Genomic DNA, 45,944 nt, shown 5'->3' on the forward strand with positions numbered 1-45,944 from the left:
GCATCTCGCTGCATTGTCTCCAAAAGGCCTGTGGAAACGACCAGCCTGTCGTCATCTATGAGTACCTGGTCAATTCGCGGAGCAGTAATGGAACGCTCTCTTAGGTCGCGAATCTCAAGCGGTCCGGTGGTAGTGCTCTCCGCTTGGGATTGGCTTTGGGATTTGGCTTTCTGTTCACTGCCATACGCTTCACCTGCTCGATAGCCCTCATCCCAAGAGGAGTCGTGCCGAGCGTTGAGCAGGTCCATGCCAAGAGCCAGTACCCCACCCAGTGTCTTTTTCCATCCGGGCAATGCGTCGACCGGTGTGAGATCGTCTGTGTTGTGTGAATACTGGGACGGCAAGGGATCATCCTCGAAGCTGTAGTGCTAATCGCTTTATAGGCGGGTCGAGAAAATGGTGCCGTTCCTACTTGATGGACTCCACTCAAACCGACCTGGTGAAATCCTGAATGTGAGGCCGGAATTACAGAGGACCGACTTGGCTAACGCTTCCCATTGAAGGGCTCTATCGTGTGTGTCTGATTGAGCCAACGGAGACGGACATGTTGTCCACCCCCTCGTCCCTGAACAGCCATGCTCGACTCTTTGTGTCGAAGTCGCAGTCTCGAAGCTTCAAGGCTAAGTCCTATATCCTCCAACCCGGCCACCCCGAAGCGGGTTCTCACCTTTTGGTCAAAGGCAGTGCGCAATTGGTGATCGAGAACGATGGTCGCGAGATGATTTTGGGACTACTCAAACCAGGCGACTACTTTGGTGACCTGCCTTTCCCGGTTGTGGTTGATGGCCATCTAGTGAGCGTACAGGCCCGCTCACAATGCCAAGTCGCCTTCATGTCCGGTGCTGATTTCCAGCAGATGGTCCTCACTACACCTGAGATGCTGATGGACGTTTGTAGTCAGCTGAATGAGAGGCTGAGCGCGGCAACTCGAAAAGTGGGGGATCTTGCTTTCCTCGATATAACCGGCCGCATCGTGAGCGTGATCCAAGACCTGGTGCATGCGAGCTTTGCAGTAAAGGCCAGCGAGGGGACTGTCATTCCAATCACCCGACAGGATCTCGGTCGGTTGGCGAGCTGCTCTCGTGAAACGGCGGGGCGAGTGCTGAAGCTGCTCGAGGAACAGGACCTGATCATCTGCTCAGGCCGCAATATCACTGTGCTGAATGCATAAGCCCACACCTGTGGATCAGGGCAGGATTACCTTCGATGCGCCGCTCAGGTGATACGGCCCGATTGGATGGCGGAGAAGAGATCATTGCGATATTGGTCCGTCTCGATCACTTCATCTTGGCCAGTCCGGCGCAATTCCCACTGGCCCCGCTCCTGAACCCAGTTAAGGGTAAACCGGTGCTGATCGTTGAAGCGAACCTGAATGCTTCCATCAGGTTGCTCGTGGTCACTCCAAGGGGCAAGCATGGGCATGTTTTGGCTCCTGTTCGCTCCGGAAAAAAGGGCAGCTTCCGCTGCCCAAGTCATTTTGATGTCCCTGGCTACCATCCCTTGGATTCGCTTGTGGCACCATGCCCACTCGCGAACTTCAGGGCATCAGCATCAGCGGCAGTTCCCAGCCAACCGGTAACCTGCGGCTTCTGCTTCCTGGGGACCGCTGAACTCGACTCGGTTTTTAGGCGACACTTTGTCGTAGCTTGGGCAGCCAGGCAGGTGGAAGATGTGGGAATTTGCATTCCCTCGGACAGCGCCGGCACCAGCGCTGACGTTGGAGGCGATAGTTGCAGATCCCTTCTGAGATTGGGCTGCGAATATCTGCTTCGTTGCATCCCCCGCTACTCGGTTCCTAGCAGCATCCGGTCGCACCATCACAACTCCCTGGGGAAGCTTCGCGTTGCCGAGTGTGACGAACACAGGTGCGTGATCGCTCACGTGCTTTCGGCTTTTCTCATTGCTCCAACCGATCATTCGGGGGTAGTCCATAATCCCTGCAGCTGTCAGCTTCAGGTGGAGCTTCCTGGAAATCCAAATATTGTCGTACAAGCTGGAGTAGAGTCCATCGCGCGCGGAAAGCGTCGTTGCCCCCTTTGTGATTAGGGGGGCTGCGTGCTGCGATAGTCCGGAGAATGCTTCATCGTTGGGAGGCGTATTGAAATCACCTACCAGCATCAGTGGTGTGTCTGGATAGATGCTTTCCAGCCAGGTCCAGTAGCTCTCGAGTTCACGAATCTCCGGCTCACGGTCTTGTGGGCCTTTCCCGTAGAGCACATGGATGCTGGCTACGGCAAAAATGGCCCCGTCTCTTTTCGACTTGAATCGGGCAGAAAATGGCTCCCGAATGAATCGATCTTTGCGATCCATGTAGACCACCGCTCCGTCTTCATAGGCCACCGCACTGTCTCGCATCAGGAAACCGTACAGCTCTTTGTAAGAGCGAGAGCCAACCGCATGGCTGGCCAGTGACGACCACTGCTCCCCAGTTCGTTTCTCGAGTTCGGCCTCCAATCTCGAAAGCCCCTCCTCGTTCATGACCTCTTGGACGGCGACCAGGTCTGCCTTTCCTGCTACCTCGGCGAGAGCCGGGAAGCTCTTTTCTCCACCTTGTCCCAACCTCATGGTGTTCCAGGACATGAGGGTCAGATCAGCTGCCGAGGACAGCGAACTGGCCAGAACCGCGGCGGCCACAAGCGCGCCTCTGAAAAATCCTTTCAACCGTTTACTCCTTCTGTAGGGACGTCAACGTACACGGAGGTCAAGGAGTGCCCCCTGAGTCGCGCCATGGTTTGTTTGCTGATCGAGATGGGAGTCATACTCCCCGAGTTTCTTGATGAGCGCCTGTCCGGCCTTGCTCACGACAACGCTTAACCTTTCGCACGGCAGTTCCGTGCGTACTCCGCTCAACCGTGAAAGGAGTGTCTGGGCAGTACGCTTTCCATTTGCGGCATGAAGTAACTCGTGAGCGCGAAGCGCGATGTAGAACCTGTTCCACTCTCGAGTTACGCCCGGCGAACGCGGAACATCGTCCCGTAATGCGGGTAGGGAAATCGTGATATTGACGGTGACACGGGGGTTGGAGATCGCGCACCCACCGCTGGCGAGCGGGACGTAGTCATAGCTAGAATCCAAGTTCCAAACCGTAGCCCCAGCGAAGAAAGTGTCACCATTCCTGGTCGGGGCGTTCTCACTGATGGACGCCTGGATTTCCTGGACACTCCTCCCCGTCACCCAGTAGTGCTCGACTTTAAAGTTGACCACGGGTTCGCCGGTGGGGTCAGCCAGTACGGTTGCAGGGGCTAGGCCCACCGCCATTACCAGAAGCATGGCTGAGGGCGCCCTGCGGAAGCTATCAAACTCCGCCATAGGTGAGGGTGACACCCACCTTCTTGGCCTGGTTCTCGATGTCCCGGAGTTCCTGTTTTAGCTTGTGGCGGTTTCCCAGCTTCTGCCCTTGCATGAAGGTCGCCAGGTTGAACGCGAAATTGAGTGCTTCCTTGTGACCGATCTGCCATGCCTGACGGAGGTATTCGAGAGAGGGCTGTAGCCTTTCTGCCTTCAATTCCCGTTCGGCCAGATACACATTTGCGTCCGGATCGCCAAGCTGTGCAGCTTGAGCAAGCAAGGCCCAGGGGTCGATCTCTTGGATGTTCATCTGCTGGACGAACACGGCAAGGTCCGACATTGCCAGCGGATAACCGGCTTCGGCGGCCGCGCCAAAGCAACGCAAGGCCGTAGCTTGTTCCCCGGAGGACACCGCACCGTGCGCAAGAGCATATGCACTCAAGGGATGCGCGGTATCGATACGTCGATACAGCTGAAGAGCTTTTTCTCGGCTCTCCTCATGCCCCGTTGCTTCGTATCCTCGTGCCAACGCAATCCCTGCATCCAAAGCACCCTGGTCGAAGGCGTGCTCAAGAGCAGATATGGCAGATTTACGCTTTTCAGTTTCTTTCGGGAGCGCCTGGCCGAATGAGAGCTTCACCCCTGCCGCCCAGATGAGAAGTTCTTCTCCTCCAGAAGGCATGGCTTTTCGCTTTTCGTTCCAGAGGTGGCCGAGAATAGCCAGACGATTGGATTCGTCATCATGCGCCAGCAGATGACCAGTTGTTGGCTCAACCGCCATATTGCCGAGGAGCCCTATGGGGATGATCCGGTTAAAGGCCACACCGTTGATTCGCTGGCCGAGCGCCCATGAACTGGCAATACCGCCCTCAAGACGAAGTAGCGACAGAGCTGCCTTGACCAGGGCAACCTCGTTGTCAGCGCGCCGCACCTCGGAATCAGTCAGGTGACAGAGAACTGCTCCCCACCCTCCTTCCAGCCCCACGTTTCGGCTTGAAATGCCAAAGCGGTTGATCGCTTTGCTCCCTCTCCTCAGACCCTCCCCGAGCGGGACGAGACGGAGGCCTGAGCTGCTCAAGATAATGTTCTGCCCATGAAGGTCAGTCTCATTGAACACGCAGGCAGCGACGGGCACTGCTTTCTTCTGAAGATGCACTGCGATTTGGAGATAGTTCTGCTCATCGGGAGAATCGACTTCTGCGGCGGGGTGTACCCAGATCGCCAGATCAATCTCCGGTCGATCCGCAGCAAGGATTTCCTCATTGAGCATTACGCCGCAGTGCGGGAGCCGCAGGGCCTGAGCCACGGGATACATACTGGTAATGGCTTGCTCAGCCTGGGTTAGGAAGATTTCGACCTCTCCGGGGCGCCCGAGCATCTCGCCGGCAAGGCTCGCCCAGACCGAATGGTCCAGTCGAATCATGGGGTCACGTCCAACGAGAAGAACACGCAAAGGCGTTTTCTCATCCGCAAGCCCGGTCTTCAGAATAACTTCCGCCACCAGAGCGGCAGGAGCTACGAGAGAGGCGGTATCTCCGACAGTAAGCTTCACCGTGGAAACCACGTTTTCAGCCTTAGTGCGGGCGGTTATCTCTCGTATCCATGCTTGGGTGAGGTCGCCCAGGTTCTTACTGGACTGCAACGCTTTTTGAAGAACCACCGAGGAGAGCTCCATTCATCGAATGGAGAGCATGGTAACGACTTCGGTGAAGGTTCCAACTGAAAGGACCGTGCGGAGATCCCCCCGGGGGACAGCGATGCCTAATCCTTACTCGGCCAGGGCTCGAACGTCGAAGTTGTTCGCCGCGTAAGTCATGTTGCAAGACCAGACCTTCTTGGCCTCGTGATAGAAATAAGCCGTATCCCCTTTGATGACCATTCTGGCCTCTGGCCAGATGATGGAATGCCCGTTCGAAGCTGTAGCCAAAAGGCTCGACTCGCAACACCGCGCCAAGTACACCCCGTCTTTCAAGGTCTTGAACGTATTCCTCTTTGCCATTCCCTGTCTCCGTGGCGTGCCGATTGATCAACTATCCCTCGTTATGAAGCGGGCCAGCAGCCCCAGGATTCCTGTCTTTCGGCTCGACAGCTACGTTGATCGCAAACACTTCCACACGATGCGGGCCAAAGTGGCGGTGGATGATTGTTTCCCTTTGGAACCCTTTCCAAGGCAGTGTCAGCCGGTTTTCGGTATCACCCCGTTTAGGATATCCCCGCGCCAGCTCGATACAGTCGTAGGAGCGCCCTACCAGCCGCTTTTCCCAGTATGGGGTGACCAGTCTGTATTCCTTGGGCTTGCGGCCAGCCTTGATTTCATCGAAATACTCCCCTTTCAGGTGGAGGATCAGCTTTCGCATGGACGTATTCCTAGCTCTAGTGCCTGCTGGATGATGGATTTCTTCATTCCCCTCAAAATAACGCTTGGTCCTCCATTTCCCACCTGGTTCCCGCAAGCTTTAACACTACGGAGATAGCCACGATGCCTTCACTTCCCTTTCTCGGCCGTTAAAGTGTCGATATCAAACTAAACGGTGTATGCGAATGAGCTTCCCCCGGACCATCGAAGAAGAATGCAGGGAGCTGATACCAACCCTGGACAAGTCACTCAAGGAACTGGCCTTCTTGCTGGAGAAATCGAAAGCACATATCCGGATCGACGCCCTTTTCCAGGTGCCTCTCAGGAAGTCTCCTACGGTTGACAAGAATGCTGGGATCGAAATCGCCACGCCAGATGGCGAGACGGGCATTTCCCTTGCCATTGAAACCCTGACAACCATTTGGCTGGGTGAGGGGCAAAGTGCCAAGGAAACTCTTCGCTCTCCTGGTGCCATAGGTCTGCCCGCATTGGCTTTGGATCGAATCCGCGAAACCAATAGGCTTCGAATGCATCTGTTCGACCTGATCGAAAAGGCCAAGCCTGCTGAGCGGAAGCGGATCTGGAAAGCGAAAGATCACTACGGCATATCCAGCCTGCAGGCTATGCGGGTAACCCCGATTCTGCATGACCCCCAGCTGATTCGCTTCTACTGGGATACGGGCTCGATAACGAAGCGATGGTTGGTGCGAGACCTGATCAAGGTCTGTGAAGACGAGCTTCATGCCACCTTTGGCCACCGGCCATCTCGCGACGAGGTAGTTCAAGGCTCGGTGGAAAGCAGCGTGCTGCTTTCGCTTGAACAGCTTGAGGAATTGCCTCTTGATGAACAGGTAGCGGTTCATCGACTAGGTACTCCCCATATACGGGCAAGGGTGACCGATGGAGACATTGAGCCGTACATCTGCTCTGCACCGGTGCCGTTCGTTTATGACGTTTCCTGTGCCCGGCCGCTCATAAAGCCTTTAAAGAACTACTGCCCAATGGAAGAAAAAAAGAAGCGCTCGATCCGAGCGCTTTTGGAACCAGAGCCTCGCGTACCGGGAATGAACGTTCACCAGTACGACGTGAAGCACAGGGCTTTTGGGGCGTTTGAATCACGTAGCCGTGGGCGCAACAAGCGAGCAGCGCAAGAATGATAGGGAACACGAATTTGAGCCGTGCAGTAGACACCAAGAGCCGAGAAACCCTCCTGCGGCTTGCCAGCCTCACCAGAGATCTCTCATCCAATGATGATCGCTGCCGAGGGAATGCGTACCGCGACTTGCTGGAGCTTGCCGAGGAGGGAAGCAGCGATGCGATGTTCCAGGTTGCCCGGTGCTTGAATCAAGGGATTGGCGTGGAAGTCGATCAGGTCAAGAGCGATCACTGGCTCAGATTGGCGTGTGTGACCAATCCCCCCTCGAAGGTCGCCCTCTACTCATTCGGCATGCAGAACCTTCTTCGTAAACGACCCGATGCGGACCCCATGCTCGGTCTCAATCTCATCGAACGTGCTGCCACTGCGGGATACGTGACGGCGATCCTCGAGCTGGTAAAGCTCCTGGAGAACGGTACAGCTGACATCGTTCCTGATCTCCGCAGGGCATACCGCCTGCTAGCAGGCGCGATTACTGACCATTCCGATATGAAGCTGCACGAAGCCTATCTCAGCTTTGTCGAGCGCAACCAACCACTCTCTACGCTTTTGGACTCCTGATTCATGTACCAAATTCAGTGCAAACGCCTTGTCGACCAACTGGCCTTCGGCCTGTCGTTGTCCCAGGCTGAAGCCATAGTTGCCCGGGCCTATGGACGCGAGAGTTACAGCAGCACCTCTGACACCTTCGGTCCAGAAATCCCTGGGCTCCAGGCGATTCGCACTCCCGCGGAGATTCTTCAGCTTGAACGACCTCAACAAATGGTCGAGTTCATGCGCATGGTCTTGAACCTCACCCTGCCTGGCCCTGAGCCCGTTCACCAGCAGATCCCGCCGAAGAACTTGGTGGCAACCATGTACAACTTTGGCAACTTCGACGCCCTGGTGACGTATGTGAAGAACGATCCGATCGATCCAAACGATGACAAGCCCGAAACTCTTCTGAAGTTCAAGAACCGTTACGGCTACATGGCGAACTCTCAGGTGATCATGGGTCGGGGATATCGTGGGCATACCTTGGTAGCCCAACCCGATGCCAAGTTGGCCAGCCGCTACATCGATCAAGAGGCGATCCTGAACAAGCTGAATGGGCTGCAGGTGATCATCGTTCGAGATCGGGTGGACGGTGACAGCTACATCAATCACTACAGCCGCAACCATCTGGTGATGCGACACGCTGCATCTGAAGACCTGAGTTCGCTGATACTCGGCTCTCGTGCAAAGGATGCCTGTCTCACTGTCTCGATCGTTCCTGCAGAACGGTATTCGCTTGAAGCGATCATTGCGCCTCATGTCGCAGCGTTGACGAAGAATTCACCGGCCGGCCGCTCTATTATCCTGGACGGCTTGAATATCGATGAGGATTCAGCGAGCTTCCAGGCAGGCCTGCGTTTAGCAAGCAGCCAGGGCATCAACGTTGTGCTCATGGCCCCGGTCCTCAAGGCATCGCAGTGGGACCATTTCGAAACCCGACTGATCTTCGGGTTCGATCTGCAAATGGCTCAGACTGCGAATGCTGAGATGAACCGGGCTATCGTCCAGGCGGCGCCTTACGTAGGGCTCAAAGGGGACAGAATGCAGTTCCTCTACTACTCGGCTGCATCCGGGGCGCGCTATGGGGCTATCCCGCTGATTCCCGAAGAGGAGAAGCGGGCCCCGCTTCTCAAGCGAATCTTCGGCAGTCCAGCCCGAGCTTAGCCCCTAACGCCCTCCCTGAGGGCGTTTTCAGTTTCGCATGCGAAACTCGGCTCATGGAACTTTTTCAGGCCACGACGGTCGTAGGTCATGCCCGGGCATAGTGAATCGCCTACGAAATGGTGTGTTTAGTCGGTTGCGTCCGATGCCATCTGTTGATCTCGAATGCTCAGTCTGAGACAGAACCTCAATTTCTGCTAAATTGATTCTGAAATGAAGGCTATTGGCCTTCTCACAGGCTTCCGCTTCGGTGAAAATGTGGGCGCAGGGGCAATTGTGTCGCTTAACGCCACGCCTTGTCCCTTCTGCCATGGCAGAGGTACTGAATTTTGCTTTTTGGGGAAACGCATTAGGTCCCTATCCTAAGACACCCCCCCCCTCAACATCGTCTGTGGTGCGCGCGTTTCCCCGACTTATAAATGCCCGACTCCATGAGTCGGGCATTTTATTCTTCTAGGCCACTGGTCGGTACCGATCCTGCAGCTGCAGCAGGAAACCTTTTTCGCGACGGTCCGCCTCGGGCTCACTTAGAGCTACCCCAACTCGGAACTGGTGGGTGATCGGGTCCTTAGAGCAGTTGGCAACGGTGCCTTCGAAATCCATCACCCCGCCATCCTTTTCGGTCAGGCGCAACAGCACCTGATCACCGATCCCGATTTTCTTGTCCGTCAGAACCAGCGCGCCGGCGTAGGAGATGTCGCGCACCCGGCAATCTCCCCACCCCGCAAGGAAACCGAGCACCCCCCTGGTCTTGATCTGTTGCTTTTGCAGCGAGTTCTCTGGAATCGCGTACCGCGTATAACGACGATTGGCTGCCGTCATTCAAACGTCCTCATTTCGTACTTCTTGGGTGCATCAGCGACCGAAAATCCCGAGGGCAATTTGGCTGGTAGCTGTACAGGAACTCCATAGTATCAATGGCTTCCAACGTTTCGAGCCAAAAGCTATGCCCGCGATTTCCTCTTTCCTCATTTGGCCCAGGACCTGGTCTACCCGCTCTCACATCATCCCTTGGCAGCTCCATGCCCCACTATTCCTGGTCGTGTTTGCTTTTGTTTCGGCGCTGAACTCGATTCCCAGTGATGGGAGCTGGCGTGATCTGACGCTGAATCAGGTGCTGGAAGACTTTGGGGTTTTCATCTTCTTCACGGCGTTGTGGTGTGGGATCTACTGTCATTTCCGCAGGACTGTCGACTTGACTTGGCTGCTGATCATTTTCGTGCTTGCGATCTGCCAAGAGGAGTTCAACCTTTGGAACAAGCTGTGGCAACAGATCTGCCTTCTATTTGGGCATGAGATTTCTTCCAGCGAGCGCCAGCGCGGAGACGTGTTCATGATGGCTCTCGTGTTCGGATCATTGTTGGTCAGGTTTGTATTAGGGGGATTCAAGTCCTTCTTTCGTATCCACATCACCTTTTTCATCTGCGTTTTCGTCACCTTTCAGGGGTGGATTCATTTCATCTTCCCCTACTACATCCAGCAGCACTTGCTGAACGAACGGTTGACTTACCAGAAGGAACTCACCGCTACCTACGAAGGCCGTTTCCGCTTTCAGTGCGATCATCTCCCCATCACCTGTTTCGAGTGGGTGGGTGATGCGGTTCCGGTCACCTCGATCGCCAAACACGTTTCGACTGAGTCCATCACCCAAGTGCTGCAGTCGGTGGGCAATGCAACAACGAGTCTGACCGGCTGGCTGAGTGTGGTTGACCGAGGTGACGTAGAGGTTTTCCGAGGAGTTGATGCCAACCAGAAAGTGCTGGTTACGCTGTACAAGAATCACGAGCTGTACCGCGTTGTCGTCGACGACGAATACCCAACAGAGGCCCACAATGTGATCAGCTCAGCCTTACTCTCTTTCGCCACGCCTTTTGCGCTGGTCTGGTTTTTCGGCGGACTGTGGGTGGTTTTCATGCACCAGGCCCGGGTGTACCGGATAAAGTACGGCAAGCAATTCAGAGCAATGGAGAATCACCAGTGAAGCTGTTGGAGTCCTGGAAAAAGGCTGCGATCGAAGCGGCGCTCGACCGGCACAAGAAAACCCTCACCACTGTGCTCGAACTGGATGATCGAGCTCTACTCGATAGCTATGACCTGGTGTTGGGGATGCTGGCGGGGCCCAAAAGCATCCAGGTCAGGCGGAACCCGCGGGTACTGGATGTGCTGCGCATCCGTGGAAGCCAACGCTCGTTTGAAAAAGCCGTCTACCACGCGCGCAAGGCGCTGACCTACCAACAATAATTTTCACGAAACCCTGAAATAGGGGCAGTCAGTTTCCACTATTAGGGAAACTGACTGCCTCGAGGGGCTCGTTGAATGCTTGTGGAAGCAAAAACCCATGTTGCTTGGGACCTGGCCTCGCCCCGAGCGAAGCGAAGCCAATTTCGCGCCGACAGCTTCTACGTCGTTATCGACGGCTTGCACATCCAGACCGTTCGACAAGCTGCAACTCTGATCAAGAATGCCCTCCTCTCCATTGAGGGCGTACAGGTCAGGGGACCCCTGGCGCTGAAAACTGAGCGCCGGCGCTATGTCTTCCTTCGAGAAATGGTGAGTAAGGGCCAGAAGGGGCTCCGCATTCCTGAAGCGAAGCGACTCAGAAATGTCCTTCTGGTGATGAACCCCACGTCCATCGCTGTAGCGTCTCTGATCGCCTTACCCGTTCCATCAGGGGTGAACCTGCGGATAGAGACGTACCAAGCGCAATACGAACTGAAGGACCCTGCCAAATGCCAAACAGCACAGCCAAGCGACAAGTGACTGTGTCGGTACTCTCCACGCCAGAACCCAGCTGGTTCAAGAGTTCCTCGCTGACCGCGGGTAGCTGGGCTAGCTGGTTAATGATGGCGCACCAATACGGCCGAGTGGTCGACCACCCAGCCGGCATTGAAATCGACGCAAATCACGGTGACTTCTACATCCTCCTCAACGGGACGATGGTTGTTTCGACCGTCCCGCCGGACCCGAACTTGAAACCGCTATTCATTGACACACTGCGGCGCGGCGACATCATCGTTCCTTCCCGACATACCGACCTGAAATTCACCTATGTGGTCCGAGGGAGCGCTTCGCTCCTGAAAGTATCGAAGGACAAGTTCAACGCCTTCATGAACGACATGAAGAACAGTGAGGTCGTGCTGATGGCGGCCGAGCTGAACCTTCTGACCAAGCACGCAACCGCTGCATCGACGGTGCAAATGAAGGACCAGGACAAGATCTGGCGTGTAGTCGTGAATCTGGCTTCCCACCCCGATGTCGCGCACCGGCCGGGTGGTGTAGAGGTGAAGGCCACGAGGGAAGAAATCCGCCGCCTCGCGGGCGTGGAACGCCGCTCAGCTTCTCGTGCCTTCCACCTGTTCCAGGAAAAGGGACTGGTTGTCTTCAGCGGCTACAAACGTTTCTTCTTTGCACATGGCAAGGAGGGCCTCAATGCCGACTGAAGCCAATATTGCGGTAAGCAAAATCGCTGCATACGCTGAGTCACCGGACGATTACATCAGGGCTGGCGGTAAAGCCTACAACGCAAAAGCTACCCGCTACGGTAATCGCGCTCATGAGACTATCGGCAAGGCACCGAGCAAACTCGCCTTCCTCATAGGTGCCGGCCTGCTCATCGCTGCTCTGATCTACTTCGAGGTTCTACCTCAATGAACCTGATCGTAGTCATTGCTGTACTGTTAGCCGCATTTTTCCTCTACCTCGCCGTCAAGGGAAAATCCAAGGACGATATTTTCCGGGCTTTCGGTCTTGATCCGGCAGCTTACGAGTTAATCAGCTCCGATCTTGGGAAAGGGCATGCAAGGAAGAGAATTCGCTGGCGTGGTGTCGGTGGGGAGCCTGACGCAATCTTCCGCCATAAGCGTAGCGGTAGGATCATCGTCGGCGAGTTCAAGAGTCGGCGATGGGCCAGGCGTGTCCGGCCGAGGGAGTATTTTCAGATCGTGCTCTACATCGGTATCGCCCGGGCCGAATTCACCTCCAACAATGTGCTTGGAATCCTCGCTTTCAACGACAAGATTCTGGAGATCGAGCACCACCCCGAGTTGTTCTCCAACCTGATTCAACTCCGAGTTGAGGTTCTTGCCTCGATGAAAAAGAAGAAGGCGCTTAATTCGCGCCCTCTCCTTTCCAGATTCCGGTTCTCGCTACCATTCAAACTGGAGCGCTTCTGACCTCAGGTCTCAGGCCACCTCAACCAGGCGGTCTACTGCCGGCAGGAAGAGCGCCAGCTTCACTGGCAGGGTGACACCGGCATCCTGGACCGCCTGCTTGTATTCCCGCATTTTGGGCGCATAGCGATTCACTTCCCGGCTGAGGAACTGCTCAACAGGCATTCCTTCCGGGCAGTCCGGTGTTTTCCAGTCAATGATCCAGTACACCCCATCATCAACGAAGGGACGGTCCAGGTATCGATGCACCCACCGCGAGTTTCGGTAGGAGCTGACCTGGACTTCTTGGCCACCACTCTCCCGCTTTTTGAGAATCCACCGACCATGGGTGCTGCTGATAGTCCGCTCCACCAGGTGGTGGATTCGCGCAACACCAGCAGGGACTTCAGCGGCGGGATAACCTTCACGACGCAGAAGTGCGGCGATCGCCTGTTTCTTGGTTTGCAACCGCTCGATGCTCCAGGCCTCGATCCCTTCTTTGGAAATCAACTCGACGACTCGGTGATAAACAACCCCGATAGTCTTCGCTCGGTAGTCATTACCCTCCTCTTCCCTCAACTCGTCTGCCAGTTCGTTCTCGGTCGGGATCTGATCGTTACTCGCCGCAGGGATGAAGATGCCGCGCGGTAGTTCGACGGTGAACGATGCGCTCAGTCGCGCCTTCGAGGGAACCTCTACTGACACGTCAGCGGTAATGGGTACACCCGGTTCAGCCTCGTAGAAGTCCTCCTCAAGCTCAGGCCAGAGGCAGCTCAGCAGCGAACCGGAAGCTACTCGGATCGGCTTGTCCTCGTCGAATTTGTCGACAGCCGCCAGCAGGTAGCAATCGCATTTGGCGCGGGTAGTACCCACGTACGCCAGGCGCGACACCTCATCCAAGATGTCCTTCTTGACTTGTCGACCGATGAACTTGAAAAGCCGGCTCTCTGGAGAGGATTCGTCTTGGTCACCAACATTCGGGGCCAGGGCAAAGGTGCCGGCCAGGTTGCGCCAGTAGAACAGCGGTGTGTCGTCGGTTGCACCGGTTCGATTAAGGCCTGGCAGGATGACGCTATCGTATTCGAGGCCCTTGGCGTTGTGGATTGTCATGACCTGGACAACCCCTGCTTTGGGTGATGCATAGAGGTTATCCAGGGCACGGAAGAACGCTTGCGGGTCCTGCAGGGCCCCGTTGCTCGTGTGCTGAGCGAGCACGCGGAAGACGGTCTCCACATCAGCCATTTCGACGGAATCAACGGTAGCAGGGCCGCCCAGGGCAACCCAGGCGGCTTTAGCGGCCCAAACCAACTCAGTGCCGCGCGCGGAGCGTTCGATACGCTCCATTACCTTGTTCAGGCGTTCAACACGCACTTGGCCATCTGGGCTCAGAGTGGCAATCAGCTGATCATCATTCAGGGCACCACGGATCACCTTGCCGCCCTGAGCAATGATCCGGCAATCGTCCCATGATAGGCCTACGAACGCCGAACGGAGCATTGCCAACCACGAGGTACGATCAGCTGCGTGCCAGAGGGCGCGGATCAACGCGATTACTTCAGACACTGGGGCGGATTCGGCAATTGGATCGATATTCTGGCCAGCTGTAGGAATTCCCGCTTCCTTCAGGGCTGGCAGGATGTGCTTCAGGTGAGACCGCCCACGTACCAGGATAGCAATGGTCTGCTCCGGGTTCTTGGCCAGGGCCTCCTTGATGATATTCACCACCTCCTGAGCTTCACCAATGGGGCCAGTGGTGATGGGCCGAATATGCACGCCCCCGTCCACGGTTCGAAACGGAATCGACGGCACGAAAGGAAAGTCCGACTTGGCGAACACTTTTCCGTAGGCTCGGTTATTCCACTCCACCACACCCGGCGCAGAGCGGAAATTGACAGTGAGGCGGTGAATCTCCAGAGACTTCGGACCGAACACCTTGCTCATCACCATGTTGATGAACAGCTCCACGGTTGCTGCTCGGAACAGGTAGATGGATTGGAAACCATCACCACAGAAAAATACCGATCGCGAGTCATCGTCTTCCCAGTGTGCGACCAGGCGCTGCAGGAGCTCGAACTGAGAGGGCGAAGTATCCTGAAACTCGTCCACCATCAGGTGGTTGATACGGTCCTCGTCCAACAGAGCGTCGCCGACTTCGTCACCGAGGCCCAAGGACTGGATTGCGCGCTGAGCTACTTCCTGGAAGTCGATCGTGGCGGTGCCATCGAAGGTGAGGGTTAGGTTCGCGAGCAGGTAGCGCAGAATCACTGTGAAGTGCTGGCACATCGCGGCGCTGCCCTGAGGGTACTGCAGGTCTGGAAGAGTCTTGAGCGTGACCAAGGCTTCGCTGTAGAGCTCCACCTTTGGATCGTCCTTCAGCCCCTTGAGCAGGGCGTTCATGTCCTTGGTGAGCGGCTCGCCTGCGGGGAAGCCATTCTTCACGTTTACGGACTTGCGAAGAGTGTTTTCGCTTGTAAGAGCAAACCCGGCAAAGCCGCGCAGATAGTCCAGGGAGGTCTGGTTGATGGCCAAAGCGGGACGCTGGGCTGCCCACCCGAAGCCATCGTATACGCCGGAAGCGTGCTGCAGGATGTCCATCGCCTGGGTCAACGGAGAACCGCCCAGTACCGTGATTGCCTCGGCGGCATGCTTGGCAACCATTTCAGCGATCGCCAGCTCCATGCCTGGGAGGTCCAGGGTCATGATCTCGCCGGCCCACTGATCGCGCTTGGAGAGCAGCGCCGAGAACATCGGCACCAGCAGTTCGAAACGGTTGCGGGCGAAGGTGAGCACTGCTTCCAGCGCGTCACGGAGCTCTTCAGGGATATCATCCGAGTTCACGCTGCCAAGGGTGTCAAGAATCGCGCTGCGGTAGATCAACGCAGGGTCCTCGACGGTTTTACCGCCACCCAGTCCACTCATGATCGGTGTTTTGCCGGCCAGGTAGGCGCAGAAGGCATCGAACGTCATGATGCGCAGGCGAGACGGGTTCAAGATCAGGTTCCAGCCCAGCAGCCGATCACGTTCGAGAACCAGGCGGCCGAGCTGATACAGCGGCTTCTCGTGAGCTTGGACCGGTTCCACTCCTGTGGCAGCCAGGGCCAGGGCACTGGTCACGCGCTCCAGAATCTCGCCGGCGGCCTTGGTAGTGAACGTAATAGCCAGAATCTCTTCCGGGCGCTCTACTACCGTGAGGCAGGCCAGCATGCGGAAGAGAAGCTGAGTGGTTTTTCCTGATCCTGCGGGGGCGAGGAGTGCCAGCGAGCGACGGGGGTCAATGGAGTCCGCCCGGGCTTGGCCGTCATGAGGATTAGCAGCTGCTATGGCTGCAAAGATCGGCTCAAGGTGAGGGATGGCAGGTAGGGATTGGAAAGCGGTCATCAGTGCGGCTCCGTTCGATTGATGGAACCAGATTAACGGCCGCTTTGTGTGCCACCACCCCTTACGGCTGAAGCCAGAAAGCCACCTCAGGATACTGCGGTAGCGCTCTATACGGAGTCTTTCGCCGTACACAGAAGCCACCATGGGAAAGGCCGTTGATGCCTATGTAGGAGTTGGCCTGTAACAGAATCCTGATGTTTCGACCTGAACCGTCGTACTCGTCGTCCTGGATTATTACCTCTGGCGGGAATTCCAGGAATCGTCCTGCCGCCCAGGCCCAGGCCGTAACCTCAGGGTCAGTAGCCTGGATCACTGCACGGTAGAGAGGGCTGTCCGGCTCCTGCGCCAGAAACTCAGGATCTTTGAGCATTCGGTTGAAGCTTGCGTAGAGGTTCCCAGACATCCAGTGCCGGTAGCGTTTTGGGACCACTGCCAGGTGCCCAGCCTCATGTAGGAGCCCTGATGCAGGGCAGCGCGGATCTACCTGGAGGCCGCCATCCTTGATCCTGACGTGATCAATAAACCCGGCAGCCCCAGGGACGACTTCCACTGAAAGGCCAATGTTGCGAAGAAAGGAAAGAGCCCTTTCCGCAAACTGACAGAGCATTTCTGGTGGTGAGGTTTGTTCCACGATTTGGTTCTCAAAGGAGGTTCCCCTGGCCCTATGGGCCAGGGGACGGGATCAACGGGTGAGGATACCGAGATACTCGTATCCCATGGGAAGCGGTGCGCCATTCTGCAGCCAGGCCTCCCCGTCGGTGAAACCCTGACTCATTTTGTCCAACGCATTCGTCCACGCCTCGCACTGGCCATCCCAAGCGCCCTCGGTATCCACGCCACTATGCTTGCCGGTCCTTGGTGCCAGCTCACCCGTGAAATTGGATCGGGTATGGAACCCCAGGCTCTTGCTGTTGACCTGTGCCAGCGCGATACCGTCGATTCGCTTTCCGCCATTCTGTTGGAAATCAATCTTGGTCGCGTAGATGGGCAGTTGAGGCTCCGTAAGAGTGTCAGCGTTCAGGCTGGTCATCCTCATCGAAGCTCCAGACTTGTAGTCAATCACCACGTCCCTGAACTCAGATTCATCCTCGGTCAGAAAAATGCGGTCGCGCCGGTCGACCTTGACGGTAATGTTGACCAGTCCAACTGCAATGTCATGTGGCTCCTCGAAGCCGAGGACCTCGAAGTCGTGTGTGCGCTTCGACTCCAGATAGAGCCAGTCATTTATCAGCGATTCCAGCCGCAGTCGCTCAAGCGCGATAACACGCTTTCCGTAGCGCCAGACCAGTTTGTTCAGCAACTGCTCCGATGCTTTCGAAACCGTGTCGCGGATCTTGTCAAACAGTTGGCCGTGACTCATGGCCTTCAACGCTTTCGAGGTCCGAACGTCAGTCCAGAACAGTTCGAGGACCAGGTGCACCATGGTTCCCTGAATGCGTGGGTCGAGACCGATGACAGGCTCCGGGAACATTTCGGCGCGCAGTCGATTTCGAGCGAAGGACAGGAAGGGCGCTTCTGCATAGTCCTTGAAGATTCTCACCCCGCCTTTGATCCAGGCGAGCTCATCCGCGGATACGGGGGCGACCGTTTCAGGGACCACTTGGCTGCGATCGAGGATACCCAACAGTTGGTCGACAAACAGCCCATGAGAATGTACGGAAGGAGCTGCTGCTGGCCAGGAACCGAACAGTTCGCTACAGGAAACCGAGGCGCCTTTGTCGTTATGACCGGGGCAGGAAACTGTTACATCAGCACTCGTGCTCAGCAGTGCTGCGACCACCTTCTCTGCCCGAGCCAAGGCGCCCTCACTGGAGGCGCCTGGAATCCCAGCCGCCACCTGGAGCTCCAGCGGTAGGAAGGGGGAAGGCTCCACTCGGGCGGGCAACACGGTACTCGATGCCCCCAGTACCCACACTGCGTCGAAGTGCAAGCCGATTGCATCCTCATACCCCAGGATCGAAACCGGGGCCACGTGCGAGATACGCGGTTGGAACTGACGGGTATCGATGATTTCCCGCAGCCACATGTACGCCCGAGGATATTCCACACGACCAAGCTGTGTGTCGAGGGTGCGGAACAGGGTCAGTGCCTCGTCCCAGGCCTTCATTGTCTGGAAGTTGGCCGAGTCGAGTTCTTTGCCTCCCGGCCAGCCCATCCCTACCAGCGCCTGGCTGAACTGCTCCGCCCATTCCGACGGATAACGCTTCGCCGCTCCGTTGAGATGGGCAGCAAGATAGCCTGCGAAGCGTTCCCTGAAGTCAGGGACTGCATCACCTTTGTATACGCCGATTGCTCGCAGGAAGTCCTCTCCACCCATGGAAAGGCCCATGTTGTCGCGCAGCCAGATATCCAGCAATGCACGCGCGCGGCCTTCAGAAGTTTCACCGCCGATCCACGGCGAGCGCAGAACACGACTGAAGGCCTCGGAGTCCGCCTCTTGAGGAGTGATGGACAGAAGGTCCATAGCGGCACGGACCAGAGGGCGACTGCCCAAGGTCGCGCCACTGGAGATATCCCATGGAGTCCGCATATCAGCATCGGACTCGCCTGGAATCAGCGTTGCCGGGCTGCAGTGCAGCGAAAGTGCCTCAATCAGCGGGGCTTGGAAATTCCGAATATCGGGTACCAGGATCGCAAGTTGGGGCGCCGCGAGCGGAGTGTCAACGTAAGGTGAGAGGTGATTATTCACCCATTCTGCAACGAGCGTGAACTCATCACCCTGGTTCGTTGCACGGATCAGCTGAGGTGTAGAGCGGTCACCGGCGACGTCCACTTCTTCCACTTCGACACCACGAGCAGCAATTGCCTGGAAGAGCACTTTCTCTGCAGGGTTCATGTCGAGGATACCGACAATGACAATTTTGCTTGGAAGCTCAACCAGACCTTCTTGAACCGCATTCAGCAGCAAGCCTGGGAGCTGAGCTCGGAAGACTACGCCCTGGGAGGAACACTCCCGACGAAGCATTTCTTGCAGTTGCCAGAAGACTTCCAGCTCGCGCTTGAACCGGAACCGTTCTTGATCCATCGGGATCTGGTATTTGAGGGCTTCGGAGTACGCGCTACCAATACGGCGAGAGGTCGCAGTAGAGGAAATCAGCGTTGCTGGCATCAGGCCGGAGCTATCTGCGAGGCCCTTCACCACTGCCAGTTCCTGTACCGGATACAGTAGTTGCTCTGCCGGCATCAGTTCGAGCCACGCATTTTCGATCCACGACGTGACGGTTTGAATTCGCCCTTTGTTAAACCAGGCTTTTTTGCCGGACATGGACTGCAGCAATGCCGACTGTAGCCTCAGATGGCGGGCAACCCGCTCGGTAGATGTCAGCACCAGGGTGCCTTCGTTCAGGTCGCTCAACTCTTTCAGGAATTTCATCTGTTCTGGTCTCCACAGTAGATGGAGCCAGATTAACGTCCGTCTGCTGTGCCACCACCCGTCGGGCGAACCAGTTTCGCATGCAGATTTTCACACCCGACCACCGGATTTGGGGCAGTCGATTTCCACTATTGGGGAAAGAGCCGAAGCGATTCCCCTTCCATGATGATCAGCCGTCCCCGAAGTATTGCTGTAGGAGCTTGTGCAGGGCCTGGCCTGGAACTCGCTCTGGTTGTCCAACCAGTCATGCACCTTGGCAGCCGCCATCCCTCAGCCATTGCCTATGAGTGTTTGCTCCGTGTGGTCGAAGGGACCCAGTTAGCTGCCCCCGCGCGCTTGATTGCAAGCGCGGAGGCTGATGGCTCGATTGTCGACCTTGATAGGTGGGTGGTCTCTCAAGCGGCTCGGATCGCTGGAGCGTTTCCGAATGTGCACCTCTGGGTGAACGCCTCGCAGATCTCCGTCAGCGATATCCGATTCATTGAGCACGCAATATCGGAGTTTGACCGACACGGAGTCACATCCCGAATGACGTTCGAGATCACTGAATCCGCTGATGGAGATGCCTGCAAAATCGTTAAAGGTTTGGAGCGTCTCAACCTCAAGGCGATGCCTGTGATGCTGGATGACATGAGGGATGGATTCGCGAAGAGGCAACTCTTGATGAACCGCGCTGTGACCGGTTGCAAGCTGTCACGTCGGACCACACGAGACATCGCTGAGAGCCCTGCAGTCCGGGGTGAGGTAGAGAAGCTTGTGCGTGACTGCAGGGCGGCAGGGAAACGTGTGGTGCTCGAGGGGATCGAGGACGCAGCTGAGCTTGAAATTGCCAGGGCTCTGGAGATCGAATTTTGCCAAGGCTTCTACTTTGGCCGCCCGGCACTTCCAGAATACCTTTTCGGTTGAACATCCCGTACTTTAGGAGTTTACCTAACCGGCCGAGCCCGTCCCTCTCGGTCCTGGAAGGCAGACCGGGGATAGCCGATCTGGCTTACTTTCAGCTCTCAACCACGTCTTTGGAAGCGGAGGCTTTGTAAGAACAGGCAATGGTCAAGAGTACAGTCAAGGTGAGTCCCGCGAATTGCCAGTTACCTAAAGACTCATCACCTAGCAGAACAGGAACCATCTGTCCTACGGAAAGCATTCCGAATGCGAATACTCCCAGGTGATATGCAGTTTTTCTCATGTTGTTGCTCCTGTTCAGTTTTGAGCCTTGATCAAATCTTTGCTTTTTGGGTGCTGATCCACTTCAGGCCGGCATCATTGCTGCTTTGACTGCTGCAGCGAAATCCTCCAGCCCCTCGACCAGCGCCCAGCGCTCGACCAATGAGCGCACTGTAGGTTCACCACCCGCAGCTAACTCAAGGCCAGCGGTTTTCGCTGCTCGGAGTTGGGAATCACTGAGCTTTGTACCGCTTGCTGCCTCGAATACCCCCAAAATGCTGTCCGCGTCGCTGTGGAAGGATGATGCAAGATTCAGGACGCGGGGCTCGCCAGCATCCAGCTGGATTAGTTCGCCAGCTTTGAACAATTGCCAATACTCATCTTGGGAGCGCAACGGGGCGTTGGCCATCTGATCGAGCGCGTCAAGCAAGGGCTTGACCTGCTCAGTCTCGATGCCAAGAACTGCATTTTGCAGATCGCGCACATTCGCTCCTTCGGGCAGATCCTGGAGTATTGAAATCAAGGTCTGCCTCAGGCCCCCTTCAACCTTTACACCTGCCGAGCGTTCCAACAGCTGAACTATGAATTCGGTTCCGGAAGAAGCTGTGTTCAATGATTTAGTTACCATTAAATGCCCCTGCAACAAAGCTAATGCTTGCACAAACAAGTAGCACTGCCATTACGTAAACAAAAGGCCGTATGTTGCGGTGGAGAAATCTTACTGCCAGAAAGTAGCACGCAACCCCAGCTGGTAGTCCAATATACCCTAGGGAGTACAGCCATTCGCTGTGCATTATATGTGCGCGAAGCAATACGCCAAAGCCGCCTAATAGCATGCTGTAGCACAGCAGAGAATATATATTCTGTATCACAAAGCTCAAAAAGCTGATCCTTCCTTTGCTAGGTGCTTCGTTTTGATTGTTCATTTAACTCTAACTCCTTCGTCTTCCCTGCGTTTTTGTTGCCGATTTCCGTCCGACAAAACGACTTCTATTGTGCTTAAGGCAGGGGGCATCGCTTCTTGCGCCAATCGCTCCTGAGATTTCTTCACTTGGATTCTGCGATCGATCATAGATGGGAATTGCGAGGCTACCAGCATGAGAATTGCCACTGGTGTGAAGATTGACAGCACGACCCAACCACCTCCCATAGCGCCGCGTTTCTTTGGTGTACTTGGCTTGGTAGTAGCACTCATAGCTGCCCTTGAAAATTCCGAAGTGATTCAGGATAACGGTCATTGATGTGGTTTGTAGGCCAACAAGCTCGGCGTCCCTGCCTTGTAGTTATGACTCAGAGCTCGTTGATCCTTCCACGACGATCTGTGAATTCGCGTACTTCTTCTCGCGACACCTTATTGGCTGTTACCCACGCCATGGCTGTTTCCGCCATGTTCCGCCGCCCTTGGCGCTTCATCTCGTTCGCCAGCATAGGCAGCTTCTCCGGACCACCCTGCAGGATCTGACGCACAGCTCCAGTTACCTCGATCGACTCATAGATGGGAAGTGGAGCACGCTGCCCGTCCGAGAAGCGGAGCATGTGCTGCCAGAAGATTCCGCGCAGTGTCTGTGGGACAAGTCTTTCATACCGGGGATCAACCAGTGCCAGCATCCGGGTGTACGCATCGGGTGCGCTATCAGCGTGGATCGTCGCGAATACGGAGTGACCTGTCGATGCAGCGAGCAGAGCGGCGTTGGCCGTTTCAGGATCTCGGATCTCGCTGACCATGATGGTTTTTCTGTTCTGCCGGACACAGTCCCGGATGGCCTGCTCAAAGCTTTCTACGTGCTCTCCGACCTCTCGCTGAATGACGCCACCGCCTTCGAAGATGTACTCGATGGGGTCCTCACAGGTACCGAGCAACCCTCTTTCGAGAGGGTCCATATTCTCCAGCGCTGAGAACATGGTTGTGGATTTACCCGAACCCATCACGCCTGCGAATAGCGTCAAGCCAGCACCTTTCATGAGGGACTTAACGACGTTGTAATCGAGCTTCAGGTCCTTTTGGAAATTCAGCTTGCCCTGGAGTAGGCGGCGCATCGCGATTACCCAACCATCCATTGAGTTGGCCAGGTTGCAGCGGTAACGGTAACCATTAAAGGGGATCGTGAAGTCAGCAGATTTGCGCTTATTCCCCTTCCCTTTTTCCGCTAGCATTTTTTCATAGAAATCCTTCCAGATCGGCAGGATCTCCGGGCTGTGGACCTGGCCAAAGTTGTCGACCATCTCCATGGTGCGCTCGCTGAGTGTGATGTTCGTCGCTTCCTTGGCAAACGCTTCGGCGTCGAACTCCTTGGGTTTAAGCAGCATGGAATCTCCTAATACAGCGTGACGGGACCGCTCAACAGCGGCTCGATACCGTTGCGAGCAATAGCGTGCGCAACGAAGCGCTTCGCACCGAAGCATTCATCGTTGGGCTTATTGGGTTTGGCGAACTCCAACAGACATGCGTTCCGGAACTCGCAGTGCCGGCATTCGGGATTGTTGTTCCGCGTGCTCTGTCGCCGCATGTACAAGATCCTCTCCCGAGAGCAGAGGATGTCTCGGAACGTTGTCTCCGGCTCCAGAATGTTGCCGAAGGAGTGCATGTACTCCTTCCACCCATCCCGATAGTTGGGCAGTACAAACTTTCCATCAGGGAGTAGAAACAGGGTCTGCCCTGCCATGTTGCTAAGGTCGCTGCCGGCGGCGCGATTGACTGCAAAATGAGCCTCACCAATGCTTGGCATCTTCAGCCCCTGGACCTTGCCCCTGTACCAGTGGTTGAGCATCTCGATCATGAAGTCGTTGAAGGCAGTCATGGTTGGGGCGAAGCGATCGTATTGGCCAGGCCTGTCGTTCTGCTCGTTCAGCATGAAGGGCAACCAACCAGTCTCCTCGACTCCAAGTTCAGCAAGCAGATCCAGTGTCCGGGATGCGCCTTGTTCCAGCAGAGCAGAGTTGACCACGCTGATCGTGGCCACTTTCAAGCCGCGGCCTACTGCTTCACGTACCTTGGCCTCCCACTTACGCACGTAGTTGCTGGAGCGCATGTCTCCGTCGTAGGAGGTCTGAACATAGCCATTACAATGCTCATGCCAGATTGGCGCCCAAACATCGAGGTCTACACCAAGCATCGAGGTGAGCATCACATGCCGGACTTCATAGCCGGCCGATGCCGGCAGTTCCTCATCCATGATTCTTGAGTAGGCGAGAAAGTATTCAGGGCCCGCCGCGGTGGGCTCACCGCCGTAGTTGTAGGCGATGATCGTCCTGCGGGGCGGCTGCTGCTCCTCGAAGTAGGTGTGAATCTTCCTGCAAACCATCCTGAAGTCGTCGAGCGACATCAGAGTCTTGTCGCTGCGCTGTTCCTTGCTCAGGTAGCAGTGCTTGCAGTTGTAAGGGCAGTACAACGACGGCATCAAGGTGAAAACGAAATACCCGTTCTCAATTGTGTCCGTGAGGCCTTCAAATGGCTCACTTTGCGTTACGGGCAGCACGGATGGCCTCCTCGTTTACTACCAGGCGGTCACCGGCAGATTGCTCAAGCAGTTGTGCAATGCTCGGTGTCGGTTTGTGGCCAGGTTCCATGTTGATCTGCAACTGATGTGGGTTACGTTCGAGCGCCTGGTCCAGCGCTATCTCCTCAGGAGTGCGCTCACCTGAACCCGCTCCCGTTTTCTTTTCCAGGCTCACGAGTGTGTCAACGCTCAGCAAACGCTTCCCATACGAGAACAGCAGCTTTGCGAGAATCGGAAAGATCGAGAGAAAACTGGGCCCTTTGTCAGTGGTCATGGTCAGCCCACCGCAATGAGGTTCTGAGGCAGCTGGTTTGCGCCCTGCAATACGGACTTCGGTCGCACTCCCTCTTCCTCTACCAGGAAGCGAACCCTCTTGATGAAGGTCTTGAAGCCCGGGCACTCGTCCTGCTGATTCCACTGCTCGTGAAGAACGCCGCAGTTGGCCTGGCAAAGCATCCTCTCATCGCAAGCCCGGCAGGCAGCGGGAAGTCGCCTAGCATTGGCCACTTCTTTCAGGTAGCTCGGCGAGGTGAGGACGTCATGAATGGTATTGACGAATTCCACGGCCTTGGAACCGTCACCTTGAATCACCTCGCGCGTTTCAAAGATGTTCCCATGGCTGGTGTAATCGTTCGTACCGCCTTTCTCGATGCAGCTGATAGTCCGCCCATCGGAGTCGATATCAAGCGCACCATGGACAATCGGGCAAACCACGTCATCTAAACTCTCGCCGCGGTAGACAGCCTCCAACCAGGACTCACATGGGTTGATCCAGAGGTCGGTTATGTTTTCGCGATGCTTTAGGTACCAGTCAAGCGCCTCGATATAGAACTGAGCGGTCTCACGGTGCTTTGGTTGGATGAGCTTCGCATTGAGGTCGCCGTCACCTGACGGGATGAAGAACCCGAAGTGCATCTTGGTGAACCCAAGGTCGACCAGCTCCTCGATCATCGCAGCTGCTCCGGCTTGAACGACCGGCCGTACAAGTGCCGTGGTGACAGAGAAATCTTTCGGCCCCGAAACCCCCGGCATCTTGGATTCCGCCATCAGGGTAACCACGTTGCGCCGCCAGATTTCTTCCTGCTTACGCTTGTTGAATCTCGTTGACCGTTCGTAGCTGGTGGACACCTTATCGAACAGACGGGCCACCTCAAGGGCTTCTTGAGTCACCAAATTGGTGACAATAGAAAAGTCGACTGCCTGGGGGATGCCTCGCAGCAGAGCCTTGGCTTTCGGGAGCGCGGATTCGTAGAAACGAACCCCTAGCATTGAAGGCTCCCCGCCAATCACATGGATGTCCACGTGGTTGTAGCGCTGGGAGAAGTTGTGATCGGCTTGCATGTGCTCGACGATCCCCTTCACAACATGCAGGAATTCTTCTTCCGTCATGTCGGGGCTCTTGTCCTTTTTGTCCGAAAGGATGTAGCAGTGGGAGCAGCGCAGCTGGCAACGTCGAGTCACGTTTATTTGAAATAGAAAGCTGTTTCGCCCGGTTGCCCCGGACGATGAAATGCCTGGCTGCATTAGGTAATCCTCAGGGCGAGCGCTGTCCGTAGATCGTTGTGGCGGCCCTTCTCGGAAACGTCTGTAACGCTGACTCGAGCCTGCCCAACTCTTGAACAAGTTGATGCTTCTGGATGTAAAAATCGGGATGGGTGTGAGGTAAGGACCACTAGCCCAGTGCTTACGAATTCAAGCTCCCGATGATTGAACTGAATCGAGGGCAACCGAGCGGTGATGACCTTCCAGAATGGGTGAAGACCGGCCTGCTGCCTGATCTCGGGTCTCAAAGGAAAGAGTAGATGCTTCCCTGGGGCACCGCGGCAAAACCCACGGTCACTCTGCAGCGCTGTGTCCTTGATAATTGAGACTCTACCCGTCTGCTTGCAGCCCTCACAGAGCGCGCCGATTGCTGATGCAATGCTTGCGACCTCGAAGCCCTTGCCGAAGCGTGATCCGAGTACCTCCGCCATTTCATCAGTCCAGGTGCTGAAGATGGCCAGGTTGTTTGCTGAGTAGTGAGGATTAGGCCACGATTCGATGTCGAGATTATCGGGGCTTATCAGCACCTCAAAACCGCATTCGGCCAGATGTAATGCCAGGGCTAGGCTGACCAGAACATCGTTCCCGACCACCAGGACCTCTGGGTGCAATGAGCCGTAGATGCCATCGAAACAGGCATCAATTACTCGCAGCAATCTCCCGCGCCAACTCAACTCCACAGGCGAAGTGATCAGGGCATCGTGGAATCTGAAACGGCGGAGTGATAGCTGATTTCTGCTCATCGGAGAGCTTCTCCGTAGCGTTTCCGTACAGTGCTCCGCATTACGTTCTCGCGATATCCGAACTGCCCAATGAGGGTGTACCTGGGCTTATCGGTGTTGATTGCGGTGACCTGGTGAACCCACCGCGGATTGGTGTTGATGCACCAAACAAGCGTCCCGTGATTCGGGGAAACCGAGGAGTGAACATGGATGTCCTTGGTGATGAACCCCATGTCGTCGATATCGCCTTCACCGAGTTGAAGCAGGCCCCCGTCCTCGGGGGTCCACAGCTCGTCGCTGAGATAGACCATGCAGATCAAGTGCATGGGGTCGTATGCGTCGTGATGCCATCCCATAGAGTCACCACGTCGTCCACGCTGCAGCATGACATTCACTCTGCTCCAATCCCCCATGTGTGCCCGGAAGTGCTCAAGGTCTGGGCTGCTGCCGAGATTCTCCATGAACGAGAGATACTCTGGCGGCACGTTCAAATTCTTCGAGGGGTCGTCGGACTCCCACTCTGCAATGTCAGGACTTCCAGGTTTGTCAGGAAGGAAAGTGTCCTGCTTGACCAAGCGAAGCAGCGCATCAGCTTGGTCCTTGGGAATCGAGCCTACACAGTGTCCAGTGCGGAACAAGTCATTCAGTACCACGGAAATTCCTCGGCTATGCAGAGGCCAGACTTGCCTTGAATAGGCCGTCTAGCTTGTGGTTGTGATGTCGGGTTTCGATGCGGTGGAGCCAGCCTCTAACCTCCTCCAGTCCGTGTTCCTGAATGCCGGCATCGATGCGTCTGAAAAGCGCCTTCCAACTCGCACAGTGCGCAGAGCGGCCATACATGCCGTTCCCTTGTTGGATCGATTCGAACATGCAGCCGCCCTGGCACTCCTTAACAAATGGACAGGCCTGGCAGTCGGCAGAGAGCCGCCCTGAACGGGCCGCCAGAGCTTCTAACAGTCCCGTATCGATCACACCGTCCAATGCATTGCCCACCCGAGATAACCCCGCGTCCGCCATTTCTTGGCACACGTGTAGGTCGCCATTCGGCTCCAAGCTGAGAGACCGCTGAGTGCAGTCCGCCTGGAATGCGCAGGCATGTGGCATCTGGTGGTTACCACCGGCTAAGGACGCCACGCGCGCGGTGGTGAGGTGGAAAAAGGGCTCCACGATAATCGGGTAGCGCATAAACCAGTCGTCGAAGGTCTCTAGGAGTGCCTTCATCGTCCGTTCTGCCCCTTGAAGGGCTTGGCCAGGCGTTCCTCCCTGAAACAGCGGACGAAGTGTCAGCATGCGGCCTTCTCGTGCGGCGAGCCGAGTCTGTTGCCTAGCAGAGTTCAAGCCTGACTGATCCAGGACGAAGACCGCGCCCGGGGTGCTCCGCTGGTTTCGAAGGTAATGGTCTGCCTCTTTCCAGATCAGCCGGTAGTTGTCCGCCGAGCCTTTCACTGTGCGCGCCTGGCTGAAATCGTCAACCGAGGTGCCAAGGCGGCCTTCGAACAGGTCGTATAGTCGACTAACTTTCTCCGGAGTGCCGATCAGGTTGCTCTGGGCACCATCCTGCATCTCTATTCCGTGTTGGGCGCACGCTTTCCGCAAATACCGAACGCACTCCTTCAACTCTTGGTAAGGAACGGTGAGGATTTCGCCCCCTATGTACTGGGCCGATAGGAACGTCGGCGCAGCCCCGATCTGGGGGAGTGCTCGGTTGAGGATGAAGTCAATTGACTTCATGAAAGCGGCAGGCGACATCCGCGACGAGGCATTCTCCATCCAGCTGCTGCAGTAGCTGCAGTCCGCGTTACATGACTTCGTCATCCGGATGTGCAAGGTGAAGGGCTGATGAATCATGCGGCGAGCTCCATGGCAGCCATTGCCTCCCGGCACATCAGCACCACTTCATCGAGATGCGCGCCCCCCAACAGCGCCCGAACTGGGCTCCCTGCGGCTAGGTCAGCGATGATGTTTTCAACCAGGCGCGCGAGCTTCCATTGCTGCCGGTACCGGATTTCGCTGATCACGCGCACTGGATCGAAAGTCAGGTACTGGTAATTGCCAAACAGGATGTGACGGAAAAGCTCCTCACCACCCTCCTCTGCAGCGTCTGCATACCAATTTTTCGGCGTGTCGATCTGCGCGCCGATCGCATCATAGAAGAACAAGCGTTCGGCCCAAGACTTCCCGAACAGGGCGCCTGGCATCATTTCTACGAGCCGGGGTCGGTCGAACTCATTGAAGAAGCTGTCGTAGGCGCCGGCGAAAGAATCCTCGATCAGGGGGACTTCCCGGCCGCGCTCAATGTTCGCGGTTGCAACCCGGAGCCGAAGCGCCCCTTCCCGCTTCCTGGCTTCCATCACTGCCAGGTACTTGGAGCGGTCGGTTTCAGCGCCAGCATTGGCCTTGGCCTGCAGCCATACCCGCTTTAGGCCAGGACAGTCTCCGTCGGCGATGATGCTGCGCAGGTTATGGTGAAGGTTCTTGTGCCACGCCCATCCACCGGAGCACACGACGGCAAACTCACAAGTGCCACACTCCTCGTAGGGCATGCTGTGGCGCACCAGCATCTCTGGGGCATTGTTGAAGATTGCCTTTTCCGCGAACCGCAGGTCCTGCACTGAGAGTGGTTCAGTTGGCTGTATCGCCTCGTCACCGGTGTAGCTGGAGTTGAAGGTCACCTCGCCGTTCTGTTCTACCTCGAGGTCGTAGCTGTCATTACCCGGGTAGTGGAAATGGGTCGCGGTAACAGACGCCGTCTCCATTTCCACCAACGGGCTGATGGTCACCCCGTCGGGCACCAACTCGCTCAGAGCAAGGATGTAGTCGGACACTTCGCCGTAGGTACAAGTCTTGTGAAAGTAACTCTTGCCGCTGCCTGCCGGGTAGAGCATGTCGCAGGTGATATCGGTGATTCCGCGGCTGACGAACTCTTCGACGATGAACTTAGGCCCGCGCTCAATTACGGCCTTGCTCATGGTGATGCAGAGGGTTTTGCGCTTGATGCCGGTGATGGCCTCTAGCGTTCTGAAGTATCTGGGGAGAAGCTTGTCGTCCTTCAGGAACCGATTGGTGTCAGGTTCCCATGGTACAAACACATCCAACCCGTAGCCATATCGGTGGCCCATCTCGTTGAGAAGGCTGATGTACCCTGGGTCCTTGAAAATCAGGTTGGTACACCAAATAAGGGCGGCCTCGGCGTTGTAGTCGCGCTCCCATCCGGCCATGACCTCCAGGGTCCAGGGCAGATTTCTTTCCCAGTAGGCCAGCGGCATCATAGTCAGCTCGCCGCCGAGCAATTCGATGTTGATCTTGGTGACTTTCCGGTCTGCCTTGAACAGAGCTTCGATGCTATCGAAGGTCTTCCGGTAGAGGCCCTCGTCCATCATGGCCTTATCCCGGAGCAGCTCTGGCTTCACGTAGCAGTGGGTACAGCCGAGGTTGCAGAGGCGAGTTGGTGCAATACAGACGTTGAGCATGTCCAGGGCGTTATGCACGGCACACCTCTCCAGAGGCAGAAATGAACACCAGTGCCGAGTCCTTTTGATCCCCAATGTCGGCGCCGACCACGTGCGGCACTCGAAGACGCCTGGCGTGCTGCATGAGATGAGACAGCGCAGAACCTTCGCGAACGACAAGCGCGCCTGCGCGCGCTATCAGCGGGAGATAGCTCATTTCCGCTCGGTCAATCAGCAGTGCGTCCCCTGGTTGGAACTCATCTTTGCTGGCCAGCCGCAGGCAGATGCCTTTAGCTGGTACTCCCCATACGAAGGCGTTTAGCCCTAGATCTCGGTCATGACCTGCCAGTAGGTTGGCCAGCGGGAGAGGCCTGCTTTGCATTGCTACTGTTTCTAGCGCTGCCGCCCTGGAGTCAGTATCGGTACCAACTGAAACGTCTAGGGCTGACATGAGGGAGTTGACTGCCCCACGTTGCTCGATCTCGGCGAGCAATGGGCGCAAGCGCTTCAGTTCGTACATGACCTGCACCGCACTTTCATCCTTCAGCCAAGCCATTGGAGAGTCGGTAGCCTGTATAACGCCGCCGAGAAGATCGTCTCCGTCCAGACTCGACTTACCCTGGATAGCGAAGCCATTCAGCGAAAGGCATCCCATGCGCTCAAGCAGATCGGCCCGGGCGTCCGCCTCTGCCTCTTCCAATGCCGCGCCAAGTACAGTCGAGGATAGTGGCCGCGAAAAACCCTTGATGCGCGCCTTGATACGGAGTTCAGCTGCCAGAGTCGCCAACCGGTTGAATCGCCCGTACACGTCCCGAATTCGACCAAGGTCGTGGGTGACCGCTGCAATCAGCTGTTCGGTGTCGGCAGAGAGGTCGGGGAGCCATAAAGTGCGCTGCGCCAGTCGTTCCCGATGCTCTGTTTCGAAAGCTTCAATGATCGCCGCGGAGGGAAATGCAATGGTCGGGGACATCCGGGTGTAGTCAACTGCCGAGGAAATGTCCTGATAGAGCGACAACAATCCGCCAATGAAAGACTTGGCTTGAACCAGCCGGTACCTGCCTACGGTCAGTTGCTCCCCCTTGATTGCGCAAGCGGCGAGTACGGCAGCTTCCAGCTTGCCGGTGTGTGCTACTGGAGCAACGACGAAGCGGCGAGTGTTTTTGGATATACGGTGCTTGAGGCCTATTCTTCCGAGTTGGTCAGTGCTGACCTGCAGGATGGTCAGCTTCCCCGATACCGAGCGGGCCCACTCAATACTCGTGGCGCCCATAACTCGCTGCAGGCGCAGCAGCACCCGGCAGACAGCCCGGTCTCTTGGGTCGAGCCTGTTTACATCCCATATCGGTACTGCAAAACGCGACGTTGCCGCGGTGCCTGCCGTAACCTGGTCAGCATGGCCTCCTTCGCAAATGATCATGTGGTCATCGGCTTCGGTACCGAACATAGCCACCCCGAATGTTTGGCCTTGAATCCGGGGCTGAACGAAACACATACCCTCCTCTCCAGAGCGCTCTATCTCGGCAATGACCTGAGCGGCCGAGGCCCAGACCTGGTGCTCGCCGTCGGCGTATAGGGAGTCGTAGATTCCAATAGTCGTCGCCTCACAGCTCTCCGACCGTGCAGCAGAGCGAACAATAGTTGGCTTCATGCGTGCCCAGCGTGGGAGATGTCTACCCGTCGAATTGACCAGGGCAGGGGTGATGACGACGCCAGGCAGGACGTGGAAGCCATGCTCCGCAGCTTCGGCCAGTAAGCGAATCTTCTCTGGTAGGTCGGTAGGATGTACGCCCAATGGGACAGTGAACCGTCTTTTCCGATAGCGCCGGTGCGCCGTCCAGCAGAGAGCACTTAGAAGACCTGCCGTCAGTTGCACAGCGACAACCCAGTCCGTAGGCACGTCGGCTCGTACCCACTCTTCAAGGGTCCAGCTAGAAACCTGGAAGACGCCGAGTGCTGCAACCGCAACCAGCCCCTTAGCGGCCACCGTTGGAGTTGCGCAGAAGGCGATGGTCAACACTAGGGCCAGTAAGGCGCTGAACAGGAGATAGCCCTTTATGCCATCTCCCAGAAGGGAAACGGCCTTGAAGCCCGCCTCGCCAAGTTCATTGCGGGCCTTGGCCGAGAATTCGCGCCAACCGTCGTACAGGTCGGGATTCGACAGTCGCTCTCGGCTAAATAGCTCCGGCTCAGTGTTGATGCCCAGCCAGCCGGCCCCCTTTTCCGACAGGTATTCGCCGGCCAACAGTGAGTGGTAACTGCTGCGCCGGTCATAGCCCAGTCCGGCGTAAGTGGCAGTAGGGTCCAGCTTGGCCAACTCCTCGGCCATCTGGCCTCTGGCGACCTTTTCCATGTCGATGTGGACTGTCCCGCGGATGCGTTCGCGGGTAGTTGCCCAGTCTGCAGCTGGCTGGAAGTCCAGAAACACGACACGAGGCTTGCGTTCTAAGTAGGAAAACGTCTCCGAGTTGCCGAATAGTCGTTCGTCATTCTTAAAATGCCGGTAGTACGGTGGCTTTACCAGAAGCTCATCCTCAGTCGGAAGGATGAACTGAGGATCGAGGCCTCGGGACCTGAGGAGAGTTAGGATTACCCAGGTATTACCGGTGAAGTAACCTTCCGCCGCAGAGATCAGGATAGGCCGATCGCCGATGGTGGCGACGATGTTATCCAGACCGGCGAGGAAGGTTGGAAGATCCGAAATCATGTCGCCATGAAGCCAGCCGTCATGTTCAAACTGGTCCCGGGTTGTGTCACTTATGATCTGCAAGCCAGGTGTTGCGGCAATCACCTTTGGGAATTGGCTTGGCAGGATGGCCCGAGGGTCTTCCTCATTTGCAAGGTGCTTCCAGCCGTATGGATGCAGAGATTTAGTGCCACCGACCAGAAATCGAACCTCAATACCGAGTCGGGCCTTCAGAGCCTCTGAGATAGCAGCGGCCGAGCTTCCATACTGGTCGATAAGCACCACTGGCACCGACGATTCACGAATCAGCGCCAGCAATTTAGCTGGGCTTTTGCCGAGCTCTTTCGCCGACACTCCATTTCCGAAATCCTGGAAGAACGGTTCAGGCATTGGGTCAATTCGAACCGCGCGGATGGTGCGCTTGGCCAAACTGTCGATGAACTCTGCCGGGTCCATAGCCGTTGGCATCTGCGCCTGCTCATCCAGAGCAACTTCCCGAAACGGAATCTCGGTTATGCGTTCAGCCGGCGAACCTGAGTCGATGAAATTCGCATCCAACTGACTCGCCCGCTGATCATTGAGCACCAGCGCCAGCACGGCCAACCCAGCGGCGAATCCCAACGCCAGGCTTTTCACCTTGCCATGCTTGCCCGAACAGAATCGGAGGTACCCAAAGACGCCAGCGGCGATCAGTAGTGCAATTACCGTTGACGGTCCGCCGAGGAGCATTGCGCCACCGGCGATAACGACGGGGAAGGCTTGCGCGTTGCAGGACAGTCCCAGGGCACATGCGCCCAGAATCCAAGTCAGACGCATGTCATCCTCTCTTTTGTGATCTGCCAGTCCCTGATTGCCGCGTGCGCCTTTCGCGAAAAAGACACGGCCTGCAGGTGGATGCGTGACAGGTACTCGTAAGCATCCGGGGTCAGGAAATGGTCACGGCGCTGGTCCAAAGAGTCGGCAATGTCTGCAGGCACGGCGCAAGTCATCCCCCACATGATCAGGTCCTCGAACTTGAAGGACACTTCAAGCCCGCTGTTCCACCGTGGGAAACCGCCTACAACTTCAATTGGTAGGTCCATCCACCTGGCCAACTGCACGGCATCCAGGATGAAGCCAGACAGGTGGTGATCGGGCCGACGGCGAACAAAGTCCCAGATGAGGGCATCATCGATCCCAAGGGAGTGATAATTGCCGGCCAGCGAATGCGCGATGATGGAAGCTTCCTCGCCGAAGCGACTTAGTCCACCCTCGAAGACGACTTGTTTGCCCAGGCGATCGTAGAACCACAGCCGCTGCCGGACGGTGCAGCCGAAGAGCATTTCGGGTATCACCCGCACCACGACGGCAGATCTCACTGCATCAAAATAGCCTTCGTAGTCGTCGACATAATTGGTTTCGAAGAAGGCTGTGGCCTCGCCGGCAGCCGCCCGTGCGATAGCTCTGATCCTTCTCTCGCGGCGGGCATTGCCGTATCGCGTCACACCCACTTGATCGAAGCTGGTCTGAGCCTGCTTTTCCCATAGCTGGAAGAACCCTGGGCAACTGAACTCCCCTTCCGGAGCAGCCATGTACTTTCCGAGCACTTCAGGTGAGAGCTGCTTGTGAGGGTACCAACCGGAGTTGCAGGCCTGCAGGTAGGCACACCCTCGGCAGAAGTCATGCTCGTAGGACAGTTTTGCATCGAGCTCGCTGTTGTTCCCCCAAACCACCTTCAGCGCGGCATTCCGATCCCAAACATTCAGGTTGATGTATGGGCGCACCGCCTCAGTACCGGTTTGGTTCGGGTTCAGCGATAGCTCCCCGCGGTGATCCCAGTGGTACTCGTAGGCGTCGTTGAGTGTGTTCTGAGAACGGGAAAGTGTGCGGAGAGACTTCCTCATGTCGTCCAGATGGTCGACAGTCAGGCCGTAGGGAGCGCCAAGTTCAGTCAAATCCTCAATGAAACGGGCCACGTCACGGTAGTACGGCTGCGCTCGATCAAAGTAGGACCGGCCTGATCCCCACGGGAAGATCATGTCGCAGGTCACGTCGCTGATCCCGCGCTTCACGAAGGTGTCGATGATGTACTGCGGACCAAGGTCTATGAGGCCCTGCCCCATCACCAACACCAGGTTGAGCATGTTGCACTCGCCCAGCGCTTCGATTCGTTCAAGGTATTTGGGGAAGATGGCCATGTTTTTGCCGAACCGGCCACTCTCTGGTCCCTCGAAGGGGATCGCAATGTCCATTGCGGGATGCCCCTTGAACTGCCTAAGCAAATCCAGGTAGCGGTCATCCTTCCACATGAGATTCGAGCAGAAGGTGAACTCGGTAGGCGTGCCGGCAGCATTCAGGTCGGAAATACGGTCCAGAACCCAAGGTAAGTTCCGCTCCCAGAATTCGAAGGGCATCAGCGTCGCCTCCCCCCCCAGCACGTCTAAATGCAGATAGGTGACGGACTGGTCGAGATGGAATGCCTCGACGATAACCTCCACTTCGCGACGGAAGGTTGCCTCGTCTATGTATTCCTTGCGCCTGAGCAGGTCTGGTTGGATATAACAGTGCTTGCAGGCCAGGTTGCAATTGAGATTGGTCGAGATGGTGGTACTCATCATCTCGATCGACCGATTGCGTGGAAGGGCGTAGGGCAGAATGTTCATGCCCTAATAGTGGAAACCGAGTGCCCCTAATTTGGAAAAAGGGATGCTAAATCGGGTTCCGCATTTTGGTGGATCTCAGCGAGGCCTCGCGCTGGAGTTGCATCGATACGAGTTTGATCTCTGGCTCAGGGTGCTCACCTGCAGGGGGCCCCGCCGGCGAGGGATGGGAGAGCACCCAGCGCAGCAGTTGAGTATTGTGGCCGGCCAGAATGAGGTCCTTGTCCTTCACTTGCAGACCCTGGGCTAGTAGAGAGGTTTCCTCCACGATTGCGGCCAACTGGTCATCTGGCGAGGTTCTCACCCACTCCCAGACCATCGCGGGGTCCAGCTGCAGAGCCGGGGTGTCCCCGTATACCAGGTGCTCAATCACCAGGCGTTTCAGATCGTTGGAAAGAATTCCAAAATCGTCACAGCTTAGGTTTATCGTTGCTCCTACAGCCTGGTACGCCCAGATTCGCTCCATGAGCGGTCTGCCGATTTGGGCTCCAGGGTTCAGAGCAACCCGAGCATTCTCCACCTGCTTTAGCCAGGCGTAAAAAGCCAAGCCTTGGCCGGCGATCTCGTCATGGACCTGTTTGGATGTGACGCTATCCGTCGGTGACTTGAGGATGGCACGCATAGCTTCATGGTGAGTGTTCATCCGTGTATCGAACTCCCCGAATCGATCCTTCACTTTCGACCAGAGGCGCTTGTAGCCAGGGCACTCAGCTGAGTCCCATGCTCGTACATCCTCCGGTTCGGCAATTCGATAGTGGTACCAGCCGCCCGCGCAGTAGGAGTGGAACTCACATTGGAAGCAGTAGTCGTGGTAGCGGGAGAGTTTGTTATCCAGCTCCGAGGTGTTGTCCGCAAGAACCTTGAACGCCCAATCCGGATCGTCGATGTAGATCCTGGTGTCACCGAGGGCGGCCTCCGAAGTGGTCTGTGAGGCATTGAAGCTGGTGAGGCCGTCTGGCTCAACCGCCAGGTCATAGCGGAAGTTGCCGATGCACTGATAGCTGGTGCCTCGGAACATGGCGCTCGTCATCTCGTCTGCCGGCGTGAAGGTGATGCCTTTAGGCGCTATCTCGAAGAGCCTGCACAGGTAGTCACTCATCTGGGCGAAGCTGATCATGTTCGGCTGCCAGAACGCCTTGCCTGAGCCGTAAGGGCTGATCATCTTGATGCTGAAGTCGGTGACACCCAGCGGCAGGAACTGTTCCAACAGATAGTCCGGCCCCAATTCGACCGTGGTCTTGGTGAGGATGACGTCGAGGATCTTTTGCCGCACCTTCAGGGCGCTGACAGTCTCGCGCCAGGCGGGCATCAGCTTATCTCGCTTACCGAAGCGGTTGGTTTCCGGCTCCCACGAGGTGTAAACGCACATTTCCGGCCAATCGCCGTACTGGTTGAACAGGTCGATGTAGTCGGCTCGCCTGCGCTGGTCAGAGAAAATGAGGTTGGATAGGACGTTGACCGAGCCCGGTGTCTTGAGTTGTGCGTTGAAGTCCCGGCATTGCTCTAGGGCGAACGGCAAATTTCGACGCCAGAACTCGACTGGCATCTTGGTGATCTCGCCGCCGATGATTTCCCACTCGACCTCCTCCAAACCGCGGTCCAGGGCTACGAGGTCTCGGACACGGTCGAAAATCCCCCTGAAAACCCCTTCCTCCATCTCGACGGGATTGGCCAACTCCGACGGATCGATGTAGCAGTGAGTGCACCGCCGATTGCACCATCGGGTAGCGGTGATGCTGATGTTGGCCTGATTCAACCGGGATTGTTTATGCACAGCGCATCTTCTCCAGTAGCAGGTCCCACATTCCCTTCCCACCCGCGCACTCCCCAGAGCCATCGGTGACTGGCACATGGGCGGGTCCGCCGGAGCAGTAGCTGAAATGAGGGCAGGACCTGCAAGGCAGGAGACGGCGCCGTTCGGCAATAACGCGGGCCAGGCGCCGGGGTGATGAGAGCAATTCGTCAAGAGGTGCGTCTTGGAGGTTTCCAAGGAACGTCCCTTCGAGATCGGAATAGAGGGGGTTTGTCGTTACAGATCCGTCCGGGTTCAGGGTCAGAAATCGATCTTCTGACAGGACGTTGAATTGGTTGTTGGCCTCGCCGGCTACCTGCTCCAGTGCGCCGATGGTAATCCCGGCGTCCCTAAGCTGCCGGCCATGGGTGGCTTCCAGCGTGTGAAGGAAGGTCCAAACGGCTGCATAGCTTGCGGTGAGCGGGAGCTCCGGCGCCGAGGATGCTTGGTAGATTGGCTCTGCCAGGAAGGTCCGGAAGTCAACAGAGATGTCGAACTCCCAGACCTTAGCCTTCGTGGAGAGCATAAGCTCCGCCAACGCGGTCGGGCCGCGCTTTATGGTCTCGGAATTGAGTTCGACGTTGACGGTACACACCACACCCGCATCCCAGAAGCGGTTCAGGCCAGTGAGGAAACGCCGGGTATACAGATCTTCTGAGCCCGATAGGCTGAACTTGTGCCCTAGGGCGAAGGTTGTCTCAACCTGGCCGTTGAAAGCCGAATGAGAGAGATCAATGAGCCAATTGGGGACAGAAAAGCAGTTGGTCACCATGGTCTGGGAAGCGTGTGGGAGTAGGCCTCGGGCCTGGTCCACGTACAACTGCATGCGACTAGGGCCCACGATCGTTGGCTCTCCACCTTCCCAGATCAGGGTCACCGGCCGGTCTGCCCAGAAATCGGATGTCAGGAAGGCTGCAAGCGTGTAGGTGGGGAGTCGCTCACCGGCGGCCCGGTTGGCCTCGGTTAAATAGCAGCGCTTACAGTCAACGTTGCACTGGCGAGTTACGTTGATGAACCCAACTGCTTCAGATTTTGCCATCACTCCCCCCTATCCCCCATCCCATTGAGATGAGGGACCGATCAGCCGACAGCGATAAGGCCGCTGGCGGGTGCAGGTACCGGTTTGGGTGCTGGAGGCGGAGGCGGGCTCACATGGTTTCCAGCCTCAAGAACTGCTCGAATCATGGAAAGAAACTCACCAGTGGCCAGCGCTGCAATCTTCGGCTCAACGTCCATCGCCACGGCTATGCGCGACGCAACGGAACCAGGTTGAACAGTTCCGTGATCGAGGTTGATGCGCTCTTGCACCTGCAGGGTGGACTCGACGCCTGCCCATGCCTGGTCCATCTCATCGATACCGAATGCTGCAGCAAATGCAGCCCCTAAGGCATTGGCGAGTTTGGCCTGGCGGGTATTCACCGGAGGGGTAGCCTGCCCCTCAACCGCGGGCTCATCCGGTGGTAGGTACTTATCCAATACCGTGTGGACTCCGTGCTTCAGCTCGTACAGCATGCCGGCAGCGTTGGACAGGCTAAGCCCCGTGGACTTACTCACCATCCGAATGAGATTGGGCAACGGTGTTCGTAGGTCGAGCTCTTCCTCCAGGATGCGCGCTCGGGAGTCACGGAACTGCGCTTGCTTGAGGTGAATTGCCTTGGCCACCTTTTCGAGGATCTCATTGAAAGCATCCTCAGTCCCAAAGTGCTCCATGATGACGTCGTGAATTACGACTTTCACGTACTCCATAACCACTTCAGGCATGCCTTCGGTGAATAAAGTATTCATCATCTCGTCGGTCGAGATGGATGCCGGAATGTGCCCTGCCGCCACACCGAAAAGGTATTCGAGGTAGCCATCGATTGGCGCGACACGGATGTTCGATTGAGGCGAGGCAAGCCACATCCTCCCGTAGGTACGGAGTACCTCGCAGTAGCGTTCCACTTTCTCGTCGACGACGGTGGTGTGCCCTGGCGGGAGCAGGTTGATGTTGAAGCCCGAGGATTCAGCGTGCATCAGCAATTCGTCGGGCGATACGGTGCAATCGTAAGGGATGTCGATCGACACCGAATTGAGACTGCCGGCAGCCAAGATCAAGCTGAAAGTGAAGTCGTCGCTGGGAAGGTCCGGTGAGTCTGGGTGACTCTGCGCACGCAAGCCCAAGTGACAGGCATCGCGAGGGATGCGCTTGAGAGTCGTGTCGCACTCTACGTTGAAGTACGATACATCCCGCTTGATCTCGTGTTCGGGCGAAGTCTGAAGATGGCTGGACTGTGCAAGGAAGATCCCTTCAAGGTCCGAAACTCTCATTCCAACTTGAACTGTCATGGAACCCCCAATCAGCGCCAGCCACGCGAGCCATGGCACGCGCCGTGGCAGGCACCATGACAAGCGTTATGGCAGTAACCCCAGTCGCCGATCCGGGTGGAGTCCATATCTTTTGCTGTGGCTGTGGCCGCCAGCAGCATGTTGTCGATACCGCCCACCATGTTGCCCACGACGATTTCGCTCAACACCTTCTGGTGTTGTTCAACCATAGGCTTGATCGGGTTCATCTCCAGGATGGCGCGCAGACGGGCGATTTCCTTATCTGCAGCGAGATCTTCAGTCGACTGCTCCACAGTGAACGACTTGTGAGTTTCGGCGTAAGCGCTGGCGGTCAAGGCGCTGACCGCGATTGCGACCATGACTCGATTGCCGGTGAACTGCTTCATCTTCCCCTCCATTTCTGCTTGCCCAAAGGGCCGATTCTTACCCAGCGATTGCTATCAACCCGGGGTTATCTCTGGTTGCGATGTGGTCATTCAGTAGCCTGAACGTCATGTATCCCCCTGCACACTCCTGGCTCTCGTCCATTCGGGGCGTGGCCATACAACCTGAGCTACAAATAGGCTTGAACTGGCAGGTAGAGCAGTCCATTTGACGCTCCTCTCGGGCAGTCTCAAGCTGGGTGTGCTCCACCACAGTCACGCCAACTGCGTTCCTGTTATCCCGCTCCGAGGTCAACGCAGTACAGGCGGAGTAATAGCCGTTCTGGTCGAACGTGTGAAAGCGAGTATCACAAGCGCCGGAGAGACACCCGTAACCTCCTCTCTCACCGCGGCGCAGCCTTTCCACGCTGGCGATAAGCCCATCCAGCGGAGAGATGTTCAGTTCCTGCCGACCTTCCCGCTGCTGAGTCATGAAGCGGCTGTAGGCCATGGCAAAGCGACCAATCCACATGCTGTATTCGCGGTTCGTGACTCCTAGCCAATCCCAGTTGGTTATCGCATATCCAGTTCTGGTCAGCCTCTCAAAGTGGGCCAGGGAAATTCCGCGCTCGAGAAGGAAGTCAATGAGGTCAGTTGGGTTCCTGAACCTGTTGATCAGTGGTTTGGTCACCGTGATGACCATGTACGGTGTCAGCTGAAGGCTTTGGAGTGCCTGAATGTTGGCCCAGAACTTATTTTCGAACTGCTCGTTCGATTCGGGACGTCCAGCCCTTATAAGGCGTATCTCCGGGTCCCAGGACACCCCGACAATGCCATCAAAGAACTCGTGATAGATCTCAGCCCAACGTAGGTCGAAGGTCATCAAGTTCGTCTGAAGCGAGAAACGCACGTCGAACTCGGACAGTTCAGTCTTCAAAAACACAACTGACTTGCGCATGAACTCCTGACCAACCAGCGTTGGCTCCCCCCCGTGGAGCTGGAACAGCAGGACCTGGCCTGGTCGAGCAAAAGAACGGACCTTCGCCGGAATCTGCTCGATATTGTTCCAGTCCATCCGCTTCGGATTGTTGGGGATGAAACAGTGTTGGCAGTGGAGATTGCATGCCTCGATGAGCCGCACATAGATCATGTGATCGAAGTCGGGTGCACCCTTGCTCATGCGATGCGCTCCAGCCCGATGGTGTACGGGTCAAAGGGCAGCGCGCCTGCCGCGGACAGGTAGCCGGTAGCAAATCGGCGTCCCTCTTCGTTGGCAACGAACTCTTTGACTTTCGCTAGGTGTGATCGATAGCCGGCACACTCCCCTGCACCGGTATGAACCTGGTGATCAGTGATTGGGCAGCCGCTCTTGCACCATGAACGGAACTCGCACTTACGGCAGTGATTCTCGATGTGGTCGATGTGCTGAACCTTGATCCAGCCCAATCGCTCAGGGCTGGACTGGAAGGCATCGATGCCATCCTGGACCTTTGGCCAAAGGTCCGTCTCGTACTCCATCCGATCCGGGCAGGTGTTGAGCGCCCCGTCAGGATTAATCACTAGAAAGTCGCGCTGGCAGGTTCCGCCCCAGCGCTCGCCGGGTTGGTTGTGCAATACCCCACCAATGGCCGCTGCCACGGCATTGTTCGTTACGCAGGAACCGGTCCGTCGCAAGTCCTCTATCGACACATCGAACAGGTCGCTCAGAAAATCGCTGTGTTCCTTGTTGCTTGGGCGGTCTCCGTCGGCCCCGTAGGGGTTGTACCGCTCGATGTTGAAATGGGTGAACCCGTGTTCTTTGAACCACCCATAGATCTCCGCTACTCGACCAAGCTCATTGCGCGTCGGCACCATGATTGGGCCCACGTGAAGACTATGGGAGCGGGCCAGGTGGACCTTCTCCAGCCAAAGATCGATGTACTTGTTATTGGAGCCCTGTATGGTGCGGCCGCTGAAGTCGATAGAGGAGCCGACGAAGCCATCACACCGCTCCTGCAAGAATGGGATGTGTGAACTGCGCAGTGGAATGAGCGAGGTCTGGATGGCTTCCTGAATTTCAATACCGGAGAGGCCGCGCCGCACCTTGTCCGAGAGATCCATGAGTACCCCGGCACTCATACTTAGCGGCTCGCCTCCGTGGTACAGGATGGAGACTCGGTCGTGCCCCTCCCGTTCGGCCAGGTTGCGGATCAGATCCAAGCTGTCCTGGAGGGTAGCCTCCGACATACGGGACTTATTGGCCCGCACATCCTCTGGGAGGTAGCAGAAGTCGCAACCTACGTTGCAGAAGTTTGTTGGCTTGAGATAGACCTGAAGCATCAGTTCGCCCACCCGTATGCGGAGAGTCGCGCGCGGGCGCTCTCGGGAGTGATGCCGAGCTTGTAGAGAATACGGTCAGCCTCACCAGTCACAACCGACTGCTTGAGTCGATTGAAAACCATCTTCCAGCTCTGGCAATAGCCGAACTTGCCCCCCATCCCTCTTTCGAAGAGCACGGCATCGCGGGCACAGCCGCCCTCGCATTCGGTGAAATGCGGGCATGTCTTGCAGTCTGGCGGAAGGTTGACTGCTCGCCCCATGATTTCTCGGGAGGCAGGTGATGCGGCCAGCGCGGGAGCGATGTCGGCACCAGAGTAGAACTTGACCTCAACTGGTTTCGCTTCCTGCACCTCACCGGTAAGGATGTTACCGAAGCGAAAGCGCTTGTCGCCGAAATCGCTGAATTCGCTACAGTTGTACACCGAGCCATCAGGATCGATGGTCAGGAACCGACCTCCACAGGACTTCGTCCAGGGGCACAGCATGCTCTTGTAGCCAGCCACCTTCTGCAGCATCAAGTCCAGCGGCGTAATGCGGAATACCGGGACTTCATCAATCCAGCGATCGTAGAGATCTACAAGCATCTGTCCATAAGTCGTTGGGGCAATGAGCATACCCGCCTCCCTGGCACGACCGGCGGGGTAGGCGTAGTTGAACCGGATGTCGAATCCTGCTGAGCCATATGAGAGGGCTCGCTCATACATGTCCATCGCGGCCGTAGCCGCCCCTTCATCGTAAACTCCGATTACGAGCGGTCGAAAGTCGTCGGCGATTACCTGGTCCATTGCTCGCCAGAACAGACGGTCATACGTCTCAGCGGAGCCTTTTACCGTGCGGTATTTCTTGTAAGGGTCGAAACTTGTAGATACCCGGCCCTCAAAGATTTCCGAGAACACTCGCTTCCATCGTTCAGACTTGTACCCCAGAAGGTTGGTTTGGATTGCAAAGTGCACACCACCATGCTGGGCCAATGCGTACTCAGCGCAGGCTTCGAAGAAATCAGGGCCCATGAGCATCGGCTCACCGCCATGCCAGATCCAGTCGATGTTTGGCGTGAACGACGGCTGCAGGCGATCGAACATCCGCTTGAAATCATCAAGCGACCAACTGTCCGCGCCGTCAGGAGGCGCAGAGCAGTAGGTGCAGTCCGCGTTGCAGTTTTTGGTTGGCTTAGCAATAACGACTGAATATGGCATTAGGGGTAATAGCAGTAGACGTCGACAAGCGACTGAAGGTTGTTCCGCTCTACCTCAGAGCCAATGATATTGGTCGAAACGATCCAGTAGCTGCCGTAGTCGAGGAGCCGGTACTCGAAGCCGAAGGCTCCGTGGTTTACCTCTCCCTCCTGCCAGCCACCACGCATTGTTCCTGGGCGCAGAGATGCCCTTGCAGATCCTCCGCCCGGGCACGCAGGCTTTATAACTCCGTCGCTGTGTCGGACAAGGTAGGTTCCCTTCTGCACGAAATTCGGCAGCAGATCGATGAGGTTGGCGTTCCCCCGTTGACGAAGGGTTACGTTTTCAACCGAAAGGTTGGTCCCATTCTCGATGGCCACCTCGCCGCCATAGGGCGTGCTGAGGATCAAGCGCCCAGCATCCGTTCTTACTCGAGCATCCGCACCACCGTTGTTCAGATACATGTTCGAAACTTCATTGATCGAATTTCCCCCAAGCAACAACGGGGTGCGCATCCGATTCATCTCAGGGTCACCGGTGTAGACTCGAGAAAGCTTAGAGTTCAGTGCGGGCTCACTGCCTGGAATCCCGATCGTTGAACGAATGGTGTATGTCGCTGCATTGCTGATTACTGTCCCAGGCAGGTTGTTCGCGACTACACCATCCCAGTCTTGAGCAATGCTTTGGGTGATCGAGAACGTGTTTGCATTGCAAGCTGGGGTAACTGCCTGGTTGTACTTGTTGGTTGCGCTGATGCCGGCAAGTGTTGGTGGTGAGGTGCTCTCAAGCACGCTCTTGGCATTTGCACAGCTGCTTGCTTGGCCTGGCCACGAGCCATTCTGCATGCGGTATGAGCGCGCAGCGTCCAGAAAAGACTGAGTTTCCTGCGCAGTCAGGATTGCACGCTTCTGGTTGAGCTGCTCCATGTACCTGGGTGTGGCATAGACAGCAATCATCGCCATCACGGCCAGCACAATCGCCAATTCAATCAGCGTGAAGCCTCCCATCGAGGCCTGGAAATTAGCGCGTCGTTTCTTCATGGAGGATTCGCTTCTGATAAGACACCCAGGCGGAAGAGGAGCTCTGCGCCGGCCTGGTTGTGATGATAATCCGGGTGTTTGCCCCGACGTTTTCAGTGGTATATCCACCGTAGTTGTCTTCCTTGAAAGGCAGATCTACGGCGACGTAGCAGCGCTGTGAGTCGAATTTGACGAGGATGTTTGAGCCAAGCGGGTTGGTAGCTGGCAAGCGGTAATCGGCAGTCAACAGGTTCTGAAGATCCGCTGTTTTCGACCAGTTGGTAAGAGATCCATAAGTATGGGTGACCTTTAGGTTCGCCCCGACGGTCGAGGACACGGCTTTTGTCCTTGCGATCTCGCAGACAGGAATCAGGTTCCTGGCCTGCTCAATCGAGGAATTGATTTTTCCCTGCTGATACTTCTCCATTGCGCCTGGAAGGAGCGCAACCGTCATGACTGCGACGATTGCCAAGCAGACGGCCAGCTCGATGAGGGTGAAGCCGCGGGAACGAACCATAGCCACAGTCACCGCATGGCCGACGCAAGGTTAATGATGGGCAGGTAAAAGCCGATTGCGAACATCATGATGGTCAGGAGCATCATCGAAAATCCGATGACCGATGACATCTGGGCCACCTTCTCCGAGTGCCGAAGGTAGTAGGCCTTTAGAGCATCAGCCATATTGCTCAGCACGTTGTCGCGCCCAGCTGGTGACTGGTTGTCGAAACCCTGGAGGTTCTGAGTAATCAGTGGTGGCCACTCGGGGTTGTCGAAAACATCGGATAGCTCACGGCCTTCGACGAGGCGCGCGTGAGCTTCTTGATAGAGAGAATGTGCACGGCCCCGAGAGCGTTGCATCATGAACTTGAAACTTTGGGGATTGGTAAAGCCACTGCTGAGCAGTAGCTGATAAGTCTGAACAAACTCCAGGCCCATCCGCACCTTGTTCCGCTCATTGAGGAACGAGAAACCTGGCAGGTTCCTCACCATTTCCCATACCCGAGCCCGAAACACATAGATCCCGGCAGCGATTCCAAGCAGGACGTACAGGTACTCGGTGTAGACCGTGTGCAGAAGCAAGATCAGCTGGCTCAGGGAGTTGAGCTGGAGGTCGAGGCGCTGTACATGGATAAAGTCGTGGATAGTTCCCCCTGCCCATAGCGGAATGCCGATGATGAAGCCCAGACCAAAGCATGCGTTGATCATGGCTTTCTTCATAAGAGCAGAGAACTCTTTCTTCGCTGCCAGACGTTCTGCAATTGCTTTAGATGCCCTGTTCAGAGCATCAGGCAATCGCCCTGTCTTGTCCCCCGCTTCAGCCAGGAGGACTGCGGTTTCGTCGAATCGAAGAAGGGACAGGTACTCTTTGGGGGTTTGACAGGCGTCGATTTGAGCAAATGTGATCTTCAGTGCTTTGTAGTTCACTGATTCCTGAACCGCCTTGCCGAAGGTCTTCCCCGAAGAAATTTTCGAAGCAATGGCAGACAACATGAGGACCTGCTCGACAAGGGGAAACTTCTTGTCGAACAAGGCCGATTTGATACCCCCGAGGTGGTCTACAGCAACGCTATGGATGACCGACTCGGGGATGCCGGACATGGCAATGGCCTGCTCTTTGGTTTCTGCCTCAACACCGACGGAAACCACACCACCCGATTCACCTAGATACTTCAGTTGGTAGTAGGCCATGGCCAATCCCTTAGTTGCAGCGGTACGCCACGGTCACTTTGGTGTTACCGGTTGCGGTTGCGGAGTTCTTCACGATGTTGTTGCTCTGGTTCAGAGCGGATGCCAGGTCGGCAGCGGCGCTGGTGTCGGTGCTGTCGATGGTGTAGCTGATGGTCACCTGGTTGCTGGTGACA

The 45,944-nt window shown here is 56.4% G+C and carries 41 protein-coding genes (1 of these 41 cut by a window edge); 11 read left to right on the forward strand and 30 right to left on the reverse strand.

From position 1 onward, the window contains the following. Positions 1–344: the 5' portion of a hypothetical protein gene (locus LT948_RS28925; RefSeq protein ID WP_010792518.1), read on the reverse strand. The gene continues 2,077 nt to the left of window position 1, outside the view; the window shows 344 of its 2,421 coding nt (coding positions 1–344); the start codon lies at positions 342–344; its stop codon lies beyond the left edge, outside the window. A gap of 200 nt (positions 345–544) precedes the next feature. Here LT948_RS28925 and LT948_RS28930 point away from each other — a divergent pair, with 200 nt between their 5' ends. Continuing rightward, on the forward strand, positions 545–1,171 hold the full coding sequence (locus LT948_RS28930) for a cyclic nucleotide-binding domain-containing protein (RefSeq protein WP_232197140.1): 627 nt from the start codon (positions 545–547) through the stop codon (positions 1,169–1,171). Positions 1,172–1,215: 44 nt separating this feature from the next. Here the strand turns inward: LT948_RS28930 and LT948_RS28935 are convergent, their stop codons facing one another. From LT948_RS28935 to LT948_RS28950, 5 genes are all read right to left on the reverse strand, one after another. Continuing rightward, entirely contained in the window at positions 1,216–1,422 is a 207-nt protein-coding gene (locus tag LT948_RS28935; RefSeq protein WP_010792520.1) for a hypothetical protein, read from the reverse strand. Positions 1,423–1,551: 129 nt separating this feature from the next. Continuing rightward, on the reverse strand, positions 1,552–2,661 hold the full coding sequence (locus LT948_RS28940) for an endonuclease/exonuclease/phosphatase family protein (protein ID WP_126633693.1): 1,110 nt from the start codon (positions 2,659–2,661) through the stop codon (positions 1,552–1,554). A gap of 24 nt (positions 2,662–2,685) precedes the next feature. Next, on the reverse strand, positions 2,686–3,309 hold the full coding sequence (locus LT948_RS33415; RefSeq protein ID WP_038405147.1) for a DUF922 domain-containing protein: 624 nt from the start codon (positions 3,307–3,309) through the stop codon (positions 2,686–2,688). Then, a complete protein-coding gene (locus LT948_RS28945; RefSeq protein ID WP_021018414.1) occupies positions 3,296–4,948 on the reverse strand; it encodes a sel1 repeat family protein in 1,653 nt (550 codons plus the stop codon). The genes LT948_RS33415 and LT948_RS28945 overlap by 14 nt, the downstream gene beginning before the upstream one ends. A 370-nt stretch (positions 4,949–5,318) precedes the next feature. Continuing rightward, positions 5,319–5,645 (reverse strand): hypothetical protein, encoded by a 327-nt coding sequence (locus tag LT948_RS28950; RefSeq protein ID WP_021018416.1) that lies wholly within the window; start codon positions 5,643–5,645, stop codon positions 5,319–5,321. 184 nt (positions 5,646–5,829) lie between these two features. Here LT948_RS28950 and LT948_RS28955 point away from each other — a divergent pair, with 184 nt between their 5' ends. The 3 genes from LT948_RS28955 to LT948_RS28965 are packed head-to-tail and all read left to right on the forward strand — an operon-like array spanning position 5,830 to position 8,498. Further along, positions 5,830–6,801: a DNA replication terminus site-binding protein gene (locus LT948_RS28955; protein ID WP_019486680.1), complete on the forward strand. Its 972-nt coding sequence runs from the start codon at positions 5,830–5,832 to the stop codon at positions 6,799–6,801. Between the two features lie 14 nt (positions 6,802–6,815). Beyond that, on the forward strand, positions 6,816–7,361 hold the full coding sequence (locus LT948_RS28960; RefSeq protein ID WP_170831727.1) for a tetratricopeptide repeat protein: 546 nt from the start codon (positions 6,816–6,818) through the stop codon (positions 7,359–7,361). Positions 7,362–7,364: 3 nt separating this feature from the next. After that, the gene (locus LT948_RS28965; protein ID WP_010792530.1) at positions 7,365–8,498 is read left to right on the forward strand and encodes a hypothetical protein; all 1,134 of its coding nucleotides are present in this window, start codon (positions 7,365–7,367) and stop codon (positions 8,496–8,498) included. A gap of 450 nt (positions 8,499–8,948) precedes the next feature. Here LT948_RS28965 and LT948_RS28970 read toward each other — a convergent pair whose 3' ends face one another. Beyond that, positions 8,949–9,317 (reverse strand): PilZ domain-containing protein, encoded by a 369-nt coding sequence (locus LT948_RS28970; RefSeq protein WP_010792531.1) that lies wholly within the window; start codon positions 9,315–9,317, stop codon positions 8,949–8,951. 124 nt (positions 9,318–9,441) lie between these two features. On the opposite strand from LT948_RS28970, the gene LT948_RS28975 reads away from it, so the two are divergent. The 6 genes from LT948_RS28975 (at position 9,442) to LT948_RS29000 (ending at position 12,667) form a co-directional block, all read left to right on the forward strand. Next, on the forward strand, positions 9,442–10,476 hold the full coding sequence (locus LT948_RS28975) for a hypothetical protein (RefSeq protein WP_232197141.1): 1,035 nt from the start codon (positions 9,442–9,444) through the stop codon (positions 10,474–10,476). Continuing rightward, the gene (locus tag LT948_RS28980; protein WP_010792533.1) at positions 10,473–10,736 is read left to right on the forward strand and encodes a hypothetical protein; all 264 of its coding nucleotides are present in this window, start codon (positions 10,473–10,475) and stop codon (positions 10,734–10,736) included. Before LT948_RS28975 ends, LT948_RS28980 begins: the two co-directional genes overlap by 4 nt. A gap of 75 nt (positions 10,737–10,811) precedes the next feature. Next, on the forward strand, positions 10,812–11,255 hold the full coding sequence (locus LT948_RS28985) for a hypothetical protein (RefSeq protein WP_010792534.1): 444 nt from the start codon (positions 10,812–10,814) through the stop codon (positions 11,253–11,255). Then, positions 11,225–11,935, forward strand: a complete 711-nt coding sequence (locus LT948_RS28990; RefSeq protein WP_010792535.1) for a Crp/Fnr family transcriptional regulator — start codon at positions 11,225–11,227, stop codon at positions 11,933–11,935. The genes LT948_RS28985 and LT948_RS28990 overlap by 31 nt, the downstream gene beginning before the upstream one ends. After that, positions 11,925–12,146 (forward strand): hypothetical protein, encoded by a 222-nt coding sequence (locus LT948_RS28995; protein WP_010792536.1) that lies wholly within the window; start codon positions 11,925–11,927, stop codon positions 12,144–12,146. Before LT948_RS28990 ends, LT948_RS28995 begins: the two co-directional genes overlap by 11 nt. Next, positions 12,143–12,667 carry a hypothetical protein gene (locus LT948_RS29000; RefSeq protein ID WP_010792537.1) on the forward strand — a complete coding sequence of 175 codons (525 nt, stop codon included), beginning with the start codon at positions 12,143–12,145 and terminating at the stop codon, positions 12,665–12,667. The genes LT948_RS28995 and LT948_RS29000 overlap by 4 nt, the downstream gene beginning before the upstream one ends. 9 nt (positions 12,668–12,676) lie before the next feature. On the opposite strand, the gene LT948_RS29005 is transcribed toward LT948_RS29000, so the two are convergent. After that, the gene (locus LT948_RS29005; RefSeq protein ID WP_071537076.1) at positions 12,677–16,021 is read right to left on the reverse strand and encodes a UvrD-helicase domain-containing protein; all 3,345 of its coding nucleotides are present in this window, start codon (positions 16,019–16,021) and stop codon (positions 12,677–12,679) included. A gap of 682 nt (positions 16,022–16,703) precedes the next feature. Continuing rightward, a complete protein-coding gene (locus LT948_RS29010) occupies positions 16,704–19,394 on the reverse strand; it encodes a PD-(D/E)XK nuclease family protein (RefSeq protein ID WP_232197142.1) in 2,691 nt (896 codons plus the stop codon). 165 nt (positions 19,395–19,559) lie between these two features. Here LT948_RS29010 and LT948_RS29015 point away from each other — a divergent pair, with 165 nt between their 5' ends. Next, complete coding sequence (locus LT948_RS29015) at positions 19,560–20,300, forward strand: EAL domain-containing protein (RefSeq protein ID WP_225317821.1); 741 nt, start codon at positions 19,560–19,562, stop codon at positions 20,298–20,300. A 343-nt stretch (positions 20,301–20,643) separates the two neighbouring features. On the opposite strand, the gene LT948_RS29020 is transcribed toward LT948_RS29015, so the two are convergent. The 21 genes from LT948_RS29020 to LT948_RS29120 form a co-directional block, all read right to left on the reverse strand. Then, the gene (locus LT948_RS29020; protein ID WP_126152502.1) at positions 20,644–21,225 is read right to left on the reverse strand and encodes a hypothetical protein; all 582 of its coding nucleotides are present in this window, start codon (positions 21,223–21,225) and stop codon (positions 20,644–20,646) included. Between the two features lie 623 nt (positions 21,226–21,848). Beyond that, positions 21,849–22,865 (reverse strand): ATPase, T2SS/T4P/T4SS family, encoded by a 1,017-nt coding sequence (locus tag LT948_RS29025; RefSeq protein ID WP_010792542.1) that lies wholly within the window; start codon positions 22,863–22,865, stop codon positions 21,849–21,851. Positions 22,866–22,873: 8 nt separating this feature from the next. Then, positions 22,874–24,034: a transcriptional regulator gene (locus LT948_RS29030; protein WP_021018425.1), complete on the reverse strand. Its 1,161-nt coding sequence runs from the start codon at positions 24,032–24,034 to the stop codon at positions 22,874–22,876. Next, positions 24,012–24,329: a hypothetical protein gene (locus LT948_RS29035; RefSeq protein WP_010792544.1), complete on the reverse strand. Its 318-nt coding sequence runs from the start codon at positions 24,327–24,329 to the stop codon at positions 24,012–24,014. Before LT948_RS29035 ends, LT948_RS29030 begins: the two co-directional genes overlap by 23 nt. 2 nt (positions 24,330–24,331) lie before the next feature. Continuing rightward, positions 24,332–25,444, reverse strand: a complete 1,113-nt coding sequence (locus LT948_RS29040) for a radical SAM protein (protein ID WP_332367342.1) — start codon at positions 25,442–25,444, stop codon at positions 24,332–24,334. 134 nt (positions 25,445–25,578) lie between these two features. Continuing rightward, entirely contained in the window at positions 25,579–26,340 is a 762-nt protein-coding gene (locus tag LT948_RS29045; RefSeq protein ID WP_232197144.1) for a hypothetical protein, read from the reverse strand. Next, the gene (locus LT948_RS29050) at positions 26,337–26,972 is read right to left on the reverse strand and encodes a 2OG-Fe(II) oxygenase (protein ID WP_010792547.1); all 636 of its coding nucleotides are present in this window, start codon (positions 26,970–26,972) and stop codon (positions 26,337–26,339) included. The genes LT948_RS29045 and LT948_RS29050 overlap by 4 nt, the downstream gene beginning before the upstream one ends. Before the next feature lie 13 nt (positions 26,973–26,985). Then, on the reverse strand, positions 26,986–28,167 hold the full coding sequence (locus LT948_RS29055) for an SPASM domain-containing protein (RefSeq protein ID WP_010792548.1): 1,182 nt from the start codon (positions 28,165–28,167) through the stop codon (positions 26,986–26,988). Further along, positions 28,164–29,807 carry a radical SAM protein gene (locus LT948_RS29060; RefSeq protein WP_010792549.1) on the reverse strand — a complete coding sequence of 548 codons (1,644 nt, stop codon included), beginning with the start codon at positions 29,805–29,807 and terminating at the stop codon, positions 28,164–28,166. The genes LT948_RS29055 and LT948_RS29060 overlap by 4 nt, the downstream gene beginning before the upstream one ends. Beyond that, a complete protein-coding gene (locus tag LT948_RS29065) occupies positions 29,800–33,267 on the reverse strand; it encodes a PEP-utilizing enzyme (RefSeq protein WP_010792550.1) in 3,468 nt (1,155 codons plus the stop codon). The genes LT948_RS29060 and LT948_RS29065 overlap by 8 nt, the downstream gene beginning before the upstream one ends. Continuing rightward, positions 33,258–35,093: a radical SAM protein gene (locus LT948_RS29070; protein WP_010792551.1), complete on the reverse strand. Its 1,836-nt coding sequence runs from the start codon at positions 35,091–35,093 to the stop codon at positions 33,258–33,260. The genes LT948_RS29065 and LT948_RS29070 overlap by 10 nt, the downstream gene beginning before the upstream one ends. Before the next feature lie 46 nt (positions 35,094–35,139). Then, on the reverse strand, positions 35,140–36,864 hold the full coding sequence (locus LT948_RS29075) for a radical SAM protein (RefSeq protein WP_010792552.1): 1,725 nt from the start codon (positions 36,862–36,864) through the stop codon (positions 35,140–35,142). After that, positions 36,857–37,921: a radical SAM/SPASM domain-containing protein gene (locus LT948_RS29080; RefSeq protein WP_010792553.1), complete on the reverse strand. Its 1,065-nt coding sequence runs from the start codon at positions 37,919–37,921 to the stop codon at positions 36,857–36,859. The genes LT948_RS29075 and LT948_RS29080 overlap by 8 nt, the downstream gene beginning before the upstream one ends. A gap of 41 nt (positions 37,922–37,962) precedes the next feature. Continuing rightward, positions 37,963–39,207 carry a hypothetical protein gene (locus LT948_RS29085; protein ID WP_010792554.1) on the reverse strand — a complete coding sequence of 415 codons (1,245 nt, stop codon included), beginning with the start codon at positions 39,205–39,207 and terminating at the stop codon, positions 37,963–37,965. Between the two features lie 11 nt (positions 39,208–39,218). Continuing rightward, the gene (locus LT948_RS29090) at positions 39,219–39,593 is read right to left on the reverse strand and encodes a hypothetical protein (protein WP_010792555.1); all 375 of its coding nucleotides are present in this window, start codon (positions 39,591–39,593) and stop codon (positions 39,219–39,221) included. A 37-nt stretch (positions 39,594–39,630) separates the two neighbouring features. After that, positions 39,631–40,749: a radical SAM protein gene (locus LT948_RS29095; RefSeq protein ID WP_010792556.1), complete on the reverse strand. Its 1,119-nt coding sequence runs from the start codon at positions 40,747–40,749 to the stop codon at positions 39,631–39,633. Beyond that, on the reverse strand, positions 40,746–41,888 hold the full coding sequence (locus tag LT948_RS29100) for a radical SAM/SPASM domain-containing protein (protein ID WP_010792557.1): 1,143 nt from the start codon (positions 41,886–41,888) through the stop codon (positions 40,746–40,748). Before LT948_RS29100 ends, LT948_RS29095 begins: the two co-directional genes overlap by 4 nt. Then, positions 41,888–42,970 (reverse strand): radical SAM protein, encoded by a 1,083-nt coding sequence (locus LT948_RS29105; RefSeq protein WP_034000311.1) that lies wholly within the window; start codon positions 42,968–42,970, stop codon positions 41,888–41,890. The genes LT948_RS29100 and LT948_RS29105 overlap by 1 nt, the downstream gene beginning before the upstream one ends. 113 nt (positions 42,971–43,083) lie before the next feature. After that, positions 43,084–44,103: a type II secretion system protein gene (locus LT948_RS29110; protein WP_019484910.1), complete on the reverse strand. Its 1,020-nt coding sequence runs from the start codon at positions 44,101–44,103 to the stop codon at positions 43,084–43,086. Then, positions 44,084–44,599 (reverse strand): type II secretion system protein, encoded by a 516-nt coding sequence (locus tag LT948_RS29115; protein ID WP_010792560.1) that lies wholly within the window; start codon positions 44,597–44,599, stop codon positions 44,084–44,086. The genes LT948_RS29110 and LT948_RS29115 overlap by 20 nt, the downstream gene beginning before the upstream one ends. An 8-nt stretch (positions 44,600–44,607) precedes the next feature. Beyond that, positions 44,608–45,771 carry a type II secretion system F family protein gene (locus LT948_RS29120; protein ID WP_010792561.1) on the reverse strand — a complete coding sequence of 388 codons (1,164 nt, stop codon included), beginning with the start codon at positions 45,769–45,771 and terminating at the stop codon, positions 44,608–44,610. Between the last annotated feature and the right edge of the window lie 173 nt (positions 45,772–45,944).

This window comes from Pseudomonas sp. CP-1 (genome assembly GCF_021213715.1).
In the GTDB taxonomy this organism is placed as follows: domain Bacteria; phylum Pseudomonadota; class Gammaproteobacteria; order Pseudomonadales; family Pseudomonadaceae; genus Pseudomonas; species Pseudomonas aeruginosa.

Excerpts from the sequence above, each read along its gene's own strand:
- LT948_RS33415 (WP_038405147.1), bottom strand. The coding sequence starts at position 3,309 with ATGGCGGAGTTTGATAGCTTCCGCAGGGCGCCCTCAGCCATGCTTCTG.
- LT948_RS29035 (WP_010792544.1), bottom strand. The coding sequence starts at position 24,329 with ATGACCACTGACAAAGGGCCCAGTTTTCTCTCGATCTTTCCGATTCTC.
- LT948_RS29100 (WP_010792557.1), bottom strand. The coding sequence starts at position 41,888 with ATGCTTCAGGTCTATCTCAAGCCAACAAACTTCTGCAACGTAGGTTGC.
- LT948_RS29025 (WP_010792542.1), bottom strand. The coding sequence starts at position 22,865 with ATGCTGCTTAAACCCAAGGAGTTCGACGCCGAAGCGTTTGCCAAGGAA.
- LT948_RS29115 (WP_010792560.1), bottom strand. The coding sequence starts at position 44,599 with ATGGTTCGTTCCCGCGGCTTCACCCTCATCGAGCTGGCCGTCTGCTTG.
- LT948_RS29010 (WP_232197142.1), bottom strand. The coding sequence starts at position 19,394 with ATGAAATTCCTGAAAGAGTTGAGCGACCTGAACGAAGGCACCCTGGTG.
- LT948_RS29055 (WP_010792548.1), bottom strand. The coding sequence starts at position 28,167 with ATGATTCATCAGCCCTTCACCTTGCACATCCGGATGACGAAGTCATGT.
- LT948_RS29085 (WP_010792554.1), bottom strand. The coding sequence starts at position 39,207 with ATGACAGTTCAAGTTGGAATGAGAGTTTCGGACCTTGAAGGGATCTTC.
- LT948_RS28995 (WP_010792536.1), top strand. The coding sequence starts at position 11,925 with ATGCCGACTGAAGCCAATATTGCGGTAAGCAAAATCGCTGCATACGCT.
- LT948_RS28955 (WP_019486680.1), top strand. The coding sequence starts at position 5,830 with ATGAGCTTCCCCCGGACCATCGAAGAAGAATGCAGGGAGCTGATACCA.
- LT948_RS28965 (WP_010792530.1), top strand. The coding sequence starts at position 7,365 with ATGTACCAAATTCAGTGCAAACGCCTTGTCGACCAACTGGCCTTCGGC.
- LT948_RS29110 (WP_019484910.1), bottom strand. The coding sequence starts at position 44,103 with ATGAAGAAACGACGCGCTAATTTCCAGGCCTCGATGGGAGGCTTCACG.
- LT948_RS29080 (WP_010792553.1), bottom strand. The coding sequence starts at position 37,921 with ATGGCAAAATCTGAAGCAGTTGGGTTCATCAACGTAACTCGCCAGTGC.
- LT948_RS29120 (WP_010792561.1), bottom strand. The coding sequence starts at position 45,771 with ATGGCCTACTACCAACTGAAGTATCTAGGTGAATCGGGTGGTGTGGTT.
- LT948_RS29105 (WP_034000311.1), bottom strand. The coding sequence starts at position 42,970 with ATGTTCGATCGCCTGCAGCCGTCGTTCACGCCAAACATCGACTGGATC.
- LT948_RS29070 (WP_010792551.1), bottom strand. The coding sequence starts at position 35,093 with ATGAACATTCTGCCCTACGCCCTTCCACGCAATCGGTCGATCGAGATG.
- LT948_RS29095 (WP_010792556.1), bottom strand. The coding sequence starts at position 40,749 with ATGAGCAAGGGTGCACCCGACTTCGATCACATGATCTATGTGCGGCTC.
- LT948_RS28935 (WP_010792520.1), bottom strand. The coding sequence starts at position 1,422 with ATGCCCATGCTTGCCCCTTGGAGTGACCACGAGCAACCTGATGGAAGC.
- LT948_RS29000 (WP_010792537.1), top strand. The coding sequence starts at position 12,143 with ATGAACCTGATCGTAGTCATTGCTGTACTGTTAGCCGCATTTTTCCTC.
- LT948_RS29015 (WP_225317821.1), top strand. The coding sequence starts at position 19,560 with ATGATCAGCCGTCCCCGAAGTATTGCTGTAGGAGCTTGTGCAGGGCCT.
- LT948_RS28930 (WP_232197140.1), top strand. The coding sequence starts at position 545 with ATGTTGTCCACCCCCTCGTCCCTGAACAGCCATGCTCGACTCTTTGTG.
- LT948_RS28950 (WP_021018416.1), bottom strand. The coding sequence starts at position 5,645 with ATGCGAAAGCTGATCCTCCACCTGAAAGGGGAGTATTTCGATGAAATC.
- LT948_RS28985 (WP_010792534.1), top strand. The coding sequence starts at position 10,812 with ATGCTTGTGGAAGCAAAAACCCATGTTGCTTGGGACCTGGCCTCGCCC.
- LT948_RS29040 (WP_332367342.1), bottom strand. The coding sequence starts at position 25,444 with ATGACGGAAGAAGAATTCCTGCATGTTGTGAAGGGGATCGTCGAGCAC.
- LT948_RS28975 (WP_232197141.1), top strand. The coding sequence starts at position 9,442 with ATGCCCGCGATTTCCTCTTTCCTCATTTGGCCCAGGACCTGGTCTACC.
- LT948_RS29045 (WP_232197144.1), bottom strand. The coding sequence starts at position 26,340 with ATGAGCAGAAATCAGCTATCACTCCGCCGTTTCAGATTCCACGATGCC.
- LT948_RS29090 (WP_010792555.1), bottom strand. The coding sequence starts at position 39,593 with ATGAAGCAGTTCACCGGCAATCGAGTCATGGTCGCAATCGCGGTCAGC.
- LT948_RS28990 (WP_010792535.1), top strand. The coding sequence starts at position 11,225 with ATGCCAAACAGCACAGCCAAGCGACAAGTGACTGTGTCGGTACTCTCC.
- LT948_RS28970 (WP_010792531.1), bottom strand. The coding sequence starts at position 9,317 with ATGACGGCAGCCAATCGTCGTTATACGCGGTACGCGATTCCAGAGAAC.
- LT948_RS29005 (WP_071537076.1), bottom strand. The coding sequence starts at position 16,021 with ATGACCGCTTTCCAATCCCTACCTGCCATCCCTCACCTTGAGCCGATC.
- LT948_RS29065 (WP_010792550.1), bottom strand. The coding sequence starts at position 33,267 with ATGCGTCTGACTTGGATTCTGGGCGCATGTGCCCTGGGACTGTCCTGC.